Annotated in this window: 63 protein-coding genes and 2 pseudogenes; 32 read left to right on the top strand and 33 right to left on the bottom strand. The window is 68.5% G+C overall.

Annotation, left to right across the window (positions count from 1 at the left end):
• The 4 genes from AC1DY2_RS00805 to AC1DY2_RS00790 all read left to right on the top strand — a co-directional run.
• On the top strand, positions 1-793 hold a 793-nt coding region (locus AC1DY2_RS00805; RefSeq protein WP_476760679.1), incomplete at its 5' end, for a putative F420-0 ABC transporter permease subunit.
• Positions 790-1,593, top strand: a complete 804-nt coding sequence (locus tag AC1DY2_RS00800) for an ABC transporter ATP-binding protein (protein ID WP_476760678.1) — start codon at positions 790-792, stop codon at positions 1,591-1,593. The genes AC1DY2_RS00805 and AC1DY2_RS00800, both read left to right, overlap by 4 nt.
• A 128-nt stretch (positions 1,594-1,721) precedes the next feature.
• Entirely contained in the window at positions 1,722-2,063 is a 342-nt protein-coding gene (locus tag AC1DY2_RS00795; protein ID WP_476760677.1) for a YciI family protein, read from the top strand.
• 44 nt (positions 2,064-2,107) lie between these two features.
• Positions 2,108-2,497 (top strand): MmcQ/YjbR family DNA-binding protein, encoded by a 390-nt coding sequence (locus tag AC1DY2_RS00790; protein ID WP_476760676.1) that lies wholly within the window; start codon positions 2,108-2,110, stop codon positions 2,495-2,497.
• A gap of 89 nt (positions 2,498-2,586) precedes the next feature.
• Here AC1DY2_RS00790 and AC1DY2_RS00785 read toward each other — a convergent pair.
• Positions 2,587-2,907: pseudogene (locus AC1DY2_RS00785) on the bottom strand (recombinase family protein); the annotation flags it as partial.
• 684 nt (positions 2,908-3,591) lie between these two features.
• Entirely contained in the window at positions 3,592-4,425 is an 834-nt protein-coding gene (locus AC1DY2_RS00780) for an alpha/beta fold hydrolase (protein WP_476760675.1), read from the bottom strand.
• Between the two features lie 60 nt (positions 4,426-4,485).
• On the opposite strand from AC1DY2_RS00780, the gene AC1DY2_RS00775 reads away from it, so the two are divergent.
• A complete protein-coding gene (locus AC1DY2_RS00775; protein ID WP_476760674.1) occupies positions 4,486-5,064 on the top strand; it encodes a TetR/AcrR family transcriptional regulator in 579 nt (192 codons plus the stop codon).
• A 45-nt stretch (positions 5,065-5,109) separates the two neighbouring features.
• Here AC1DY2_RS00775 and AC1DY2_RS00770 read toward each other — a convergent pair whose 3' ends face one another.
• The 3 genes from AC1DY2_RS00770 to AC1DY2_RS00760 all read right to left on the bottom strand — a co-directional run bounded on the left by AC1DY2_RS00770 (position 5,110) and on the right by AC1DY2_RS00760 (position 6,497).
• Positions 5,110-5,529 carry a hypothetical protein gene (locus AC1DY2_RS00770; protein ID WP_476760673.1) on the bottom strand — a complete coding sequence of 140 codons (420 nt, stop codon included), beginning with the start codon at positions 5,527-5,529 and terminating at the stop codon, positions 5,110-5,112.
• Between the two features lie 67 nt (positions 5,530-5,596).
• Positions 5,597-6,211 carry a hypothetical protein gene (locus tag AC1DY2_RS00765; RefSeq protein WP_476760672.1) on the bottom strand — a complete coding sequence of 205 codons (615 nt, stop codon included), beginning with the start codon at positions 6,209-6,211 and terminating at the stop codon, positions 5,597-5,599.
• Positions 6,212-6,338: 127 nt separating this feature from the next.
• Positions 6,339-6,497: a hypothetical protein gene (locus tag AC1DY2_RS00760; protein WP_476760671.1), complete on the bottom strand. Its 159-nt coding sequence runs from the start codon at positions 6,495-6,497 to the stop codon at positions 6,339-6,341.
• A gap of 56 nt (positions 6,498-6,553) precedes the next feature.
• On the opposite strand from AC1DY2_RS00760, the gene AC1DY2_RS00755 reads away from it, so the two are divergent.
• Positions 6,554-6,739, top strand: a complete 186-nt coding sequence (locus AC1DY2_RS00755; RefSeq protein WP_476760670.1) for a hypothetical protein — start codon at positions 6,554-6,556, stop codon at positions 6,737-6,739.
• 647 nt (positions 6,740-7,386) lie between these two features.
• Here AC1DY2_RS00755 and AC1DY2_RS00750 read toward each other — a convergent pair.
• Positions 7,387-8,256 (bottom strand): alpha/beta fold hydrolase, encoded by an 870-nt coding sequence (locus AC1DY2_RS00750; protein WP_476760669.1) that lies wholly within the window; start codon positions 8,254-8,256, stop codon positions 7,387-7,389.
• 288 nt (positions 8,257-8,544) lie between these two features.
• Between AC1DY2_RS00750 and AC1DY2_RS00745 the strand changes: the two genes are divergently transcribed.
• Complete coding sequence (locus tag AC1DY2_RS00745) at positions 8,545-9,258, top strand: LysE family translocator (RefSeq protein ID WP_476760668.1); 714 nt, start codon at positions 8,545-8,547, stop codon at positions 9,256-9,258.
• A gap of 291 nt (positions 9,259-9,549) precedes the next feature.
• Here the strand turns inward: AC1DY2_RS00745 and AC1DY2_RS00740 are convergent, their stop codons facing one another.
• A complete protein-coding gene (locus AC1DY2_RS00740) occupies positions 9,550-10,782 on the bottom strand; it encodes a serine hydrolase domain-containing protein (protein ID WP_476760667.1) in 1,233 nt (410 codons plus the stop codon).
• Complete coding sequence (locus AC1DY2_RS00735; protein WP_476760666.1) at positions 10,779-12,215, bottom strand: purine-cytosine permease family protein; 1,437 nt, start codon at positions 12,213-12,215, stop codon at positions 10,779-10,781. The genes AC1DY2_RS00740 and AC1DY2_RS00735 overlap by 4 nt, the downstream gene beginning before the upstream one ends.
• Before the next feature lie 102 nt (positions 12,216-12,317).
• Here AC1DY2_RS00735 and AC1DY2_RS00730 point away from each other — a divergent pair.
• Positions 12,318-12,464 (top strand): annotated as a pseudogene (locus AC1DY2_RS00730) (TetR/AcrR family transcriptional regulator); the annotation flags it as partial.
• A 96-nt stretch (positions 12,465-12,560) separates the two neighbouring features.
• Positions 12,561-12,965, top strand: coding sequence for a hypothetical protein (locus AC1DY2_RS00725; RefSeq protein WP_476760681.1), 405 nt, complete (start codon positions 12,561-12,563; stop codon positions 12,963-12,965).
• 375 nt (positions 12,966-13,340) lie between these two features.
• On the opposite strand, the gene AC1DY2_RS00720 is transcribed toward AC1DY2_RS00725, so the two are convergent.
• A complete protein-coding gene (locus AC1DY2_RS00720) occupies positions 13,341-13,937 on the bottom strand; it encodes a helix-turn-helix domain-containing protein (RefSeq protein ID WP_476760665.1) in 597 nt (198 codons plus the stop codon).
• A gap of 76 nt (positions 13,938-14,013) precedes the next feature.
• Between AC1DY2_RS00720 and AC1DY2_RS00715 the strand changes: the two genes are divergently transcribed.
• Genes AC1DY2_RS00715 through AC1DY2_RS00705 form a run of 3 tightly spaced genes read left to right on the top strand, consistent with a single transcriptional unit; the run spans position 14,014 to position 15,781 of the window.
• Positions 14,014-14,223 (top strand): hypothetical protein, encoded by a 210-nt coding sequence (locus AC1DY2_RS00715; protein ID WP_476760664.1) that lies wholly within the window; start codon positions 14,014-14,016, stop codon positions 14,221-14,223.
• Positions 14,220-14,987 (top strand): ABC transporter ATP-binding protein, encoded by a 768-nt coding sequence (locus tag AC1DY2_RS00710; RefSeq protein WP_476760663.1) that lies wholly within the window; start codon positions 14,220-14,222, stop codon positions 14,985-14,987. The genes AC1DY2_RS00715 and AC1DY2_RS00710 overlap by 4 nt, the downstream gene beginning before the upstream one ends.
• Positions 14,984-15,781, top strand: coding sequence for an ABC-2 transporter permease (locus AC1DY2_RS00705; RefSeq protein WP_476760662.1), 798 nt, complete (start codon positions 14,984-14,986; stop codon positions 15,779-15,781). Before AC1DY2_RS00710 ends, AC1DY2_RS00705 begins: the two co-directional genes overlap by 4 nt.
• A gap of 71 nt (positions 15,782-15,852) precedes the next feature.
• Here the strand turns inward: AC1DY2_RS00705 and AC1DY2_RS00700 are convergent, their stop codons facing one another.
• Complete coding sequence (locus tag AC1DY2_RS00700; RefSeq protein WP_476760661.1) at positions 15,853-16,284, bottom strand: nuclear transport factor 2 family protein; 432 nt, start codon at positions 16,282-16,284, stop codon at positions 15,853-15,855.
• A 23-nt stretch (positions 16,285-16,307) separates the two neighbouring features.
• Here AC1DY2_RS00700 and AC1DY2_RS00695 point away from each other — a divergent pair, with 23 nt between their 5' ends.
• Entirely contained in the window at positions 16,308-16,790 is a 483-nt protein-coding gene (locus AC1DY2_RS00695; RefSeq protein ID WP_476760660.1) for a MarR family transcriptional regulator, read from the top strand.
• A 121-nt stretch (positions 16,791-16,911) separates the two neighbouring features.
• On the opposite strand, the gene AC1DY2_RS00690 is transcribed toward AC1DY2_RS00695, so the two are convergent.
• A complete protein-coding gene (locus AC1DY2_RS00690) occupies positions 16,912-18,126 on the bottom strand; it encodes a cytochrome P450 (protein ID WP_476760659.1) in 1,215 nt (404 codons plus the stop codon).
• 68 nt (positions 18,127-18,194) lie between these two features.
• Positions 18,195-19,163 (bottom strand): PDR/VanB family oxidoreductase, encoded by a 969-nt coding sequence (locus AC1DY2_RS00685; protein WP_476760658.1) that lies wholly within the window; start codon positions 19,161-19,163, stop codon positions 18,195-18,197.
• A 123-nt stretch (positions 19,164-19,286) separates the two neighbouring features.
• Here AC1DY2_RS00685 and AC1DY2_RS00680 point away from each other — a divergent pair, with 123 nt between their 5' ends.
• Positions 19,287-20,165 (top strand): IclR family transcriptional regulator, encoded by an 879-nt coding sequence (locus tag AC1DY2_RS00680; protein ID WP_476760657.1) that lies wholly within the window; start codon positions 19,287-19,289, stop codon positions 20,163-20,165.
• Positions 20,166-20,409: 244 nt separating this feature from the next.
• Here AC1DY2_RS00680 and AC1DY2_RS00675 read toward each other — a convergent pair whose 3' ends face one another.
• Positions 20,410-20,883 carry a winged helix-turn-helix transcriptional regulator gene (locus AC1DY2_RS00675; protein ID WP_476760656.1) on the bottom strand — a complete coding sequence of 158 codons (474 nt, stop codon included), beginning with the start codon at positions 20,881-20,883 and terminating at the stop codon, positions 20,410-20,412.
• Positions 20,884-20,986: 103 nt separating this feature from the next.
• Here AC1DY2_RS00675 and AC1DY2_RS00670 point away from each other — a divergent pair, with 103 nt between their 5' ends.
• Positions 20,987-21,484 (top strand): SRPBCC family protein, encoded by a 498-nt coding sequence (locus AC1DY2_RS00670; RefSeq protein ID WP_476760655.1) that lies wholly within the window; start codon positions 20,987-20,989, stop codon positions 21,482-21,484.
• A 100-nt stretch (positions 21,485-21,584) separates the two neighbouring features.
• Here the strand turns inward: AC1DY2_RS00670 and AC1DY2_RS00665 are convergent, their stop codons facing one another.
• Positions 21,585-21,929, bottom strand: coding sequence for a cytoplasmic protein (locus AC1DY2_RS00665; protein ID WP_476760654.1), 345 nt, complete (start codon positions 21,927-21,929; stop codon positions 21,585-21,587).
• 211 nt (positions 21,930-22,140) lie between these two features.
• On the opposite strand from AC1DY2_RS00665, the gene AC1DY2_RS00660 reads away from it, so the two are divergent.
• The gene (locus AC1DY2_RS00660; protein ID WP_476760653.1) at positions 22,141-22,569 is read left to right on the top strand and encodes a GNAT family N-acetyltransferase; all 429 of its coding nucleotides are present in this window, start codon (positions 22,141-22,143) and stop codon (positions 22,567-22,569) included.
• Positions 22,570-22,667: 98 nt separating this feature from the next.
• Here the strand turns inward: AC1DY2_RS00660 and AC1DY2_RS00655 are convergent, their stop codons facing one another.
• Positions 22,668-23,057 (bottom strand): DUF1801 domain-containing protein, encoded by a 390-nt coding sequence (locus AC1DY2_RS00655; RefSeq protein WP_476760652.1) that lies wholly within the window; start codon positions 23,055-23,057, stop codon positions 22,668-22,670.
• Between the two features lie 318 nt (positions 23,058-23,375).
• Between AC1DY2_RS00655 and AC1DY2_RS00650 the strand changes: the two genes are divergently transcribed.
• The 5 genes from AC1DY2_RS00650 (at position 23,376) to AC1DY2_RS00630 (ending at position 27,126) form a co-directional block, all read left to right on the top strand.
• Complete coding sequence (locus AC1DY2_RS00650) at positions 23,376-23,753, top strand: ArsR/SmtB family transcription factor (protein ID WP_476760651.1); 378 nt, start codon at positions 23,376-23,378, stop codon at positions 23,751-23,753.
• A complete protein-coding gene (locus AC1DY2_RS00645) occupies positions 23,750-24,811 on the top strand; it encodes a cation diffusion facilitator family transporter (protein WP_476760650.1) in 1,062 nt (353 codons plus the stop codon). The genes AC1DY2_RS00650 and AC1DY2_RS00645 overlap by 4 nt, the downstream gene beginning before the upstream one ends.
• Complete coding sequence (locus AC1DY2_RS00640; protein ID WP_476760649.1) at positions 24,804-25,409, top strand: cation efflux transmembrane domain-containing protein; 606 nt, start codon at positions 24,804-24,806, stop codon at positions 25,407-25,409. The genes AC1DY2_RS00645 and AC1DY2_RS00640 overlap by 8 nt, the downstream gene beginning before the upstream one ends.
• Before the next feature lie 152 nt (positions 25,410-25,561).
• On the top strand, positions 25,562-26,383 hold the full coding sequence (locus AC1DY2_RS00635) for a C1 family peptidase (RefSeq protein ID WP_476760648.1): 822 nt from the start codon (positions 25,562-25,564) through the stop codon (positions 26,381-26,383).
• 101 nt (positions 26,384-26,484) lie between these two features.
• Complete coding sequence (locus AC1DY2_RS00630) at positions 26,485-27,126, top strand: LON peptidase substrate-binding domain-containing protein (RefSeq protein WP_476760647.1); 642 nt, start codon at positions 26,485-26,487, stop codon at positions 27,124-27,126.
• A 125-nt stretch (positions 27,127-27,251) separates the two neighbouring features.
• Here the strand turns inward: AC1DY2_RS00630 and AC1DY2_RS00625 are convergent, their stop codons facing one another.
• Positions 27,252-28,451: an MFS transporter gene (locus tag AC1DY2_RS00625; protein WP_476760646.1), complete on the bottom strand. Its 1,200-nt coding sequence runs from the start codon at positions 28,449-28,451 to the stop codon at positions 27,252-27,254.
• Positions 28,452-28,483: 32 nt separating this feature from the next.
• A complete protein-coding gene (locus tag AC1DY2_RS00620) occupies positions 28,484-29,737 on the bottom strand; it encodes an amidohydrolase family protein (RefSeq protein ID WP_476760645.1) in 1,254 nt (417 codons plus the stop codon).
• A 99-nt stretch (positions 29,738-29,836) separates the two neighbouring features.
• Here AC1DY2_RS00620 and AC1DY2_RS00615 point away from each other — a divergent pair, with 99 nt between their 5' ends.
• Positions 29,837-30,316 carry a MarR family winged helix-turn-helix transcriptional regulator gene (locus AC1DY2_RS00615; protein ID WP_476760644.1) on the top strand — a complete coding sequence of 160 codons (480 nt, stop codon included), beginning with the start codon at positions 29,837-29,839 and terminating at the stop codon, positions 30,314-30,316.
• 176 nt (positions 30,317-30,492) lie between these two features.
• Positions 30,493-31,140, top strand: coding sequence for a TMEM175 family protein (locus AC1DY2_RS00610; RefSeq protein WP_476760643.1), 648 nt, complete (start codon positions 30,493-30,495; stop codon positions 31,138-31,140).
• A 133-nt stretch (positions 31,141-31,273) separates the two neighbouring features.
• On the opposite strand, the gene AC1DY2_RS00605 is transcribed toward AC1DY2_RS00610, so the two are convergent.
• Positions 31,274-31,543, bottom strand: a complete 270-nt coding sequence (locus AC1DY2_RS00605; protein ID WP_476760642.1) for a hypothetical protein — start codon at positions 31,541-31,543, stop codon at positions 31,274-31,276.
• Positions 31,544-31,682: 139 nt separating this feature from the next.
• Here AC1DY2_RS00605 and AC1DY2_RS00600 point away from each other — a divergent pair, with 139 nt between their 5' ends.
• The 3 genes from AC1DY2_RS00600 (at position 31,683) to AC1DY2_RS00590 (ending at position 33,063) form a co-directional block, all read left to right on the top strand.
• Positions 31,683-32,039, top strand: coding sequence for a cupin domain-containing protein (locus AC1DY2_RS00600; protein ID WP_476760641.1), 357 nt, complete (start codon positions 31,683-31,685; stop codon positions 32,037-32,039).
• A gap of 115 nt (positions 32,040-32,154) precedes the next feature.
• Positions 32,155-32,790, top strand: a complete 636-nt coding sequence (locus AC1DY2_RS00595; RefSeq protein ID WP_476760640.1) for a hypothetical protein — start codon at positions 32,155-32,157, stop codon at positions 32,788-32,790.
• A gap of 45 nt (positions 32,791-32,835) precedes the next feature.
• Complete coding sequence (locus AC1DY2_RS00590) at positions 32,836-33,063, top strand: RNA-binding S4 domain-containing protein (protein WP_476760639.1); 228 nt, start codon at positions 32,836-32,838, stop codon at positions 33,061-33,063.
• A gap of 75 nt (positions 33,064-33,138) precedes the next feature.
• Here AC1DY2_RS00590 and AC1DY2_RS00585 read toward each other — a convergent pair whose 3' ends face one another.
• Positions 33,139-33,366, bottom strand: a complete 228-nt coding sequence (locus AC1DY2_RS00585; protein WP_476760638.1) for a DUF1232 domain-containing protein — start codon at positions 33,364-33,366, stop codon at positions 33,139-33,141.
• 105 nt (positions 33,367-33,471) lie between these two features.
• Here AC1DY2_RS00585 and AC1DY2_RS00580 point away from each other — a divergent pair, with 105 nt between their 5' ends.
• Positions 33,472-33,720, top strand: coding sequence for an SHOCT domain-containing protein (locus tag AC1DY2_RS00580; protein WP_476760637.1), 249 nt, complete (start codon positions 33,472-33,474; stop codon positions 33,718-33,720).
• A gap of 121 nt (positions 33,721-33,841) precedes the next feature.
• On the opposite strand, the gene AC1DY2_RS00575 is transcribed toward AC1DY2_RS00580, so the two are convergent.
• Positions 33,842-34,861: a hypothetical protein gene (locus tag AC1DY2_RS00575; RefSeq protein WP_476760636.1), complete on the bottom strand. Its 1,020-nt coding sequence runs from the start codon at positions 34,859-34,861 to the stop codon at positions 33,842-33,844.
• A 128-nt stretch (positions 34,862-34,989) separates the two neighbouring features.
• Between AC1DY2_RS00575 and AC1DY2_RS00570 the strand changes: the two genes are divergently transcribed.
• Complete coding sequence (locus AC1DY2_RS00570; protein WP_476760635.1) at positions 34,990-35,631, top strand: TetR/AcrR family transcriptional regulator; 642 nt, start codon at positions 34,990-34,992, stop codon at positions 35,629-35,631.
• A 28-nt stretch (positions 35,632-35,659) separates the two neighbouring features.
• Here the strand turns inward: AC1DY2_RS00570 and AC1DY2_RS00565 are convergent, their stop codons facing one another.
• The 3 genes from AC1DY2_RS00565 to AC1DY2_RS00555 all read right to left on the bottom strand — a co-directional run bounded on the left by AC1DY2_RS00565 (position 35,660) and on the right by AC1DY2_RS00555 (position 37,526).
• Entirely contained in the window at positions 35,660-36,118 is a 459-nt protein-coding gene (locus AC1DY2_RS00565) for a P-loop nucleotide/nucleoside kinase family protein (RefSeq protein ID WP_476760680.1), read from the bottom strand.
• A gap of 113 nt (positions 36,119-36,231) precedes the next feature.
• Positions 36,232-36,894 (bottom strand): DUF4166 domain-containing protein, encoded by a 663-nt coding sequence (locus AC1DY2_RS00560; RefSeq protein WP_476760634.1) that lies wholly within the window; start codon positions 36,892-36,894, stop codon positions 36,232-36,234.
• A 5-nt stretch (positions 36,895-36,899) separates the two neighbouring features.
• A complete protein-coding gene (locus tag AC1DY2_RS00555; RefSeq protein WP_476760633.1) occupies positions 36,900-37,526 on the bottom strand; it encodes an SRPBCC family protein in 627 nt (208 codons plus the stop codon).
• 73 nt (positions 37,527-37,599) lie between these two features.
• Between AC1DY2_RS00555 and AC1DY2_RS00550 the strand changes: the two genes are divergently transcribed.
• Positions 37,600-38,202 (top strand): class I SAM-dependent methyltransferase, encoded by a 603-nt coding sequence (locus AC1DY2_RS00550; protein ID WP_476760632.1) that lies wholly within the window; start codon positions 37,600-37,602, stop codon positions 38,200-38,202.
• 6 nt (positions 38,203-38,208) lie between these two features.
• Here the strand turns inward: AC1DY2_RS00550 and AC1DY2_RS00545 are convergent, their stop codons facing one another.
• From AC1DY2_RS00545 to AC1DY2_RS00535, 3 genes are all read right to left on the bottom strand, one after another.
• Positions 38,209-38,622, bottom strand: a complete 414-nt coding sequence (locus tag AC1DY2_RS00545) for a nitroreductase/quinone reductase family protein (RefSeq protein ID WP_476760631.1) — start codon at positions 38,620-38,622, stop codon at positions 38,209-38,211.
• An 88-nt stretch (positions 38,623-38,710) separates the two neighbouring features.
• Positions 38,711-39,196 (bottom strand): hypothetical protein, encoded by a 486-nt coding sequence (locus AC1DY2_RS00540; RefSeq protein WP_476760630.1) that lies wholly within the window; start codon positions 39,194-39,196, stop codon positions 38,711-38,713.
• Between the two features lie 45 nt (positions 39,197-39,241).
• Entirely contained in the window at positions 39,242-39,487 is a 246-nt protein-coding gene (locus AC1DY2_RS00535) for a hypothetical protein (protein ID WP_476760629.1), read from the bottom strand.
• A 103-nt stretch (positions 39,488-39,590) separates the two neighbouring features.
• Here AC1DY2_RS00535 and AC1DY2_RS00530 point away from each other — a divergent pair, with 103 nt between their 5' ends.
• Entirely contained in the window at positions 39,591-40,223 is a 633-nt protein-coding gene (locus tag AC1DY2_RS00530; RefSeq protein WP_476760628.1) for a TetR/AcrR family transcriptional regulator C-terminal domain-containing protein, read from the top strand.
• A 69-nt stretch (positions 40,224-40,292) separates the two neighbouring features.
• Here AC1DY2_RS00530 and AC1DY2_RS00525 read toward each other — a convergent pair whose 3' ends face one another.
• A complete protein-coding gene (locus AC1DY2_RS00525; protein ID WP_476760627.1) occupies positions 40,293-41,513 on the bottom strand; it encodes an amidohydrolase in 1,221 nt (406 codons plus the stop codon).
• A gap of 9 nt (positions 41,514-41,522) precedes the next feature.
• Positions 41,523-42,017, bottom strand: coding sequence for an SRPBCC family protein (locus AC1DY2_RS00520; protein WP_476760626.1), 495 nt, complete (start codon positions 42,015-42,017; stop codon positions 41,523-41,525).
• Positions 42,018-42,256: 239 nt separating this feature from the next.
• Here AC1DY2_RS00520 and AC1DY2_RS00515 point away from each other — a divergent pair, with 239 nt between their 5' ends.
• The gene (locus AC1DY2_RS00515) at positions 42,257-43,228 is read left to right on the top strand and encodes a patatin-like phospholipase family protein (RefSeq protein ID WP_476760625.1); all 972 of its coding nucleotides are present in this window, start codon (positions 42,257-42,259) and stop codon (positions 43,226-43,228) included.
• A gap of 54 nt (positions 43,229-43,282) precedes the next feature.
• Here AC1DY2_RS00515 and AC1DY2_RS00510 read toward each other — a convergent pair whose 3' ends face one another.
• Complete coding sequence (locus tag AC1DY2_RS00510) at positions 43,283-44,149, bottom strand: GyrI-like domain-containing protein (RefSeq protein ID WP_476760624.1); 867 nt, start codon at positions 44,147-44,149, stop codon at positions 43,283-43,285.
• A gap of 77 nt (positions 44,150-44,226) precedes the next feature.
• On the bottom strand, positions 44,227-45,678 hold the full coding sequence (locus tag AC1DY2_RS00505; RefSeq protein WP_476760623.1) for an FAD-dependent monooxygenase: 1,452 nt from the start codon (positions 45,676-45,678) through the stop codon (positions 44,227-44,229).
• 116 nt (positions 45,679-45,794) lie between these two features.
• Between AC1DY2_RS00505 and AC1DY2_RS00500 the strand changes: the two genes are divergently transcribed.
• The gene (locus AC1DY2_RS00500; RefSeq protein WP_476760622.1) at positions 45,795-46,334 is read left to right on the top strand and encodes a nucleoside/nucleotide kinase family protein; all 540 of its coding nucleotides are present in this window, start codon (positions 45,795-45,797) and stop codon (positions 46,332-46,334) included.
• Between the two features lie 30 nt (positions 46,335-46,364).
• Here the strand turns inward: AC1DY2_RS00500 and AC1DY2_RS00495 are convergent, their stop codons facing one another.
• The 3 genes from AC1DY2_RS00495 to AC1DY2_RS00485 are packed head-to-tail and all read right to left on the bottom strand — an operon-like array spanning position 46,365 to position 49,545.
• Positions 46,365-47,249 carry an ABC transporter permease gene (locus tag AC1DY2_RS00495; RefSeq protein ID WP_476760621.1) on the bottom strand — a complete coding sequence of 295 codons (885 nt, stop codon included), beginning with the start codon at positions 47,247-47,249 and terminating at the stop codon, positions 46,365-46,367.
• 4 nt (positions 47,250-47,253) lie between these two features.
• Positions 47,254-48,240, bottom strand: a complete 987-nt coding sequence (locus tag AC1DY2_RS00490) for an ABC transporter ATP-binding protein (RefSeq protein WP_476760620.1) — start codon at positions 48,238-48,240, stop codon at positions 47,254-47,256.
• A gap of 12 nt (positions 48,241-48,252) precedes the next feature.
• On the bottom strand, positions 48,253-49,545 hold the full coding sequence (locus AC1DY2_RS00485) for a LolA family protein (protein ID WP_476760619.1): 1,293 nt from the start codon (positions 49,543-49,545) through the stop codon (positions 48,253-48,255).
• Positions 49,546-49,850 lie beyond the last annotated feature (305 nt).

The raw sequence follows: 49,850 nt of genomic DNA, 5'->3' as shown, positions 1-49,850 counted from the left end.
GGTCGGGGCGGGGCTCGCGCTCTGCGGCGTGGTGATGCAGGCGCTGACGCGCAACCCGCTCGCCGATCCGTATCTGCTCGGCCTGTCGTCGGGCGCATCGGTCGGCGCGGTGGCCGTGATCGTCCTCGGCATCGGGCTGCTGCTGCCGGTCGCGGCCTTCGCGGGCGCGCTGGTGGCCCTCGTCGCCACGCTCGCCTTGGCGAATGCGGCGGGCGCGCTCACGCCGACCCGCACGGTGCTGGCAGGCCTCGCGGTGTCGGCGGTGTTCGGGGCGATCACGAGCCTCGTCATCTTCTGGAGTGCGACCGGCGACAGCTACCGCGAGATCCTCAACTGGCTGCTCGGCTCGCTCGCCGGCGCCGACTGGGCATCGGTCGCGCTCGCGGGCGGCGCGGTGGTCGTCGTCGGCATCCCGCTGCTGGCGAGCGCGCGCACCCTCGACGCGTTCGCGTTCGGCGACTCGGCCGCGGCGGCGCTCGGCGTGCACGTGCGCCGGAGCCGGGTGCTGCTGCTCACCGGCACGGCGTTGCTCACGGGCGCGCTGGTCGCGGTGAGCGGCGCGATCGGCTTCGTCGGGCTGATCCTCCCCCACGCCGTGCGGCTGCTCGTCGGGTCGCGCAACCGGGTGCTGCTGCCGCTCTCGGCGCTCGCGGGCGCCATCTTCCTGGTCTGGGCCGACACGGCCGCGCGCACCCTGTTCGACCCGCGGGAGCTACCGGTCGGCATCGTGACGGCGCTCATCGGCGGGCCCGTGTTCGCCGTGCTGATGCTGCGGAACCGGAATCTCGCATGACCGACGCACTGCACACCGACCGGGTGCGCTTCGCGCGCGGTCACCGGCTCATCATCGACGACGTCGACTGCACGGTGCCGGGCGGCGCCGTCGGCGCGCTGCTCGGCGCGAACGGCGCGGGAAAGTCGACGCTCCTGCACCTCGTCGCCGGCGTCGAGCGAGCGGATGCCGGGACGGCGCGCCTCGGCGACCGTGACCTCGCCGCGCTTCGACGTCGCGACCGCGCCCAGGTCGTCGCCCTCGCCGAGCAGGAGGTGTCGGATGCCCCAGGGCTGCGCGTCTCGGAGGTCGTCGCCCTCGGTCGCACGCCCTACCTCGGCGCATTCGCCGGGCCCGGCGAGCTGGACCGCGGCGTCGTGCGGCGGTGCCTCGAGGACACCGGGCTCGTGGAGCTCGCCGACCGCCCGTACGAGACCCTGTCGGGCGGCGAGCGCCAGCGCGTGAACCTCGCCCGCGCGCTCGCGCAGGAACCCGAGCTGCTGCTGCTCGACGAGCCGACGAACCACCTCGACGTGCGGGCGCAGCTCAGCGTGCTCGGCCTGCTGCGGCAGCTCGCGGGTGGCGGGCTGACGGTGCTCGCGGCCCTTCACGACCTCTCCCTCGCCGCCGGCTACGCCGACCACGTGATCGTGCTCGCCGCCGGCCGGGTGGTCGCCGCGGGGGCCCCTCGCGAGGTGCTCACGCCCGGCCTCATCCGGGAGGTGTGGGGCGTCGAGGCGCTCGTGCTGGAGCATCCGACCACCGGCCGGCCGCTGATCGCGTTTTCGGAGGTGGCGGCGGAGGTTCGGGCCGAGGCGTGAGTGCTTGCGTGCTTGAGTGCTGGGTGCTTGAGCCCTTGAGTGCTTGCACCCGAGGGCACGATCGGAGTAGCTTCTCGAAAGCAGTTGCGGATCGCAACTGGATGCGATGGCTCACCGAGGAGCGAGCGATGACCAAGTACCTGATCTCCTTCCCGAGCGCCGCCATGGTCGTGCCCGACGGCGAACTGCCGGCCGTCGCGGATGCCGCGCACGCCGTCATCGAGGAGGCGAAGGAGGCCGGCGTCTACGTCTTCGGGGGCGGCATCGACGAGGCCGTTCCGCCGGTCATGGTCGACGGCGATGGCACGGTGACCGAGGGCACCTACCCGCAGACCACGCAACTCGAGGGCGGCTACACCGTGCTGGAGGTGCCCTCCCGGGACGCGGCACTCGAGTGGGCCGCGAAGATCGCGGTGGCGTGCCGCTGCGCCCAGGAGGTGCGCGAGTTCCAGTACGACCCGGCCAGCTGATGGGCCGGTCCTCGCCTGTCGGTGGAGCGGCCTAGGCTCGCGACGTGGCCACCCTCGACGACTTGCGCCGCACCGCCGCCGGACTGCCCGGCAGCGAGGAGCGCGCGACGACCGGGGGCGCCGCGTGGTTCGTGCGGGGCAAGCTGTACGCGTGGGAGTGCCACCCCTGGCCGAGCATCCCCGCCGACATGCGCGAGATCATCGCGGCCGAGCTCGTCGTCGGTGTCAAGGTCGCCGACCCGATCGATGCCCTGGCCCTCGTCCAGATGGCGCCCGACGTGTTCCTGCGCACCACGACACCCTGGGGCGAGCCGAAGGTCGCCTTCCGCATGGCGCGCATCGACGACGATCACCTCGCCGAGCTGGTGACCGACGCATGGCGCGTGCAGGCACCGAGGTACCTGCGGCGCGAGCTCGACGCCATCGGCGGCTAGGTGCGTTCAGCGCCCCCTGACCGGGCATCATCGCGGGCGGGTCTTGCGGGAATCACGGCAGTGCTGAATGGTCGCGGACTCGCTCCAGCTCAGTGCGTGCCTGTCGAGTGCATCTGGCGCTGGATGGTCCGGTACACGGTCGAGCGAGCGACGTTGAAGAGCTCGGCGAGTTCTGTGGTGCTGTGGGTGCCGGCGTTGTAGACCTCCATCAGGTGGCGCTGCTGCGGAACCGAGAGCTTCGGCTGCTTGCCGCGGAGGCGGCCTTTCGATTTCGCGACTTGCATGCCCTCTCGAGTTCGAGCGCTGATCAGATCGGACTCGAACTCCGCGCCCATCGCGAGCACGTTGAACAGCAGTCGTCCGACCGGGTCGAGCGGATCATGGACAGACCCGCCGATGGACCGGCTTACGGGCGGAGACAGCCTCGCGATGCTGCAGCGTCGGTGGATAGTGTGGCGGCGAGTCTTGTAAAGGAGCCGAATGACCGCGGGCCGCTCGTTTCCCCTCCAGCCGCGCAGCTCAATGGAACTGGAAGTTGGCGACATCATCGCCGTGCCATGCGAGCCCGTCGGATGGGTATGCCTCGTCGTGGTCGATGTTCAACGTCGGGGCCCAGGCGCGCGAACGACATTCGTGGCAGGCGTCGTGAACTGGTGTGGCGAGCAGCCACCCCGTGAAGTGGACATCGCGGGCCTACCTGTCATTGCACAGGGACTCACACGCACTGAACTGTTCACTGAGGGCCGCCTGGCGGTGGTCGGGAACGCAGGACCCGTCGCTACGACGTTCGACTCGAACTATCGCGACCTCCATGTCGGGGCCGTCCACCATGTTTGGGGCTGGAAGGCGGCAATCCGTCATGCTCAAGCGCAGGGCGCGGATCGATCCCGATAACCGACCGGCTTCCGCACCTTGGTCGCTGTGGTCGACGGATCATTCAGTTTTCGACTCGAACTATCGCGACCTCCATGTCGGGGCCGTCCACCATGTTTGGGGCTGGAAGGCGGCAATCCGTCATGCTCAAGCGCAGGGCGCGGATCGATCCCGATAACCGACCGGCTTCCGCACCTTGGTCGCTGTGGTCGACGGATCATTCAGTTGTCGAGCTGGTCCCAGAATCCGATGATCGTCGCGGCGAGTCGTTCGGGCTGTTCGAGCGGGATCAGGGTGCGGGCTCCGGCGATCGTTACGGCCTGGGCGCCTGGTGCGAGGGATGCCGCACGCTGCGCGTCCGCGGGGCTCCAGTCGCCTCGGTCATCGGAGGCGACGAAGAGGCTCGGAACGCGGATGTCGGTGAGCCGGCCGGTCACGTCGGTCCGGTCGATGATGAATGATCGCAGGGCGAGGCTCATGCTCGCCTTCGTCGGGCGCAGCAGGCTTTCCAACACCACCTGGCGGATGCCGGGCGTCGACGCGGATTCGTCGGTCAGCATCGCGTCGACGATGGCGTCCCGCACCGGTCCGACGGGGCCTGCGGCTCTCAGCAGCGGGTGCAGCACGCCGATCTTGCGCCGGAGGTCTGCGGCGATCGGTTCGGTCGGCGAACTGACCGCGACGAGGCTGCGCAGTGTGGTGGCATCCGTCGCCAGGTCGAGGCCGACGTGACCGCCGAAGGCGTTGCCGAGCCAGTCGACGGGCTCGGTGGCGCCGAGCGCGATGACGGCGTCGCGAGCGGCATCCGCTGCTTCCGCGATCGTGGACCGACGGACCAGTGGGTCGCTCAGGCCGAGGCCCGGCGGGTCGATGAGCACGAATCGCCTCGGGATCGCGCTGCCGTCGATGAGGAGCGGCAGGATGCGATCCCACGTGCGGCTGTCGACGAACATCGACGACCAGAGGATCGTGAGGCGCCCGGAGCCGTGCACGCGGGCATTCAGGGTTCCGAGGCGGGTCTCTATCCGCTCGGTGCGTTCGGTGAAGGTATCCATTTGTTGATGTTAGCTTAACTAACATGAATATGGACAGGGTCGCCTGTTAGCGTCACTCACATGAATACGAGGCCGTACCGGATGACGGTTCGCGCGAAGGATGCCGAACTCACGGCGGAGCGGATCGTCGACGCCATGCTGGCGCGGCTGGCCTCGACGCCGTATGAGCACATCCGCATCGAGGACGTCGCCGCCGATGCCGGGGTGACCGGGCAGACCGTCATCCGCCGCTTCGGCAGCAAGTCTGCGCTCATGAATGCGACGGTCGAGCGCGAACTTACTCGGATCGTCACAGCCCGCGAGGCCGCGGCGCACGCGGCGCCGATCGACACGATCCGCGACCTGGTCGTGCATTACGAGCGCTACGGAGCGCTGATCCTGAAGACCTATTCCGAGGCGCCCCTCGTGCCCGGCCTCCCCGAGATCACCGCACGTGGGCGAGCATTCCACGTCGACTGGTGCCGGCGAGCGTTCGTCCTCGACGCGTCGCTGCCCGAACCCGAGGCCGCCAGGAGGACCGCACAGATCGTCGCGATCTGCGATGCCACGACGTGGCGCATCCTGCGGTTCGACGGCGGACTCGACCCCGCCGAGACCGAGGTCGCGCTGGCAGAGCTGCTCCTGCCCCTGATCGCGTAGTCACGGGGCCACAAGCGGATCCTTCACCGGTTCCTCACGCGGGAGTCACTCGACGCCGTTCGAACCATCGTCGAGGTAGACGGTGGCGTAGACGTCGACACCAAGTTCGGCGATCCCCGCAGCAAGCTCGACCGGAATCACGAAGCCGCCTTGCGTGGAGTCGGAGTCCGCGGACCACCAGATCCTTGCGGAGCAGTCCGGTGGAAGAAGCGGGAACCGACCGATTCCCGATCGTGCAACCGCGACCAGTTCCTTCAGCGCTCGAGTGCCAGACTTTTCGTCTTCCGCATTGAAGCTCTGCTCGACGTCGATCGTCCACACGTAGTGGTCCAGCAGTCGACCGGAGCGGCTCACGGAACCTCGCCGTTTGATGCTCGTCGGGGCCAGGCCGAGAATCTCGGAGACCAGAGCCGGGTCTGTCTCGGTCGAGACGACCGTGAGTGAAGCGCGCCCGGACTGAATCATGACGCGAGCATAGAGCCACCAGGACCAGCAAGCCGATTGTGTGGCGCCGCTCCCTCTGAACGATGGCTCATCGGGCAAGCTGCATGGCCGAACGTATGCGCTCGGCATTGGACTCCAGGTCTGCTCGCGCCTGCGTCCAGAAGTGCGGTGCCGTCTCGGAGTGGAGCATTATGGGGAGCGACTGGGTCGAGTCTCCGACACGAAGGTCGAGAGACACGCAGCGGTTGGACGTCCCGAAGTAGCGGGCGTGACCGACTTCAACGCTGCAGATGACGACGTAAGGGATGGTCATCAAGGGTCTGGCGTTCCGTGCGTCGAAGATCGCCAATCCGGAAGCCTCGAGAGCAACGACGATCGTGCCCGGCAGGTGGCTGATCAACCCGCGTGTGAGATCGCTCACCACCCGCCTCGTCTCGGGCACCAAAGAAGCGATCCAAGCGACGTGCCCGTTCTCGTGAAGCGATCGCAGGTGTCGGTGCGCGTGTCGAGTGGTGACAATCCACCAGCCATACATCCCCGCAAAGAGGAGGACCGTGAGCGCGAGGCCCTGAAGGGTCGCCTTGCCGGCGCCTGGCGTGTCGGCGATCCGAGCCCACACCGCGAGTCCTTCGAGAAGCAGAAACAGTGCCAGAAGCAGCCATCCGACACCAACCCGCACGCTACTCCTCAACTCGATGCCCACTCGCCTGAGTCACACGAGCCGCTGTCGCATGGCGGCCTCCTGCTTGAGCCCGCACCCGGAAGCCGATACCTGAGTGTTCTCCCGTGGCGGCTGGTGTCGGCCCTGGAAGGGGTCATCGTTCAGCCGTTCAGGTCGCATCCGCTCGCGGGCGTCCGAACACCGACCGGCACACGCGCCCGACCTGCTTGCAGGTACCGGGCGAGGCCCAGAGGTGCGCCGGCGAGGTGTAGACGTCCCGGTCGAGCAGGAACCGTGGCCGGACGAGTTCATAGCGGCACCGACGCATCAGGAATATTGTATGGATCGTCGACGTCGGCGGGGTCGGGTATGAGGAGGTGCGTCATGGATCCGCTGTTGTGGATCGTCGGGCTCGTGATACTCGCTGCGATCGTCGTATTGCTGGTCAGGAGCGCGGGACGCTCCCGTGCCGCTTCGGAGGATCCCGCCGCTGAGCGCGCCGCCCATGAGCAGGCGCGGATCGAACAGGAGAAGCGGGATCAGGCCGGCCCCGGCGCCGGCAGCGTTTGACGGCCGATGCAGCTCTCGCCCTACTTCCTCTGTTCTGTTCGGAAGTCGTCATCGGGTGGCTCGTTCTCGCGGTCCATGGCGATCCGCGGCGATCCATGGGGGTCCGTGGTGATCGGTGTGCGGGTGTAGTAGCCTTCGCCTCAGATTCACGGTTCCCAGATTGAGGGTGTGATTATGGGGCGGACGCCGTTCAGGTGCCGGCTAGGTGCACATCGGTGGGTGGTGCATCGTGAACCGGATGTCGCTCCGTATGAGGAGTGTGCCCGTTGCGCGAAGATCCGCATGGTGGATCTTGCCTCCGGGGGCTTGGGCGGGATGCTCCCCTAACTGTTGGGCACCGCTGCGGCGCCCCACGCGACCCTTCATGTCGCTCGACGGGAGGCATTCCAGGCGTGCACTTGATGGGTGGGCCGCACGAGGATCTCGTTGATCGAGACCTGTTCGCGCAGGCTAAGCGCCCAGACGATCGCCCCGGCATGTCTCGCCGCCGCAGCCAAGCCGGCCGAATCAAAGAGTGAGCCGAAAGCCGATCGATCATCGGGCAGTCTCTCTCCGGAGTTGAGCGGCGAGTCAGCCGGCGGTTGCGCTCGAGCTTGCAACCTTTGGGCGAACCAGCGATCGGACGAGGTCGTCCTGGTCGGCTTGCCCTACTTAAGTTGAAGCAGCTCTCGCAAGACCTGTTCGAGGTCGTTGACGAGGGTGATGTGGCCCGCGTCGTAGAGGAGATGGGGGACCGCGCCGGGAACGTTCGATGCCAGCCATTCACCGTGGGCGAAGGGGACCGTCACGTCCTTGCCACCCGCCCAGATGGCAACGGGCACATCGATGCTGTCCAGGTCGAATCCCCACGGGGCCACCAAGGCCAACCCGTCGTCGCGGGCGCCGACGACGCCTTGCGCCCCGGCGCGGTGCATCATTTCGGTCAACCATTGGGCCAGGCCCCGCGTGAACGCGGGGTCATCAGACGGGGTCAGCAAGGCCGCCAAGCCAGCGGCGACATCGCCCACTCCGGCGGATGTCATCGGCAGGAAGTACGTTTCCTGGAACGCGCCGTATGCTTCGGGTCCCTCCAGTGCCGCGGTGAAATCGAGGACGTTGCCCGGTCCCATCCCGGCCATCCAGTCCAGGCCCACGGCGTCGTGCGGGGCAAGACTGGCGAGCGTCGCCGCGGCTCGGCACCTCGTCGGCAGCATGGCCGCGCATGCCAAGGCGCGCGGCCCACCGCCGGACCAACCCACGACGACGAACTCGTCGATCCGCAACTCGTCCGCAATGGCGACGATGTCCGGAACGTCGTCCACGATGCGAGGCCAGTGATCCTGCACCGGTCGAGGCGAGGAGCCGCCATACCCTGGCCGGGACCATGTCACCAGCCGAAGGTCGAGCTTCGTCGCGAGGTCGTCCAGTAGCGGGTAGTCGGCGACCGCCGACGGGCTTCCCGGGATCCACAACCATGGGTAGCCGGTCGGGTCACCGGCCGTCAGCACTTCGAGCTCGCGAACGTCGGTCGTGGTCACGGTACGTCGGACACTGCCCATGCGAACCTCATCGGTCATCGATTCGTGACTTGCAGCTCGCATCAGAGTATCGACAACCAGGTTCGAGCATCAGGCCTGTGACCGGAAGTCGATCGCCGACGCATACGCTCGTTCCGGACCCGCAGTCGTGTGGCGGCCAGCCCCAACGCCGCCTCGCGGGCCTTCGTGCTGCGGCTCCGCGATTAGCGTCGCCGATCACACCGCGCAACCGCCAACGGGAGAATGGCAGGTGGCGAAATCCCGTTGCCCGTGCCACGAGGTGTACTCATGGGAGACTTCGAAGAACTTCGCATCGATGAGGATGCCCATCCGTCCTATCTCGCGAAGGAATTCATGATTTCGTTGGCCGCCGCTTCAGGCATCGCCCTGGTCGAGTTGGGACTGGCGCTCACACCTGGCCCGAACATGATGTACCTCGTCTCGCGAAGCATCAGCCAAGGCTGGCGCGCAGGAATGACGTCTCTGTCCGGTACGGCGGTCGGTTTCGTCGCGTACATGGCGATGGCGAACCTCGGGCTGGCAGCAGTATTCCTCGTGGTGCCCTGGCTGTTCATTGCCCTCAAAATCGCGGGCGCCCTCTACCTGCTGTGGCTGGCCTACAAGACCCTCCGCCCGGGCGGCACGTCACTGTTCGAGACGAACGAGCTCCCTCGCGACTCAGCCGGCAAGCTCTTTCGTATGGGATTGGTGACGAACCTCCTGAACCCCAAGGTCGCCATCCTGTACCTGGCACTGATCCCACAGTTCATCGACCCGTCAGCCGACAGCGTCGTCGCCCAAGGATTCCAACTCGGTGCCATTCAGATTCTGGTCGGCGTGACAGTGAACGGAGCCATCATCCTCGCCGCCGGCTCTGTGGCGATGTTCCTGCAGCGCAGACCTGTGTGGATTCGCTGGCAGAAATGGGTCACCGGCACGCTCCTCGGCGCGATCGGCGTCAAGCTGGCGATCGACGCACCCTCGCCAGCGGTGTCCAATTAGCACAGCGACTCGGCTCGCGAGCCAGCGTCCGATCAGGGATCCTGTTTTGGGCCCTCGCCTTGGTGTCCGCAGCCGATTCGAACGTTCGGATACCGTTGGTCCGGATCACGACCGGCTTGTGGGCAGCGTCACTGGTAGACCGCGTGTTCGCGACGCACAGAGCTAGGCGGCGGCGTAGACGAGGAGGCCGTCTGCCTCCATACGCTCGAGCGATTTCAGGAGGTCGGTGTTTCATACCGAGAACGCTTGGATGTCGTGGAGAAGCGGCGGCCCGTGGTCGTGCCCTGGGTCTTAGGCGAATGAGTCGAGCGCCTTGCTCACGTCGAGCAGCAACTCGCTCTGCACCCCGTGCCAGAACGCCGAGTCGGGGTCCGGCCAGGTCGAGAGCTTCACGATGACGGAATCCGTCTGCGGATCAAGCCACAGGTTCTGGCCGTGGATGCCGATTCCGCTCACGTTGCCGCGTTCGTTGCCCATGCACCACCACTGGCTCGTGTACGAACCGTTGGGGAACGCCGTGGTAAAGGCCTCGTACGTCATCGCCTCGCGGTCTCCGCCGCCGAGGACCGCGCTCGCCCAATCCTCCGACACGACCCGGCCGCCGGGGGCGAGCCCGCCATCGAGCATGAGTCGGCCCACCCGTGCAAGGTCGCGCGCCGTGCACGAGACCCCGCCGTTCGCGAAGCCGAAGCCGGCGGCATCCACGGTGATCGTGGCGTCGTGGTCCGCGTCGAGTTTCGACCAGAGGTGCACCGACAGCGCGTGGCTGTAGCGCAGACCCGTGACTCGCTCGACGACCCAGGCGAGGACGTCGGTGTTCGCTGAGCAGTACTGGAACTCCCCAAGCGAACCGCTGCCGCGGAGCGTCCTGAGAAACGCGTACGTGTCGTCGGGATCACCGGTGCGTCGGTCGCGCCAGCCCCCCGCGCGGTCGTGCGCCTGCACCTCGGCGGCCGGGTTCGTGTAGTCCTCGTCGTAGTCGATGGCGATCTGCATGTCGAGCACGTGCCGGACGCTCGGCCCGTCGTAGACCGAGCCGGCGAGCTCGGGCACGTAGGCGGTCACCGGCCGCTCGGGGTCGATGCGGCTCTCGTCGATGAGTGCGCCGACGACGAGCCCGCACAGCGACTTCGAGACGCTCATCACGAGGTGCAGGCTGTCMGGAGCGAAGCCCGGCCGGTAGTACTCCGCGAGCACGTCTTCGCCGCGCACCACGAGGAACGCATCGGTGAAGCTCCGCTCGAGCCGCGCTTCCAGCTCGGGCAGCGCAGGTGTCAGCGTGTCCAGCCGCACGGTGGCGTCGGCCGGCACGGCCGGCACGTTGCGTGCAACGGTCGCGGTCGGCACCAGCTCACCGAGGTGCGCGAATGCCCAGCGATTGTCCGGAGCTTCCTGCCAGGTGGCGAGACGCGGCCGCCCGGCCGCCGCGCCGGGGTATCGGCCGGGGTGGGGGCCGGTGACGGCGTCCGCTCGGATTGAGCCATCCGCGGCATCCGGCCAGCCTGCGGCATCCGCGGCGCTCATCGGAGCGGGCTCCGCCCGAGCGAGGTCTTCGAGAGACCGAGGTAGACACCCGCGGCCACGATCATGCCGGCCGGCACGGAGAGGTCGATGTATCCCATCGCCTCGGAGATCGGACCCGACCAGATGTCCGTCGACAGGCAGAGCGCGGTGCCGAGCCCGCCGATGACGACCGCGCTGATGCCGGGGATGCTCCAGCCGCCCGTGTACCAGAATGGCCCACCGCGATCCTCATCGAAGAGCGCGACGCCGTCGTAGCGGTTGCGGCGCAGGATGATGTCGGTCGTGAAGATCGCCATCGCAGGGGCCGAGACGATCACGAGGAACTGCAGCATGAGGTTCACCGCGTCGAGCAGGTTCGTCGACATCACGAGGTAGAGGGTGAGGGCCGTGCCGATGACGCCCACGACGATGGCCGAGGGGATGCGGCGGATCGGGACGCCGACCGCCTGCAGCGCCATGCTGGAGGTGTAGGTGGTCATGCCGTTCAAGGCGACGGTGTTCACGATGACCCCGAGGACGAAGATCGGACCGAGCCAGGCCGGCAGCAGGTCGAGCAGGGCCGATTCGATGCCGGCGGCCATCGCCGTGTCGCTGACGGCGGTGGCCAGCAGGGCGCCGACGATCGTGAAGAAGATGCAGGGCAGGGCACCGCCGAGGGCGGTCGCGGCGATGATGTGCGAGGACCTCGTCGAGCGCGGCAGGTAGCGCGCGATGTCGGGGCTGTTGGCATACGAGAGCGGCGTTGAGGCGAGGATCGTGAAGCCGACCGTCATCGCCGACCAGAGCGGTACGCCGTCGAGCGGCTCGGCCGCCCGGTAGCTCCAGTCGACGTGGGGCAGGATGAACGCGGTCACAGCCAGGAAGACCACGAGCAGCACGATGGTGATCACCGAGTAGCTCTTGATGATGAGCGCGTGCCCGTAGACCGCGACGACCACCGTGATCGCCGACACGACGACCGTGACGAGCACAGGCCCCAGCACCGGGTCGGTGAGCCCTGACTGGGCGAGCAGGTCGGCGCCCATGAACGAGGAGGCCAGCCAGTTGAGGGCGAGGAAGACCGCCGAGATGAGCCAGCCCGTGAACGCGACGACGAGCTTGTTGCCGATGACGCCGTACAGCGCGCGGGTGATCACCGAGCCGGAGGTTCCGGCGGCGGGACCGGCGATCGCGAGGATGCCCGGGAACACCCACGGCAGTGAGCCGGCGACGATGACGAGGATCGCCTGCCAGAGCTCGAGTCCGAGCAGGATCATCGTCGCGCCGATGGTGAAGTTCAACACGCTGACGTTGGGCGCGGCCCATACCCAGAACAGGTCGCGGGCCCGGCCGTGCCGGTCGGACGGGCTCACCAGCTCGATGCCCCGCGTCTCGGGGCGGCTTGCGGTGTCGACGAATGCCGGCGACGTTGCCGGGTCGGTGCTGGTTGGCACGAGGATCCTCTCGGAATTCTGGAGCCGGTGCCGTCGATCTGCCCGAGGCGGCACCGCTATTGGTCGGGAGACCAATTGGTTATTGGTCGCTCATCCAATAACATGAATCGCATGGTGTCAAGTGCTCCGGTCGCCCGCTCGCGAAAGCGACCCACCGAGCGCCGAGCCGAGATCGTGCGCGAAGCCGCCGGTATAGCGCTCACCGATGGGCTCGAGCGCATCACCCTGCGCGCCGTCGCCGAGCGACTCGGCGTTCGGCCGGGCCTGATCACCCACTATTTCCCAGTCGCCGAAGACCTCGTCATCGCCGCGTTCGTGCAGGCGGTCGCAGACGAGCGCAACGCCATGGTGCCCGAGCACGGCGCGCCGCTCGAACGACTCGCGAGAATGGTCGAGCGCGTCGAGAGCGTCGAGGGTCGCGACATCGCCCGTCTTTGGCTGAATGCGCGTCACCTCTGCCGGTTCACTCCCACTCTCGCGGCCGCGCTCGTCGAACAGGAGGCGCTCGACCGCGCTCGACTGCTCGAACTCATCGAGGCCGGGGTCGCGACGGGCGAATTCACCGGCAACCCGTTCGACGCGTGCATTCGGATCTTCATCGCCGTCGATGGCTATGGCGCGTACGTGAACGACGTTGGCGCCTTCGAATATGACGCATACACCCGCTTCGTCACCGATGTCACCGAGTGGGCGCTCGGCTTGGATCCCGGGCGGCTCCGGACTGCAATCACCGAACTACATCCAAGCTGACGCATCTCGCTGAGTTCGGTGCCACATCGGCTGGGCGTAATTTTGGCAGTTCGTCCCGAGGCATTTCCGCTGCAGTTCAACGGCTCATGGTCTCCATATGCACACCGGCGAAGGCGATGTTGCGCTTCAGATCGGGCCATTTCCGGAGCTATCAGTCGCCATTTCCTGGGATCAGGCGAGAGTGGATGAATGGGCCAACGTTTCCGGCGCGCTGCGGACGACCGCGCTTCAACGATAGCTAGACCGTACTCCGATGCTTTCGCGCACTGGCGGGTTGGCACCCGGGAGGATGCTGCCACAGGATCATCGTCGTGACGCTTCGAGCCAGTCAAGGATCCACTTACGCACGTCCAATCGCTGACCGCCCGACCGGCTTCAGGAATGCTCTCGTATCCCTTCGTGTGGCTCCGCCTCCGGTTGTGAACTGGTCCTGCCTGACGAGGTCGGAGCTGCGGCTTCGGGGATGAGGGCCGTTGCGAGCGTCACTGTGCGGCTGCCGGGACTCGTTGAGGTGATGTACGGCGTCAGCAGTTCGCTCAGGCGCGCCTGGATCTCCGTCAGGTCGGCGGTCGTGACCTGCAACTGCATTTGCCCGAAGCCGAGGAAGTCCCGGAAGGTGCCGTCGCTGCTCGCGCGATCAAAAGTCTCGCCGAGGTGAGCGAGGAAGGTCAGGAAGGACTGGCGCAACTCCTGCTCGCCCATTTCGCGGAGCTCCGCGTGATCGACGTGGGCCATCCGCCCGCCGAGGGCGAGGGTCCGTTCGACGGCCCCGCGCACCCGCCGCTCATCGACGATGGCGAGGATGTCCACTTCAACGAGGGCCGCGATGTGGCGATACAGCGTCGCCTGCGGGATATCCGGAAGGGCCGCCCGAAGCTCCGCTGTGGTCACCCGGCGGATGCCGATCTGCTGGATGATCCGCAGACGAACCGGATGCATGACGACATCAGCGATCGGCGATTTCTTCGACACGGCATCACGACCATTCTCATAGTGATAACATTCTCAATGTCTGATCAAAGAGTACGTCAACGAGAGGAACCATCCGATGACCGCCATCCGTGTCGATGCCTCGACGCTGCGCGTCGATTTTCCTGGTAGGGAGGCGGTGATGGCGGGGCGCTCGAACGACTCGTTCGCCAGCGATGCGATCAGTCGCGTCGAACTGCATCCGGACTGGGATTTCGGCGGGCTCCTCCTGAGCGATGCCGATGCACCGGGTGTCTCCGCCGCGATCACGCAGCAGGTTCGGAGATGAGCGGCACGGACATCCAGGTCTTCGGCCTCTCAAAGCGCTTCGCCGGGGTCGACGCCGTGAGCGACGTCACTTTCAGCGCGCATCCGGGCCGGGTTACCGGGTTCCTGGGTCCCAATGGCGCGGGCAAGTCCACGACGCTCCGGATGCTGCTGGGCCTCACGCGTCCCGATACGGGAACCGCCCTTATCGGCGGTGTCCCGTACCGCGAACTCGACGACCCCTCCGGCACGGTGGGGGCCGTGCTCGACATCGCCGCGGCCCATCCCTCGATGACGGCGCGCGGACATCTCCACGCGTACTGCGCACTTGGCGGCCATAAGCCGGCGAATGCAGGGCGAGTGGCGGAACTCACGGGTATCGCCGCATACCTCGACCGTCGAACGGGCGCCTTCTCGACCGGCATGCGGCAGCGGCTTGCCCTCGCCACGGCACTCCTCGGGGATCCCGCAGTGCTCGTGCTCGACGAGCCGTCGAACGGGCTCGACCCGGCGGGCACCGTCTGGCTTCGCACTTTCCTGCGCGAATTCGCCGCCGACGGTCGCACGGTCCTGCTCTCGAGTCACGTCCTCACGGAACTCCAGCACGGCATCGACGATCTCGTGCTGGTCGATCACGGGCACGTGGCGTGGGAGGGGTCGCTCGTCGAGTTCACCGAGCACGGCACGAGCCTCGAAGAGGCCTTCCTGCGGCTCACATCGGACACCGCATCTCACACCGCGCCCGGAGCATCCGGAGCAACACGCACCGAAGGAGTCCGCGCATGAACCGACTGATCCGAGGCGAGCTCGCCAAGCTCTTCGCCACCCGGCTCCCGATGTGGTCCCTCATCGTCGCCGCCGGCAGCGGCGGCGGGCTGACCAGCATCCTGGCCATCGTCGGCCCCGAGAATGCCACCCCGCCACTGCCCGGACTCGACACCGTCGAGGGCGTCGGCATCGTCGTAGGCATGAGCGGCCTGCTGCTCTTTGTCCCCGCGCTCATCGGCACGATCGCCGTCACAAGCGAGTACCGGCACCGCACCATCGGCACGACCTTCCTCGCTGTCCCCCGCCGCGGCCGCGTGCTCGTCGCGAAGCTCGTCGTGTACGCCATGCTCGGCCTCGCGTACGGGCTCGTCGCCTCCCTCTTCGCGGGTGCAGGCGTGGCACTCGGCGCGACGTTGCAGGGCGTCGAGCTCGGCGTCCCGCCGGCCGGCCTCGTCACCCTGCTCGCACGACTCACGCTGGCGGCCCTCGTCTACATGATCCTCGGCGTCGCCATCGGTGCGCTCGCTCGACACCAGCTCCTCGCGGTCGGCATCGTGGTCGGATACTTCTACTTCCTCGAGCATGTGCTCATGATGATCCCCGGCGTGAACGCGATCCACCCGTACCTTCCAGGAGGCGCGACGGCGGCGCTGACCGACTTCACCTTCCTCAGCGATGCCATCGCCGAGCAACTCCCCATCGCGTCGACCGCACCGACGTCACCGGCGATCGGCGCGCTCGTTCTGCTCGCCTACGCCGGGGCTGCCGCCTGCGTCGCGATCGCCGTTCCGCTGCGACGCGACCTTCGCTGAACATGCCCGCAGACGGATCCGCTTGAGGGGATGTCGATGACGAGGCCCTCCGGGTTCGCATGCCCGTGGGATCAGGGGAACGGTTCGTAGCAGTCGTACGTCTCGATGGAGGCGATGCGCCCGTCCTGCACTCTCACGAACTGTGCGATGTGGGCGGTGAGCTCTTGGCCGGCTCGGAACGGGCCGCGGTCGGCCGCGATCACGCCCGTCCAGGTGAGCCGGAGCACCGCAAGGTCTCCCGTGGCGAATGCGTCGTGCACGTCGTAGTGCTGGTGCGCGAGGAGCGCCGCACCCGCCGCCGACCCGGCAAGGATGTCGTGGAGCTCAATAGTGCGACCCTGCGGTGAGATTGCGTTCGGATGCTCCGTGGTGACCGCATCGGGCGTGAACAGGGCCTCGATTTGGGAACCGTGCCGGCCTGACTCGAGTGCGGAGTGGAGGGCCCGGGCAACGTGCACCGGGTCGCCGCCCGCCATTTGAGAGGGTTTTGCCGGTGGCGTCATGAAACACAACTATAGTTGTGAAAATGTCCACTGTCGACCCGTCACGACTCGACCTGCCCATCCTCGCCTCGCTCGCCGGCGCTGCGGTTGATGAGATCCTGCTCGCGCGCCTCCGAGCCGCGGGGCATCCGCGGATCCGCCGATCCCACGGTTACGTCTTCCAACGTCTCCTTGCTGACACCCCGACCGTCACCGAGCTCGGCGTCGCGCTGGGCGTCACCCAGCAGGCGGCGTCGAAGGCGGTCATCGAGCTGGAGGAGCTCGGCTACGTCGAACGGTCTCCGGATGCCGCGGACAGCCGGCTGCGCCGGATCGCGCTCACCGGAAGCGGCCGGGCCGCGATCGAACTGGCACGGCGCCAGCGCGGGGCGTTCGAGGCAGACGTGCTGGCATCGCTGACTCCCGCGGACGCAGAGGCAGGCCGACGGTTGCTCCTCGCCCTGCTCGCTGCAAGCGGCGGCCTCGAAGCCATCGCCCGCCGGCAAATACCAGTGCCGTCGGACTGACGGCACTGCGCTTCGCCACCAGTTGCCTGATCGCCGCGGTCACCGATCTCCCGAAGAACGAGCCGGTCTGACGCCTGTCTCGTGATGGCCCGGCAGCGGCCAGGATCGCCTCGTTCCTGACTCAGGCGACTGCGACGCGCATCGGCATCCGTTTCCAGGCACGGAGGGTGTTGTTCAGGTGCCGGTCGGGGGTGCCGATGAGCTGGATCGACTCGACCCGTCGCGCCAGAGCCGTGAGGAGCGAGGTCGCCTCGAGTCTCGCGACGTGCTGGCCGACGCACTGATGGATGCCCATGCCGAACCCCACGTGACCCGATGGATCCCGGAAGAGGTCGAACCGCTCGGGATCCTTCCAACGCCTCGGGTCGGAATTCGCCGAGCCCAGGAACATCAGGATCTTCCGGCGTTCGGGGATCCGCACGCCTCCGAGTTCGATCTCCCGGGTGGTCGTGCGAAAGAACGTCTGCACGGGCGCCTCGAGCCTGATCGCCTCATCGAAGGCCACGCGCGCCAAGGCAGGCTGGGCGCGGAGTTGCGCCCAGGCGTCAGGGTGGGTCGCGAACGCGTGGAGGACTGCTCCGATGGCATGCACCGTGGTGTCCACGCCCGCCGAAAGCAGCGACCTGACGATGAGCGGGGCCTGGTCGAGTGCCAGGTCGCCCCGGTCGGCGGCGGCCCAGATCGCCGAGCCGAAGCCACCGGGTGCGAGCCGATCGTGTGCGCACTGCTCGTTCACCCAAGCCGAGTGCTCGCCGATCTGCGACGCTCCGTGCTGTACGAGGAAGTTCTCCGGCCCGAAGCTGTTGAACAGGTGGTCGCCGTAGGGCAGCAGATGCTCGCGCCCCTCGGTCGGGATGCCGACGGCATCGGGGAACACCCGGAGCGGGTAAGCCTCCGCGAACGCCTCGACGGCATCGAACTCGACGCCTCGCGCGAGGACCTCGTCGACAAGGTCGTCGGCGTCGGCCTGCCAGCGGGGCGCCAATTCCCTAAGCTCCCGGGGGCCCAGGATCTTCTCGAGCACAGACCGGGGCGCGTCGTGATGCGGAGGGTCGGCTTCCAGCAGCAGGCTCGGCGGCCGCCACGGCTTCTCGCTCCGGAAATCGGCGATCCCCACGCCGGCCGAGGACTCGAACCCCTGCCAGTCGAGCAGCGCGGAGCGAACGGTCCCGTAGCGGCCCATCGCGTAGACGCCGTACCGCTCCAGGAGCACCACCTCCCCTGCCTCGCGAAGGCGGTGCTGGAACGGAAGCGGGTCGGCGAGCACCTCCCGGCTGAACGGGTCCTCGTGCATGGTGGGAATCGCCGTGGCAAGGGGCGGCGTGCGGGTCGTCATCGGGGCTCTCCTCGTTGAGGCGGTGTGGTGGTCGGCGCGTTGGTCGTCGGTCTGCGGAGCGTCGCGTCTCAGAGGGAGATCACGAGCCGTTCGCTCTTCGCCCTCGAGACGCACGGGAAGAAGCAGGTGCCGTCGGCCCGCTCGGCATCGTCGAGGATCGAGTCGCGGTGGTCGGGCACGCCGGCGACGACCCGTGTCTCGCAGGTCCCGCACACGCCGCGCGAGCATGACGTGAGCAGGTCGAAGCCCGCGCTCCGCAACGCGTCGGCGACCGGCACCCCCGGCAGGACACTGATGCTTCGCCCCGTGCCGGCGATCTCGACGTCGAACGGCGTGGTCCGCACGGGTTCGCCGCGGTCGACCGCCGCGAACCGCTCGAGCCTGGTCCACCCCGGTCGGCGTTCGGCCGCGAGTTCGGAGATCGCCTCGGTCAAGCGTGCCGGGCCGCAGGCGTAGAGCTTCGTCTCAGCCAGCGCCGCGGCATCCGGCCCTGACTGAAACCAGGCGCGGATGTCGGTGGGCCCGACCTCGTCGGATGCCGCCACCGTGACCCGGTCTCCGTGCTCCGCGAGGTCGTCGAGGAAGGCCATGCGGCGCCGGGAACGGCCGAGGTAGAGCAGGCGCCAATCGGCGCCGAGCAGGCTCGCCGCCCGGAGCATCGGGAGGATCGGCGTGATGCCGATGCCACCCGCGACGAATGCGAACGACGGCGCGGGGGTGAGTCGAAAGGTGTTGCGCGGGCCGCCGAACCCGACCAGGTCGCCCTCGCGCAGTTCGTCGTGGACGAAGCGGGATCCCCCTCGCCCGTCGGCCTCACGAAGGATCGCGATCCGGTACGCGTCGGGTTCCCTCGGGTCGCCGCACAGCGAATACTGACGAGTGGTGCCATCGGGCAGCACCAAGTCGAGGTGCGCGCCCGGCGTCCAATCGGGAAGTCGACCGCCGTCGGGCCGTCTGAGCACGACTGAGACGACATCGTCGGCGGCCATCGTCTTCGTGGCCACGGCCAGCACATCGACTCCGGTCTCGCTCGGCATCATCGCCGCCTCTCTGTCGTCGACCTTCGGTAGGCACACGGTAGGCGGGCGCGATTGCTCTCGGGCACCGTCTTCGAATCATTCGAAAGCGGCGAGCTATGCTCGACGCGAGAGGGGGTCGCCATGGCGCGCGCATCCGCAGGTCGATCGACACTGAGTCGTCAACTGCAGCTGCTCGACGCCTTCAGCATCGACGCCCCGTTCCTCACGCTGTCGGAACTCTCCCGGCGCAGCGGACTGCCGGTCGCGACCACCCATGCGCTGCTCGCCGACCTCGAGGAGCAGGGCCTCGTCGAGCGCAGCGCCGACCGCACCTACCGCCTCGGGGTGCGCCTGTGGGAGCTCGCCTGTCGCACCCCTGGTGCGCTCGGGCTGCGCGAGATCGCCATGCCGCACCTCCAGGCGGTGCACGACGTCATCGGCCAGCACGTCCAGCTCGGCATCCTGAGCGGCGGCGACGTACTGTTCCTCGAACGGCTCTCCAGGCGCGACGCCGTCGTGAACGCCACCATCGTCGGCGGGCGCCTTCCGCTGCATGCCTCCGCCGCCGGACTCGTGCTCCTCGCCGACGCCGACGCCGGGACCCGCGACGAGGTGCTCGCCGGCCCGCTTCGCTCGCTCACCGACGCCACCATCACGGATGCCGCGGAGTTGCGCCGTGAACTCCACCGCGTTCGAACGCGGCGCTTCGCCGTCGCCGACGGGTACATCCATCCGAGCGCCCGCGGCATCGCCGTGCCGATCGCGGGCGCCGCTGGCGAGACCGTCGCGTCTGTCGGGGCCGTCGTGCCGAATGACGACGCCCCGTGGATGCCGCTGGTCGAGGTTCTGCGGTCCGCAGCCAGTCGGATCTCGACGTCGCTCCGCGCGGCCGCATTGCCGCAGAGCCACCCCGAGGCGGGCCCGGGTGGGAGCTACCGTGCACTGGTGAACTCCTCCGAAGAGTCGATGCAGTGGCTGGCCGCGCCGGCGAATCGTCGAACGCGCGCAGCGGGGTACTGACACTCGCATTTGAGCAGCCGTGTAGTAGCACACCACATGTCTCGCCAAACGCCGCCCACGCTTCTTCGATTCCGTTGCACCGCGGATCGCTCAGCGGCATCAGAGAGAGTCGGCATGCAGTGGCTGCGGCGGGGGCTCATGGGAACCTGCCGGTGTAGGAATTGGCCACTTCTCATGGAATCTAGCCCACAGGACCGATGACAAATGCCGCGGATTTCCACGTGTTCGCCGCTTACCGTCGCCGTCACACGACCGCGCGTGCCCTGGCGCTCAGTCGCGCGAACGCGCTCTCCGCGCCTCCGAGGAGCGAACCACCCTCGCGCACGGCCTGCTGCCACGCGTCGAGCACGTCGTGGCGGTCCATCGCCATGACCGCTTCCCACGGATCGTCCTCCTCGATGGGAACGCCGCCCATGCCCCATCGCGCCGCCTCGTACAAGAGCGGGATCGCCGCGATGCCGCGCTCCGTCGCCGAGTAGGTGACCTTGCGGGCATCCGTCTCGCTCGGGGTGCGCACAATGATTCCGCCGCGCTCGAGTCGGGCGAGGCGGTCGGCGAGCACGCTCGGACCGATGCGCTCCTCGGACCGAAGGAACTCCCCGAAGGTGTGCTTGCCGAGTGTGAGCAGGTCGCGCATGATCAGCAGCGACCAGCTGTCGCCGAAGGTCTCCACGGTGAAGTTGGTGGGGCAGGTCGACCGCCCTTCAGCTCGCTTCATGCGTCGAGTCTACGGCATTGACTTTGATCATCGTAGTGACCTACGCTTCGATCATCGAAGTGAAATGGATGCCGCGGCGGCGGCCTGCACCGGAGGAGCCACGATGAACGACACGACCCAGCACGAGACACACGATGTCGTCGTGAGCCGCGACATCCCCGCCCCCATCGAGGCGGCCTGGAAGTCGTGGACCGAACCCGACCGCGTGCTTCGCTGGTGGGGCCCGAACGGCTTCACCTGCACGGTCGCCGAGCTCGACGTTCGCGTCGGCGGCACGTCCCTCGTGTGCATGAGCGCCCCCGACTGGGGGTTCCCGGCGCTGTACAGCACCTGGGCGCACACGCTCGTCGACGCCCCGCACCGCCTCGAGTTCATCCACAACATCGCCGACGAGCACGGCGCCACGATCGACCCCGCGACCATCGGGGCCGCGGGCATCCCGCGCGACGTGCGGCACGTCATCACGTTCGAGTCGATCGGCGACGACGACGCGACTCGACTCACCGTCACCGAACTCGGCTACATCGACCCCGAGCAGCTCGCGCTCTCGAAGAAGGGCCTCGAGGAGTCCCTCGACAAGCTCGTCGCGATCTACGTGTGAGCCCAATAGGGAAAGGGCACTGGACTCAAGACGGAGCTGCGACGACTGTGCTCTTGCCGTGGAGGCCGCGTCACCCGCCCGATTACCGATCCGCTCTGCCTCACGTGTTGGGTCCGATGACGTGCTCGTCGACGGTCCCCGCGGCATCCCCCTTCAGCTCGACGAGGATGGTGTGCGTCGGCGTCCGGCCGATGTTCTCGCCGGCGTGGCGTTGCGCCGGGAGCCAGAGCACCTGGTTCGCTGGCAGATCGACCTCGCGCGTGCCTCCTCCGGTGCTCAGCCGTCGCTGGAACCCAGTGAGCGTCACCATCACACTGTTGGGGTGCACGTGCGACGTGGTGCTTTCCCCCGGCTCGTCGCTGTAGTCGAGCACGCGGACGAAGTCGTTCTCGAAGATCGTGCGATAGCGCTCCGGGTTCGTGATCACCGGGTCTTCGTTGGCCATGAACGTCAACGTACTCATGCGACCAGGACTCCGTCTACGAGGTCGCGGGCTCCGACTTCGATGGCCGGACGTGACCACCCGATTGACCACGAAGCCCCAGTGGTGCCGTCGCCTTAGCGATCCGCTTGCGTACAGCTCTGCAAGGGCGGACGCTCATGTTGTGAATAGCGGAGTGTGCATACGAACCGCCGGCCCGGCGGATACGACGGCGTTGGCCCAGTTGAAGGAACTCTGGGCGGATCTTCCGAGTCCTGCGACCGACGCGGAGCGGATCGAGTTCGCAAGTTCGCTTGCTCGATGGATGCTGGAGCGGGGCGACAGCGTGATCTGTCGGGTTGCGGAGTTCGAAGGAGCTCTCATCGGGATGGCGTGGCTCATCGTGTTCGAGCGTGTTCCGGACATCCGAGACAGACACCGGCGCACGGGAGACATCCAGAGCGTGTTCGTGCAACTGAGTCATCGTGGTCGCGGAGTAGGCAGTCAATTGATCCGTGCGTTGACCGTCATCGCTGACGACCTCGGAATTCCACGAGTGACGGTAAGCGCCAACTCACGGGCCGTACCTGTCTATCAAGCCCTCGGCTTCGTCGAGACGCCATTTCTGCTCGAACGACGGCCGCGCGCCGTGTCGTCGCGTTAGGCGATCCATGCGCGGGTCCTCGCATTGGGCCAGGCACTGCGAAGGTCGCGATCGATCGCCTGAATTGGGTGATCGGCTCGGCTCCTCCGCGACGACTGTCACCTGGGTGCGACGTTGAGTTCCACGGCCTCGGCGACGAGCGCCTTGACCGCCGCTTCGTCCACGCGGTCTCCCTCGAAGTAGTCGATGGCTCGGACGACTTTGCTGTCCAGCCGGGTGTTGAAGTGATCGCTGCTTTCCATGCGGGCACCTCTCGCGAACGTCAGCCTGACGGCGCTCTTGAGCACGTCGATGAAGCAGACGTCTCCGTCATGTGTCCAAAACGGAACTCCCTCCGGTTTGGAGGGCTTCTTGTACTTGACGACCTCGACGGCAGCCGGGTCGGCGGCCGTGATCGCAGCTCGAAGCGCGACGAGAACGTCCTGTTTCCAGGCGCTCTGCTGCGCGATGATGTCGTCGATCTGCTCGGAGTCGGACTTCTCACTCATGCGCGAATACTTCCGAAGAGAGCTGAGGAAATCAACAGCTGAAGTCGGTCGCAAACGCGCGTGGCTCGACCCCACAGCGCAAAGTCACGACGGCTGGGCCCAGTCCGGCGAAGCTCATCGTCCACATCCGCTCCTGCCCAGCGATGGGCCCAGGCAGCCACAGCTACTCTCCGACGGCGGATGCTGCGACTCCTGTCCGGCTCCCGCGCGTGACGAGCGAATGAACCTCAGCGTGAGCGCTCCCGACCCCAGTCGTTCCGCCTGCCTTCTCGGCCAGGCTCGCGAACATGCGGTCGCTGCTCGTGGCATAATCTGCGTATGGATGCAGACAAGCAGATTTGCGGTCGGTCGCCGGATAGTCAGTACGTCGAGCTTGCCGTCGAGGTGTTCTCGATGCTCGCGGATGCCACCCGTATCCGGATCATCTTGGCGCTCAGGGATCATGGTGAGCTGTCGGTGAATCTGCTCGCCGACATCGTCGACAAGGCACCCCCTGCCGTCTCGCAGCATCTCGCCAAGCTCCGCCTCGCGCGCATCGTCGCGACCCGCCATGAGGGCACGAGGGTGTTCTACCGCCTCGAGAATGAGCACGCCCGCCAGCTGGTCGCGGATGCGATCTTCCAAGCCGAGCACACCCTCGGCGGCACTCCCCGCCATCATCACGCCGAAGCCGTGCGGGAAGAGACGACCGCATGACAGGTGCCACCCGACACGATCACCTGCACGAGCACAGCCACGAGCACGCGCACGGCCATGAGCACGAGCAAGGCAACCATGAGCACGCGCACGACCATGAGCACCACGGTGGCGTTCGCGGGTTCATGAGGGACCTCTTCGTGCCGCACACGCACGATGCGGCCGACTCGGTTGATGACGCGCTCGAGGCGAGCGCGCAGGGTGTTCGGGCCCTGAAGATCAGCCTGTTCGTGCTGCTCGCGACGACCCTGCTGCAGCTCGCGGTGGTGTTCCTCAGCAACTCCGTCGCGCTCCTGGCCGACACCGTGCACAACCTCGCCGACGCGCTGACCGCGGTCCCACTCTGGATCGCGTTCGTCCTCGCGCGACGCGCAGCCTCCCGCCGCTACCCGTACGGCTACGGCCGCGCCGAAGACCTCGCCGGCCTGTTCATCGTCGGCGTCGTCGCCGCATCCGCCATCGTCGCGGCGCGGCAGGCGATCGACCGCCTGCTGAACCCGCAACCCGTCGAGAACCTCGGCTGGCTGATGGCCGCCGGCGTCATCGGCTTCATCGGCAACGAAGCGGTCGCGATCTACCGGATCCGTGTCGGCCGACGGATCGGATCAGCCGCACTCGTCGCCGACGGCGTGCACGCACGCACCGACGGATTCACCTCCCTCGCCGTGGTCATCGGAGCCATCGGCATCGCGCTCGGATTTCCGCTCGCGGACCCGATCATCGGCCTGGTGATCTCGGCCACCATCTTCGTCCTCCTGTGGGGCACCGTCCGTAGCATCGGGCGCCGACTCATGGACGGCATCGAACCCGAACTGCTCGACCGCGCCGAGCACGCACTCGGGCACACACCCGGCCTGTCCGGCGTCGGAACCGTGCGACTGCGGTGGAGCGGCCACCGCCTCAGCGGCGACGCCACCGTGATCCTCGACGGCAATCGAACCCTCGCCGACAGCCAAGCCATCACGGTGGAAGCCGAATCACGGGTGCGCCGCGCACTCCCAAAGCTCGACACGTTCACGGTCCACGCCACGGCGGGGAGCAGGACCAGGCATGACTGACTCGTTCAGCACTACAGAACGGCTTCGCCGCACCGTCCTCATCGTGGCCGTCCTCAACCTGGGATACTTCGGCATCGAGTTCGCGGTCGCCCAACTGATCGGCTCGGTCTCGCTCTTCGCCGACAGCGTCGACTTCCTCGAGGACGCCAGCATCAACCTGCTGATCTTCTTCGCTGCGGCCTGGTCCGCTCATCGACGGGCCCGAGTCGGCAGCGTGCTCGCGTTCGTGATCCTGATCCCCGCGCTCACGACCATCTGGACCGCAGTCCTGAAGATCATGGATCCGGTCCCGCCAGCACCCCTCCCACTCTCCCTCGCCGCCATCGGCGCGCTCCTCGTCAACCTGTCCTGCGCCCTGCTCCTTGTCCGCCACCGGAACCACCCGGGGAGCCTGGCGAAAGCAGCGTGGCTCTCCGCCCGCAACGACGCCCTCGCGAACCTCGCAATCATCGCCGTCGCCATGGTCACCATCTGGGTACAAACCGGATGGATCGACATCATCGTCGGCATCGGCATCGGACTCCTCAACGCCGACGCCGCCCGCACCGTCTGGACGCAAGCACGCGAAGAACGCCGCCAACTCAACCCCGAACCATAGATCCGCGACCGCATACAAGACGGCGACTCCAGGCCGCGCTCCACGCGGAAGCGGTCAAGTCAAAGGCATGTCATTGGGGCACAGGTCGAGTCTCGCGCTGCGTAACCTAGCCCTTGCGGGTCTCCAGCCTGCAACCGACGAGGGAGTCTCCAATGGCCACGATCCACGACACGATGGATTACGGGTACGACCCCGCCGTGCCTGAACCCGGCCCGGTGAGTGTGCCACCAGCCGTGGGCGCGCTGCCGCCCAGCGCAATGGTGAACGCCGCCTTCCTGCCGCCCGTGGGAAAACAGGACACGCCGAGTTGCTTCGTCTGGTCTTCAACCTACGGCCTCACCACRTTCGCCGCGGCGCAGGCAGGGCTGATCACCGATCCCCAATCCAGCGCGCAGCAAGCGAGTCCCTACTACACGTATGTCAAGATGCTGGGGCAGTCCGACATCCCTGTCGACACGTGCACCGGCGGCCAGATCATCGCCTGCCTGAAATTCCTGAAGAGCAATGGCGGCACACCGTCGATGCAGGCGGCTCCCGAGCCCGCGCCCGGTTCCAGCGCCTGCGACGCAGTCTGGGCCGCATACGGCACTGCGCAACTCTCCGCCGATACGAACTTCCAGCCGACCGCGTGGTCGAACGTCAGCGTGCTCGGCGAGACCGGGCTGAACAACATCCGCAACATCATCTCTCAGGGGTTCGCGCTCGCCTACGGCTCGCGGCTCTACACCGACTTCGCCAAGTACGACGGCACGCCCAATCCCTACATCGGCAACGGCATCATCGCGACGAAGCCAAACGACCAACTGGTCGGGCACTGCATGTTGATCATCGGCTATGACGACACGACACAGGCGGTGCTGATCCAGAACAGCTTCGGTTCCGACTGGGGAAGCGACGGATATGTCTGGATGGCCTACCAGACGTTTCAGGCGCTCGCGCAAGGCACAGCCGTCTACATCACAGCGATTCAATAGCTCCGCGAACCGATCGCCGATCAGGCCCATGGGGTTGAATCCCGCCCGCAAGGGTCATGACAGCCGTGCTGAGAAGGGGTGCGGCTGATTGACTGGTGCCCATGGATGGCGTGGCGATGTTCCCGCTGGCCAGTGTGCTGTTCCCATACACACCGCTGGTGCTGAGGGTGTTCGAGCCGCGCTACCTCACCATGATGGGACATCTGCTCGACCACGAAGACCCTGAATTCGGGGTGGTGCTCATCGAGCGCGGGCTTGAGGCCGGCGGTGGCGATGAGCGCGCCTCGATCGGCACGATGGCGCGCATCCTGCAAATCGAGGCGGACGCGGCGGACGTCTACGTGGTCGCGGTTGGCGGGGAGCGGATCTCCGTCAACAGCTGGCACGAGGACGACCCGCACCCGGTGGCCGACGTGTCGACGCTGGACCCGCTCGTCTGGGACGACGCGCTCGCACCGCTCCAGCGCGAAGCGGAGCAGGTGGTGCGCCGCCTCGCTACCCTCGCCTCTGCGCTCGATGAGGCTCGATGGGATCCCGGGACGACCCTTTCCGACGATCCGGTTGAGTCCGCCTGGCAGCTCGCCGCGATCGCTCCGCTCGGCGAGTACGACCGATTCCGTCTGCTGAACTCGACCAGCCTCGGAGGACTTCTCCGCGGCATCATCGATCTTTGCCTCGAGGAGGAGCCCGTGCTCATCGCCCGCGCCGCCGATGCCCGCGACGAGGATGACGGCGCCCTCTAGGTTGAAGGCGAATCTGAGCGGACGGAGGCTGAGATCTCAGGTGCGGGTCAGGAAAGCGAGTTCGACGACCGAGACGTCGGTCAGGCGTCGTCCCACGAACTGGCGTGGGGGTTGCCGCCCATGCTTCAGCGATTGACGTCGGGTACGCCCGAGGCTGCGACCGGTTCGGCGTTGCGCACCGATCCCGCAAGTACCAGCGCCACCGCGGGAACGAGCAGGCAGGCGGCGATCGCCACCCGAAGGCCGGCCCACTCGGCGAGCGCTCCAACCAGCAACGGCGAGGCGAGGAGGCCCACTCGCATCACGGTCGCCGCGGCCGCCAGGCCTGCGCCGGTATCGAGGCCGGGAGCCCGGTCGGCGGCATCCATCGCGAGCGGGATCATTGGAGCGATCCCCAGGCCGAGGATCCCGAGTCCAACGGCGACGACCCACGTCTCGGGCGCGAAGGTAGCGGTGAGCAGTCCGACGAGGGCGGCCACCGAGCCGACCCGGAGTGTGCCGACAGATCCGATCCAGTCGACGAGTGCATCAGAGGTGAATCTGCCCAGCGTGAGAGCGCCCATCAAGGCGACGAAGGGGATCGCTGCTTCGGCGACGCTGGCGCCGGTTTCGGAGACCACGTAAACCCCACCCCATGTGGAACCGACGTCTTCGAGGAACCCGCCGATGGCGGCTATGGCGCACGCGGCGATGAGCATCGCACTGAACCGACTTCTCCGATGAGACGGCGACCGCGTCTGCGACGACGGCGCCGTGGGCAGGCGCACAAGCGGGAGCGCACAGACACTGCCGATGACGATGATCGCTCCCATGGCCGGCAGATGGATCTCGATGGGCAACGCATACCGGAGCGCACCCGCTCCGAGGAGGGCGCCGGCGATCGCCCCGGCACTCCAGGCCCCATGCAGGCCGTTGATGATGGATCGGCCCATCAGTCGCTGTATCGCAAGCCCGTGCGCGTTGTTCCCGACGTCGCCTGTTGCATCCGCGAAGCCGATGACGAACAACACCGCGCCGAGAATCATCGGCCCGCTCGTGAAGCCGGCCACCGTGAGCAAGACGCCGAGCAGCACGGAAGACGTCACAGCAACTGGTACGGCACCCAGGCGTGCGACCAGCCGACCCGCGATGATGCTCCCGACTATCGAACCCAGCGGGCCGCACGCCACCATCAAGCCGAACGTCAATTCGGTGAGGTCGAACCGGTCTTTCAACTCCGGATACCGGGTCACGATCGTCGCGAACACCAACGCGTTCGCGACGAAGAGCATCGCGACGCCGACACGCGCGGCGGACACGCGTGCAAGGACCGCCGGCGAGTTCATTCTCGGCAGTTTACTGACCGGCCTCCCGCGCCTCAGGCTGCCGGCTGACGGATGCCGCGACGCCAGACGTCGCGCACGTTCAACGTGTCGCTGATCGTGGTGGTGGGATCGCCGGCGACCAGGAGGAGGTCGGCGCGCTGGCCCACGGAGATCGTGCCCCGATCGGTGAGACCGAAACGACGAGCCGTCACCGCCGTGGCAGCGCTGAGCGCCGTCGTCGGGGCCAGCCCGGCATCGACGAAGTACTGCAGCTCCTGATGCACGCTCGCGCCGTGCGCGAGACCACCGAGGAAGGGCAGCGGCTGGGACACGTCGGTGCCGATGAGGAGGTCGACTCCGGCGGCCTCCAGAGCACGAACGGTGGCCAGAACGTCTTCGAGCCGACCCTGCGGGTAGTGGTTGAAGCTGCTGCGCAGGGTCGCGTCCCACTCCGGGGAGAGCTTGCCGGCGACCCGGGGGTCGTCCGCGAGCGCCGAGCCGGTGATGCCCATCATCGAGGCGTCGAGCACCACGCAGGCGATGACGAAGGCGCCCGACTGTGCGATGGCCTCGACGATCTCGGGCGTGTGCGGACGGTCCATGAACAGGTGCGCCAGGCCGTCGATGCCCGCCTCGATGCTCATCTGGGTGGCCTCGATGGTGAGCGCGTGGGCGACCGTCAGCATGCCGAGTCTGTGGGCTTCGGCGACCCCGGCGTTCAGCGTCGCCTGGTCGAGCATCGGCAGGCCGGGATGTCCCTCCACGCTGCCGTCGTCGACCATGAACTTGATGTAGTCCGAGCCGGCCCGGGCGAGCTGACCGACGACGTCGACTGCCTCCTCGGGCGTGGTGACCTTCGCGCGCACGATGGGGTCGACGCGTTCAGGAGCGCCGGGACGGCCACCGGGGCCCCCACGGCCACCGCCTCGCTGGGGGTTGAAGTCCTTGGGGAACAGCTCCTCGGGGTGCCCGCCGGGAGGTGTGAGACCGAATCCGGCGGAACGCACGTCGGCGAGGGTGTCATCCTGAGTGATGTGCGTGCGGTCCCGGGCAGTGTTCGCTCCCTGCATCTCGAGCTCCGTCGTCACGCCGAACTGCAATGCCAAACGCAGCCCTGCGGGATCAGTGTGCACGTGGGCGTCGATGAGACCGGGCAGCAGAGTCGCGCCGGGCGCCTCGACCACCTGTGCGTCTGCGGGTGTCTGGTCACCGATGGCCTCGATGAGCCCGTCAGTGATGACCACCGTCTTCGGGCCGAGGATCTCGGTGCCGTCGAAGACCCGACCGGCGACAATTGCAGTACGCATACGACTTCTTCCATCCATCCACGAGAGAGCACCGGGCGGCGGCCTCATCTACGTGTAGAATAGCACATATGTGCATAATGCACATACCTAGGAGGTCCGATGACGAGCCACGACGACGCTGCCGCGACCAACCCCACCGACGAGGAACTGCTCGAGTCCATCGGGACGGCCTTCTCGAGATTGCGGCGGCGCACGAGCAGCGTGCCGATCGACGCACCCGTGGCTCGAACCGACGTGCGCCGCGACCTCTTGCTGGCGATCGTCGAGGAGTCGGACGGAATGCTGAGCGTCAACGCGGTGGCGGCCGCAATGGGAATGGAACGAACCGCAGTCAGTCGCCTCGCAGCGTCGTGCGTCACCGACGGGCTGGTCAAACGCGTGGCCTCCCAGACCGACGGGCGCAGCATCACCCTGCGTCTCACGTCCCGCGGCCGTGAGGTGCTCGCGAGCTCCCGGCAGCAGCAGCGCCGCGCCTTCGAATACATCACCAAGGACTGGGACGACGACGAACGGCTGGAGTTCGCCCGACTGCTCCACAAGTACGTCGCCGCCGCGAGCCGCGAAACGTCCGAGGAGTAGCGCCGGGCGGGGCGCACTGTACTCCCGTCGTCGATGGCTGTGAAGGCCCTCCAGGCCTCGATCGGACGTGCCTAAGGTAGGCGGCATTCCGACCCGAGGGCGCTTCTCGGCGGGATCCACGAGACCGCATGCGAAACCAGGGAACTACGGCAACCCGTTCGGACACGAGCCGCGCGGTGGCGTTCAGCGACGCGATCATCGCGATCGTCATCACGCTCCTCGTGCTCGATCTCAGGCCGCCTGACTCCGAGCCAGGTGGCTTGCTGGCCGCCCTGCTGGGAGAGTGGCCGACGTATCTGGCGTATGCCGCCTCGTACATCTATCTGGCCGTGATCTGGTTGAACCACAAGGCCGCCTTCGCTCGCATCCAGGAGATGGACCGCGGCCTGCAGTGGGCGAATCTGGGGATCCTCGCGACACTCGCGCTGGTGCCCTGGCCGACGGCGGTCATCGCCGAGACCGCCAGGACTGGCAACCTGGCGGACGAGCGCGTCGCGGTCGGGCTCTACGCGATCATCGGGGCGCTGCTGTGCCTGTCATGGCTGGTGTTCTTCTCGCACTTGGCGCGGCATCCCGACCTCACCAAGGAGGAGGTGGATGACTCGTACTTCGCGCGTGAGCGCCCCCGGGCCGTCGTCGGGGTGGTGCTGTACTTGGCAGCGGGAACGGCGGGGGTCCTCATCAACCCGCTGGTGGCGTCGGTGATCTTCCTCCTCCTGCCCGCCTTCTACGGCCTCACCAGCCACGGGATCGACCAGGGGCCCGCCATTCTCCGGGGCGCCGGCCGCGACCACGACAGCGACAACTCGCCGAAGGGCGGCTGAACAGCGGCCGACCCAGTGGATGAACGGTCGCCGTCGTCGTCCTACGGAGCACTCACGACGTGGTCAATGCCCGTCAGCCTCGGCGGGTGATGACCTCGGTTGCCGGCTTGACGCGAGCGCGTGCACGAGAGACCTACCAGATCGTGCCCCCGCCGACCGAGATGCCGGCCCAGGTGAGCGCGATGAAGATCGCGGCGAACACGACTGGCGCGATGCCCTTGCCGTCGCGTGCGAGGCCCTTGAAGAGGGCGATCACGGCGAGGACCGCAGCGATGATCGAGAGGCCGCCGCCGACGATCAGCCCGATGAAGAGGGGGATGGGCATGAGCACGAGGCCGGCCAGCGCGCACCAGAAGGCGGCCCATGCAGTGGGATTGGAGCGGCGTTCGACAGAGGAAGACATACTTCATTATTTCGTGTCCCCACGCTGCAGCCCGCGAGACCCGCGCTACCGGTGCTCTGAGCATCAGCGAGTGCATCGACGCGGAGAGAGTCGATCGCATCTCTCGGGCGTCGAAGGGGCGATCTGAGAGACTCGAACAATGGGCAGCTCGGTCGACATCACCAACGTCGAACATTACGTCTGGGGCGGTGCGTCCGATGGTTGGCGACTGCTTGACCGTCCCGGCTTGTCGGTCATCGAGGAGCGAGTACCTCCCGGTGCAGGCGAGGAGTGGCATGTGCACGACGCGGCCACGCAGTTCTTCTACCTCCTCGAGGGTGTAGCGCAGATGCAGACTGCCGAGGGCAGTGTCGAGTTGGGGCCCGGCAAGGGCGTAGAGATACCCCAGGGGCTGGCGCACCGGTTCTTCAATCCGGGTGCCAGTGATGCTCGGTTCCTCGTGATCAGCACCCCGAACACGCGAGGAGACCGTCGGCCCGCCGACGCGGTCGTGTGAGCCTTCGCGCTGCGTCTGGATTCGAGGTGTTCTCGACCGGGAATTCCGTCTCGCAAGGCACGATGAGAGGACCGGATCGGGCTTCACTCCGGACAGCGAGCGACAGGGAGACTGCGTGACCGATGCACTGACCGAGCGGCGTCAGGCAGGTCGCCGTCCGGGCCCGCTCGCGACGGTCGCCATCACGCTGTTGATCCTCGGGGTGGGTTTCGCGGTCTTCGGATTCACCCCCGCGTTGCTCGCGACCCTGTACGTGGGGATGGCGGCCGCGTATGTCGCGATCCCGTACACCGTCGTGGCGGTCGTCGCGCGTGAGGTGAGCGCATGGCGGAGTCGGCACGATGACAAACCCCGCCCAGCCGGCGAACCCGAGCTCGGCGAGCATGCCATGCGCTTCGGCATGTTCCGGCAGCGTGCGTCGCTGACGACGTCGATCGCCATGCTGGCAGCTCTCGTGGTGTTCGTCGCGGCCCTGGTCGGCGGCTGGAGCGATCAACCCGGCTCGGCTCCCGGCCTACTGGGAGAGAGGGGCCTGCTCGCCTTCGGCGCTTTCGCCGTGGTCTCCGGAGTACTGGCCATCGTGGTCGACGTGCCCTCGATCTACTCGCGGCTGGTGGTCGGGTCTGAGCGGCGGGCCATTCGACAACGCCGTGGGGCGTGGAAACTGATCCTCGCGAACACGATCCTCACGACGGCATCCTGGATCGCGTACTGCGGCTTCGCCGTCTTCTTCCTCACCCAGTCGATGTAGCGGCCATGGTGCGCTCCGTTCGCCTCCCCCGACTAGCATTCGGGGATGACGAACCCGATCCCCATCGAGGACGTCCCGATCGGCGGTGAGGTCATTCGCCTCGGGCAGTTCCTGAAGCTCGCCGGACTCCTCGACTCCGGGGGGAACGTGAAGGTCGCCATCGCCGAGGGGAACGTGGCCGTCAACGGCGAGGTCGACCGCCGACGCGGGCGCCAGTTGCAGCTCGGCGACATCGTGAGCTTCGACGGACGTCGGGTACGCGTCTGTTCGTGAGGGCATCGAGACGAACGGCGACAGGGGCCACCGTGCAGAATCGATGATCGATCGTCGCGGAACCGCTTCTCCCGGTCACGCCCGTCCGAGGCTGTCCTGCCAGCGCCGCTGTTCACGCATGAAGAGCACGGCGAAGATCGTCCAGATGCCGATGTCGTCAGCGAATCCCAGCGGGCCGAGCACGAGTTCGGGGATCAGGTCGATCGGCACGATCGCGTAGGCAACGGCGGCGATGCCGGCGACCCACGTCGTCGGCGCCAAGCGGTGCTCGTGATGCTTGATCGCCGTGAGGAACTTCCACATACCTCCAGTGTGCGCCGAAACACCCGCGCGCGCGATAACCATTCGGACACGACACCGCTACACGCCAGTGATGCCGCCGGTGGCCGGCGCCGGTAGCCTGCGCCTATGGGTTACGGATTCGCGGGCTGGCATGTCCTCGTCATCTTGGCCGTACTGCTGGTCGTCGCGGCGGTCTTGGCGGCTGTGATCGTCGTCGCCGTCGTCGTGAGCAGGCGTGTTGCCGCACCTTCGCAGGCGGGCATGCCGGCGCCGGCGACAGCACGGCTTGCAGAGCTGGAGCAACTGCGGGTGAACAGGCAGATCACCGAAGAGGAGTACGCGGCGAAGCGCGCAGAGATCCTCGGTCAGCTCTGACCGCCGGGAGCCTCCTACACCCCATGTGAGTTCCGCTCGGGGGTCCGCACTGCGGCTCGAGGGCGGACACCAAAGCAGCCCGCCCCTCCGAAGCGGGGCGAGCTGCTGGGTGTGCGGTGGCTCAGAGAGCCTTGCCGTTGACGAATACCGTGATGGCGCCGGACGTGGTCACCGCGCCAGAGGTCACGCTTCCGTATGCCGGTTCGCCGTCGGTGACGACGCCATCGCTGATTTCGCCGTCGACGGTATTGGCGTTCAGCGTGGCGAGAACCGTGACATCGTCGCTCACGGTGACGGCCCCCTCGGTGACGACGTCCTGGACACTGCCGGGGACGATGTTCTTGTTGCCCTCGACGCAGAGGTCGGGGTTGGCGTTCGGGTCCGACTCGAACTCCGCGTCCCAGGTGGTGGGTCCGAAGTTGAACTCGCCGGACCACACGTACGGCTGGAACTCGTACGCCGAGAAGGAGTACGCCCCGAACGAGTAGGCGCCGAACGAGTAGGCGCCGAACGACGCAGGGCCGTAGGCGGGCTCGCCGCCGTCCGGGACGAACTTCGGGTCGCCGGTGGCGAAGCCCTTCAGGGTGAACCCGGTGATCTGGTTGCGCGAACGCGCGTCGTAGGCGACGGTGGCGGAGACCTTGCCGGTCACATCGCCGGTCCGCGTGCCCTCGCGGGTGCCAGTCGCCGTGCCGGTGCGCACCCCATCACGGGTGCCCATCGCAGTGCCGACACGCTCCGCGGTGCGGTCGCCGTCGCGGGTGCCGGTGCGGACCTGCTGAATGTTGTTGCCGTTCGTCTTGACGCAGGAGAGCGTCTGGGTCATCACCTGCGTGGCGCTCTGCTTGCCGAGTTCCACGCCGTACTGGACTGCCGACTGGGTGGCGGACTGCGTGCCCGACTGGGTGACGACCTGCGTGAGGGCCCGAGTCGCATCCTGGGACGTCGTGAACGTCAGCGAGCCGGCGTTGGACTGCATCTGCGCGTTGTTGTAGCCGAGCGCGGTCTGCACGTCGCCCTTGCCGATGAAGCCGGTGCCGGTGCCGTCGACTGCGACGGCGGCATTCGCCGAGGAGGCGAAGCCGAGGGGGGTGAGGATCGCGGCCGCGGCCACGACGCCGCCGATGATGAGCTTGCGCATGCTGGATGGTGCCTTTCGATGGGCGCGAAGCCAGCTCTCGTACGTACCGCTCAGCATCGCGCAGGTAAGTTATTGACGATATGCTAATAGCGTTATTGACGTTTTGTCAATTGTTCTATGCTGGGAGCATGAAGCGGCCGCCCTCGTACACTCGCCTGAGCCCCACCGAGCGGCGCGACCAGATCCTCGACGCCGCGAACACGCTGTTCGCCGAACGCGGCTATGAGGCGGTCTCGATCGAGGACATCGCGACTTCCGCTGGTGTGACACGCGGACTCGTCCATCACTACTTCGGCGGTCGTAAAGAGGTGTACCTCGCGCTGTTGCAACGAATCGGCGCCGGACGTGAGGAACAACTGCGACCACCCGTCGGTCGAACCGCTCGGGCGCGAGTGGAGGACTCGGTCTCGCGGTGGCTGGAATGGACCCAGGAGAACCGAGGGATCTACCTCGGCACGATCGCACCCGGTGAGGACATCGCCGATCCGGATGTGCGGCGCGCGGTTGCCGAATTGGTGCGGCGCGCCGTCGCACTGGTTGCGACATTCCACGCCGACATCGCCGAAGACTCGCCGCGCCTGCGCTACGCGCTCGAATGCTGGACCGGCTTGAACCGTTCCGCGACCCGCCGCTGGCTGCGCGGCGAGGCCACTCGCGAGACGACCCAGGAACTCCTCACCTCGACCCTCGAGCACGTGCTCCGCACGTTCGGAGCGCCGCAATCGCCAGACGACCGGACATCCGCATCCACACCAGCCCAACGTCGATGACGCCGAGGCGCGGGACAGTCGCGATCAGTTATTGCGCCGGGGCGGCGCCCACGATGGTCAGCGGACCTTCATCGGCAGTCGGAGGCTCGAAATGGTCGAAGTACTCGGCCGCGACGTCTGCGGGAAGCGCATAGTCGTCGGCATGCTCATGACCGCGTGCTGCCATGCGTTCGAGTGCGACTGCTCGCGGCGTCGCGATGTACATCGTCTCGGGCACCACGCCGAGCGGGCGAAGCAAGTCCCGATACGCCAGACGGGCACGCTTGGACCAGAACGAGAAGTCGAGAACCACGTCTGCGCTGGCCGCAACGAGCGCGATGAGGCGAGTACGGAGTTCCTGCTCCATCTCTTCGTGCACGTCGGCCGGGAGGGGCATCGTGCGGATGCCCCGCTGCCACGCTTCCCTGTCGAACGAGAGGCGCACCATGCCCTGCGCCTCAAGCCGCCTGGCGACGGTCGACTTCCCGGAACCCGCTGGCCCGCACATGAGAACGACTCTGGTCACCACTCAGACCATAGCCGCTGACCGGTTGTACGCGGAGACCTACTCGTCCGACCGCCACGGCTGACCAGGTGCCGCGTTTCGCCGCGCGAAGCGCCTCAGGTGCGCAGCTCGTGCCGCACCGGCTTCAGCCGAGCGGGAGCATCCGCCACTTGCATCCATTCGCAGGTGAAGCTGCCGTGGTAGCCGAACAGGAAGCCGAAGCGGTCGTTGCGCACCTCGAGGGCGACATGGAACCGCTCGTCGGCGTCGTCATATCGCTCGCGCAACGTCGCCCGACCACTGAGGAGCATCGGGAACCGGAAGCCCACGACGCCCTCGTAGAACCGCTGCGCACCCGAGGTGAGGAGGAGCCCTCCGTCGGCGTCGACCTCGAGGTCGAGGTCGACGGCCAGGTGCTGGTGCGTGCCGAGGTAGTCGACGATCCGATCCCCGACGAGGATCATCGTCGCGTCGAACCGCCGCCGCCGTCCGCCGACGACGTACTCGCGTACGAACGTGACGGTCTCGCGGCCGAACGGGTCGACGTAGGGGTAGTTCTCGATCGTGAACGGGACGTCGGTCCCGACATCCGGCACCAGGATCTTGCGAAGCCGCCCGACCTGAAGGAACGGCACGGTCCACCACGGCCCGCGCCGGATCTCGGTCATGACACCGCGGCCGACGCACGCCTCACCGCGCGCCAGTCCCACGCCGAACCGGCGCTGCATCATCGGATGCAGCCGCGCGAACTGCTGAGCACCGAGCGCCTGCTCGAACATCGACATCATCGAGTCACCCCCGGGTCGGGCAGTTGCGCGAGGGTCGCCGGCGCCGAGCTCAAGTGGTCGGCATGTCGGCGGCCGCCCCGGGCCGCACGCCGGCACCTCGACGCCCTCGGCCGATCCGGGCGCCAGAACCAGGCGACGCTCGCCAGCGGCCAGCGCTCGGGTGGGCGGCCGTCCTCGAGCCAGATCCGGAGCCGATCGAAGCTCCAGGCCGTCGCCCACCCGAGCAACGGCCTGACGAGCACGTCGAGTGGTCCCCAGCCGGCCTCGTAGTCGTATCCGGTGATGAAGCGGATGCCGCCGGGCACCGGCTCGTACCGCCAGTACCCGCGCCCCGAACGGATCGGTGACCATCGATCCCGAGTCGAGAACCGCAGCGCTGACGTGCGGATGCCGCCGGGGCGGGACACCTCTCCGAGGCTCACGCCCGTGCCGCGGACCGAGTGGAACCACGTTCGGCGCGCGTACTCGAAGCGCGCGGCACCGTCGTCCGTGACACCGGTCGGTGCGATCTCAGAGAACCGGATGTCCCAGCGGACGTGCTGCGACGGATCCTGCGTCGCCGTCCACACCGCATCCACGTCTGCCGAGATGACGGTCTCGACGTAGATGCTGCGGGAAGGCACGACTCGACAGTAGACGAGGACCGGCCGCTGCCTTCGACCGGTCGGGCAACGGCCGCCTCCTAGACTCCGTCGTGTGAACAACCAGGTCGGCGAGGCGTACTCGGGGCGGGCAGCGGAGTACACCGACCTGTTCGGGTCGATGGATGCCGTGCATCCATCGGATCGACTGCTCGTCTCGACCTGGGCGCACGACGTGGAGGGTCCCCTCATCGACGCCGGCTGCGGCCCGGGCCAGTGGACCGACTTCCTCACCAGACTCGGCCATGAGGCCCGCGGCGTGGATCAGGTGCCCGAATTCATCCGCCGCGCCCGGAGCGAATACCCAGGGGTGCCGTTCGAAATCGGCGACATCGACGAGCTCGACTGCGAATCGGGAACGGTCGGCGGCATCCTGGCCTGGTACTCCCTCATCCACCGTGAACCCGACGCGATACGCATCCCGCTGACGGAGTTCCATCGCGCAGTCCGCCTCGGAGGCACCCTGCTCATCGGGTTCTTCGAGGGCCCGGTGGTCGAGCCGTTCGATCACGCCGTCATCCCGGCGTATCGCTGGCCTGTGGACGACCTCAGCGAAGTCCTCCTCGCCGTCGGGTTCGACGTCGTCGAATCGCACGTCAGGAAGACCGTCGGCCAGCGGTCGCAGGCGGCGATCATGGCCCGGCGAGCCCGGCGCTGAAGGCGCTCAGTTCTCGCGAGGCGTGAGCTGCAGGACCGGGATGCGGCGATCGGTCTTCGTCAGGTACTCGCCGAACTGCGGCGCCTCCGCGGCGATGGCGCTGTACGCGTCATGCCACTCGTCGCCCGTGATCTCGGTCGCCGTCACCGGCACCGTCACGACCTCGCCGTCGACGAGCGCCTCGATGTCGAACGACGGGTTCGCGCGCAGGTTGTGGTACCAGGCCGGGTTCTCAGGTGTGCCGCCCTTCGACGCCACCACCCGCCAGCCGTCTTCATTGCGGAAGCCGACCACCGGGTTCAGGCGCGTCTCGCCGGACTTCGCCCCAATGGAGTGCAGGACGATGAGCTTGGGACCCCAGTAGTTCTCGGTGCCCTTGCTGCTGCGGAACGTTTCTATGACGTCGTCATTCCAACCCATACGAGCGACAACGTGGGCACCGCCTGGAATCTTCCGACACCGCGAAGATCGGCGGCGGCCAATCCGCTGGCCTCACCGCGGCGCCCGCTCACGGGGTGATCGTGCCGGTGAAGACCTCTCGACCCGAGTCGGGGTCCTCGCTGTCGAACACGGCCACCATGGATCCGCCTCCGTGCAGGCCGTCGAAGAGGCCGGTTCCACTCACGACCATCCAGGCGGCGCCTTGGACCAGGCTGCGTTGGGTCGGTGCGTATTGCACCGTCAGCGTGCCCTCCGCGCAGCTGAACGTCGTGGTGATCGTCGGGCCCTGGCTCGAGCCGCTGCTCGCTCCCCCGGAGCAGAAGGCCGACTCGCCGATGAGCAACTCACCGAGGACTTCGCCCGTGTGTCGTCTCGCGTCGGTGACCCTGGTCTCGATGAGGATCGCGTCGCCGGTCATCGGCACGAGGGTCGCGGCCGGCGAGACCGGCGTCGCAGTCGCGGCATCCGACCGGCCACCGCCGTCGCTCTCTGCACAGGCCGAGAGGCCGATCACCGCGATCGTCACGACCAGCACGAGCCCAGCCTTGGTCATGGCCTGATTCTGTCCCACTCTGCGGGCGACGGCGAGAGCCTGCGACTACACCTCCTGGCCGAAGAACGCCGCGATCCGCCGCTGCCACGCCACGAGCACGCGCGGGGGGCGGGCCGACGCGTGGTTCCGCCTGCGGAGGGACGGGCGGCGCCGCGCGTTCGACGCCTGCGCCGTGCGCGAGTGATGCGTGGTGCCGTGGTGGCCGGACGGCCGGTCCTCATGGCCCGAGACGCCCGGGATGCGATGCGTTGCCTCGTGCAGTGCGTCGACGAGCGAGCCCTTGTCAGTCATGGTTGCCTCTTCCTCTCGCGGTCTCTCTCAGTGATCGTGCGCACTCTATCACCGATAGGGAGACGCCTCAATCGTTGATAGAGTGGCCGCGGAGGTGGGGCGGGTGGCGCTGGATCGACGGCAGATCGTCACGGAGGYCCTGGCGCTGCTCGACACCGATGGCCTCGACGGCGTGACGCTGCGCAGGCTCGCGGCCCGGCTCGGGGTGCAGCAGCCGACGCTGTACTGGCACCTGCCCAACAAGGCGTCCCTCATCACGGCGATCGCCGATGCCATCCTCGAAGCCGAGTTCCCCGAGATGCTGCCGCCGAAGCCCGATGAGCCCTGGCAGGGGTGGCTGATCGCACTCGCCGAGCGGTTGCGTCGCGCGCTCCTCGCGCATCCCGACGGCGCCCGGATCATCTCGACGTCGCAGGCCTCCCTGCGGATGGCCGCCATCTCCGAGCTCGCGATCAGCTCCCTGGTCGCCCGCGAGGTTCCACTGCGACAGGCCCGGCTGATCGTGCTGACCGTCGAGCACTTCACCGTCGGCCATGTCCTCGAGGAGCAGACGCGTCCCCCGTCCACGGACCCCGCGCAGGACTTCGACCTCGAGGCCTTCACGAACGCCTACCCGACCGTGGTCGCCGGGATCGGCGAGTACTTCCAAGGCGGCCGGACTCCCGACGACCTCTTCGGCGATTGCCTCAGCGTGATCATCGAGGGCGCCACGGCGACGGCCGGTCCGACCACCTGAAGACGCCGGCGGGGCATCCGCCGAGGGCATCGAGCGGATGCCGCGTGCGCCTGTCGCCGACGGGCGCGTTCAGGCCCTGCCGAGCCACTCCCGGGCGGCCGCGACCAGGGCGACCACACCTGCCTCCAGGGTCGGATCGATGAGCGGCGCGAAGTACGGCGAGTGGTTCGACGGGATGTCGTCGGGCATGCGCCCGGTCGCGAGCGCGTCGCCGAAGAGCGAGGGGTCGGCTCCGCCGAGGAACCAGTAGACGAGCGGCACGCCCGCCGCCGATGCGAGGATGCCCACGTCCTCACTCCCCGAGACGACACCGGGATCGATGACCCGATCGTCGCCGAGCGCGGCGCGCAGGGCGGCGGCCGTGCGCTCGGTCGCGGCCGGTTCGTTGACCGTGAGCGGGAACCGCTCGTCGAAGACGATCTCGGGCTCGCGGGGTGCACCGGATGCCGCGGCCTCCGCCTTCACGATGCGCTCGATCGAGGCCAGCACCTTCGTTCGCACGTGCTCGTCGAAGCTGCGCACGCTGAGCCCGAGCGTCGCCTCTGCAGGGATGATGTTGTGCTTCGTGCCGGCGTGGAGCTGGCCGACCGTGACCACCGCGGCATCCGTCGCAGCGAGCTCTCGGGCGACGATGCCCTGCAGTCGCATCGTGGTCGCGGCGGCGAGGTACACGGGGTCGACCGTCGTCTCGGGCCGGGAGCCGTGGCCGCCGGTTCCGTGCAGGTGCACCGTGAGCGAATCGGCTGCGGCCATCGCGACGCCCGCGTGCACGGCGGCGAAGCCGGCGGGGAAGGGCGCGACATGCTGGCCGAGCACCACATCGGGCGTGGGCACGCGACCGTACAGGTCGTCGTCGACCATCGCCTGCGCGCCGCCGCCCCACTCCTCCGCGGGCTGGAACAGGACGACCAGCGTGCCCGTCCACGAGTTGCGATCGGCGACGAGGCGTTCGCTCGCGCCGAGCAGGCACGTGACGTGCACGTCGTGGCCGCACGCGTGCATGACCGGCACGTCGTGGCCGTCGGGGTCGGTGCCGCGCGCGGTGCTCGCGTAGGGCAGCCCGGTCGCCTCGAGCACGGGGAGACCGTCCATGTCGGCGCGGAGCAGCACGGTCGGTCCTTCACCGTTCTCGAGCACGCCCACGACGCCGGTGCGGCCGATCCCGGTGGTCACGTCGAACCCGAATCGGCCGAGCGCCTCGGCGACGATGCCGGCCGTGCGGTGCTCCTGGAACGACAGCTCGGGATTGGCGTGCAGGTCGCGATAGACGGCGTCGAGGTCGAGGCTCATGCCGTCAGCCTATGTCCAGCCGTTCGCCTCGGACGGCGACTCCCGGTCAGCGCCGGCCGTCGCATCGAGCGCGGCGAGGAGGTATGCGTTCCGGCGTCGGATGAGCCGGCGGAGGTATGGGACGAGCACGAGGCGTTCCGCGAGCCGGCCGAAGATCGGCGACGCGATCGTCAGTGTGTCGACCATGACGGTGGCCGCGGCATCCGGAGCGAAGGAATGCTCGTGGCGGAAGGAGCGGAACGGACCGCGCGCCTGCTCGTCGACGAAGCGGTGGGGTCGCTCGAGGCTGGTGATGCGCGAGGTCATCGTGAACCAGATGCCGAAGTGCCGTGCACGCCACGTCACCGTCTCACCGAGGCCGATCGACCCGCTGACGACGCCTCCGACGGCCTGCTCGCCCGACCGGTCCATCGACGCCACGTGCTCGTCGATGCTCAGCGACACGTCGAAGAGCTGCTCGACGGGCGCGTTCGCGCGAGTGACGAGGGTGAACGAGCTGGCCATGCCTCGATCCTGCCAGCCCACGAGCCTCGCGCCGCGGCCGTCGAGTGAAGCCGAGCGAGGACGAGCCGAGCCGAACCGAACCGAGCCGTGCTAGCGTTCTGGCAATCGTGACCGACCAGCTGGAGGTGAGACCCATGAACGCAGTATCCGTAATGGGTGCTCCCCCGCAGTCCACGATGCCGCGACGGAGGTAGTCGCAACCGGGAGCGCCGACAGGCACATCGCGAAAGGCGACTCCCATGCACACCACACCTCCTTCTAACCTCACACCGCCCTCGACGTCACCCGACGACTCGACGAGCTCGCCCACTCGCGCGCTGGTGCTCGCCGGCGCCGGAGCGGCCGGCAACGCCTGGCAACTCGGCCTCATCGCGGGCCTGTGCGAGGCCGGCGTCGATCTCACCGAGGCCGAGCTCATCATCGGCACGTCGGCGGGCTCGACCGTCGCCGCCCAGATCACCAGCGGCATGCGGCCGGCCGAGCTGTACGCCGCCATCCTCGCCGAGCCGCCGCAGCAGCCGCGGCAGCCGCGGCCGCCGCGGGCACCGGCCGACACCCCCGCATCGGACGCCGGGCGCCCAGCGCAGCTCTCCGGACCGGGCTACATGAACTGGTCCGACGAGATCATCGCCGCGGCGACGGATGCCGCGGACATGCGCCGCCGGATGGGCGTCGCCGCGCTCGAGCGCGACACCTCCGGCGGGGCATCCGGTGCCCGCTGGCGCGACATCGTCGCGGCCCGGCTCCCGAGCCACGAGTGGCCGGAGCAGGCGGTGCTGATCCCGGCGCTGGACGCGCAGACCGGGGAACCGGTGGTGTTCGACCGCCACTCGGGCATCGACCTGGTCGACGCGGTCGCCGCGAGCACCTCCGCCATGACGCCCTACCCGATCGGCGAGCGCCGGTACCTGAACGGCGGCTATCGACGCAGCTCGAACGCCGACCTCGCGGCGGGGTCGGCCCGGGTGCTCGTGCTGGAGCCGTTCGGCGGCAGGTCGCGAACGCCGCCGGCGTGGGGCATGGACCTCGCCACCCAGGTGGGCGAGCTCCGGGCCGGGGGCAGCGAGGTCGAGACGGTCTTCCCGGATGCCGGGTCGGGAGACGTGTTCAACGCGAACGCGCTCGACCCGTCGACCCGCCTTCCCGCGGCACGGGGCGGCTATGCGCAGGGCCGGGCGCTCGCCGACCAGCTCACCGTGTTCTGGCGCTGAGTACTCGGCAGCCCGGCGTGGCGCAGCGCCGGGCCACCGCATCACGGCGGAACGCTAGGCCCGTTCCACTGGCAGCCACAGCTCGCAGGTCGCCGTGCTGAAATCGGCGGCACGGTCGCGGATGGCCACCATCGAGGGTCCCGGCCGCAACCGCCACGGGTTGGAGGGGAACCAGTCCGTGGCGGTCGCGGCCCACGTGGCCTGGAGGGCCGCCGGATAGGGACCCGACGTGCGGAACACGGCCCAGGTGCCGGCAGGCACCTCGATCGCGTCGAGGTCGTCGGGGCCGGGCGTCGTCGCGGTGATCGCGACCCCGTGCAGGTAGGTCAGCTCGGTGCCCTCCGCGTAGTCGGGATCCACGTCGGCGCTCACCTGCAGCAGCCCGGCAGGCTCGGTGTCGCCGAGCTCCTTGAGGCGAGCGTGCTCGGTGGCGGGGAGCGACGCGATGTGCGCCTGGATGTGCGGATTGACGCCGTGGTGGATGAGCGGCACACGGGCCGAGTGGCCGACGAGCCGGAACGCCGGTCGTTCGGCGATGCTGGTGTCCATCGTGGTGTTCCCTTCTACGGTCAGGCGGAACCTGAGCTGCGGTTGCGTGYGAAGGGGGCCACCGTTCCGGCGCACGTCGCCGGGACCGACGCCGTGCACCGACCGGAAGGCTCGGTTGAATGCCTCGGTGGAGCCGTAGCCGTACCGCACTGCGATGCCCAGCAGGTCGCCGTCGCCGAGCACGTCGGCCGCGGCGACGGCCATGCGGCGCCGTCGGATGTACTCCGACACCGGCATGCCCGCGAGCGACGAGAACATCCTCCGGAGGTGGTACTCGGTCGTTCCGAGACCGGCCGCCAGGCCGGCGATGTCGATCTCCTCGGTGAGGTGGTCCTCGATGAACTCGACGAGCCGGTTGAGTTCTGCGATCACGGCGTCCCCCTTCAACATCCACCCTGCTCGTCGCCGAGAGCGTGCACCCGACAATCCCGGTCCGATGCGATCGCGGCTCACTCCTGCCCGAACCAGCGGGTGAGCGCGGCGGCGAGCGGCTCGCCCGCTCCCTCGTCCACCCAGGCCACGTGACCGTCGGGCCGCACGAGCACCGCCGACGGCGGCGGCACCTCCCCGAGCACCGGCAGTTCCCACGCTCCGGAGGACCGCACGTCCAAGGCGCGCATCCGGTCGGACCACGGCCCGACGTCGATCCGGCCCGGCTCGGCGAAGTTCAGCAGGACGGGCTCGCCCCGGTGCAGCAGCTCGAAGACCCGGGTGGGGCCGGCCGTCGTCTCGAGGTCGAGGTCGGGCATCCGTCGTCCGAGCAGCGGATGCCCCTCGCCGAGCTCGTACGCGACGTCGAGGCCGTGGATGCGCGCGGCGACCTCGTCGAGGGCGGGAGTCGTTGCCATCACGTCGCCGAGGATGCCGTTCAGCGCCGCGGTGCGCGGGTCGTTGCGCTGCAGCACCGTCTGCGCCATCGACAGGTCGAGGGCCCGTGCCCCGGCCGGATGCCGCTCCGCGTGGTACGTGTCGAGCAGCGAATCGGGCACGGTGCCCGTCACGACCCGGGCGAGCTTCCAGCCGAGGTTCACCGCGTCCTGGATGCCCAGGCCGATCCCCTGTCCGCCGGCGGGGTAGTGGATGTGCGCGGCGTCGCCGACGAGCAGCACCCGCCCGGCGCGATATGTCGCGGCCTGGCGCGTGGCATCCGTGAACCGGGAGATCCACGTCGGGTCGTGCACACCGAAGTCCGTGCCGTACACCGCGATGAGCGCGGCGCTGAGGTCGTCGAGCGTCGCCGCTCCCGCCCCGCCCAGCTGCCGCTCGGTCGTGACCACCCGATACCTGCGCCCGTCGTCCATGAGGCTGAGCGCGTGGATGCCGAGTTCGTCCTGGATGAAGCCGGCCGGCGGCTCCTCGGTCACCTCCACCTCGGCGATGAGGTTGCTGCGCGTGGCATCCCAGCCCGGGAACTCGATGCCGGCCGCCTTGCGGATGACGCTGCGGCCGCCGTCGGCGCCGACGACGTACGCCGCCCGCCGGATTTCGCCGTCAGCGAACACGACCTCGACCCCGTCCTCGTCCTGCGTGAGGCCGGTCACGTCGCGTCCGTACTCGATGCGGACGCCGAGCTCCCCGATCCAGCCGGCGAGGATCGGCTCGATCTGGTTCTGGAAGAGCGCGAGGCCGTACGGATGCCGCGTGGGGAAGTCGCTGATGTCGAGCACGGAGGTGCCGAACCGTGCGGTCTGCGCCGTGCGTCCCGCCGCGAGGAACCGGTCGGCGATGCCGCGCTGGTCGAGGAGCTCGATCGTGCGCGAGTGGAACCCGCCCGCCCGCGATCCGGCGAGCTCCGCGCTCGTGCGGCGCTCCACGACGATCGGGACGACCCCCGCCAACGCCAGCTCACCCGCGAGCATCATGCCGGCCGGCCCGCTGCCGACCACGATCACCTCGACCATCGCCATCCCCTCCCCGCCGCCCCGGGTGATCAGCGTATTGCGCTCGCCCGACTTCCTGGGTGACGGTGTGGGATCCCGCCGGTGGCCGGCACCGAGGGCGGGCGTAGCCTTGATCCATGGCTGCTGAGCTGAGCGACGAGCGGCGCGCGCTGCTCGACTGGATCGCCCTCGAGTTCCTCCACAACTCGTGGGCCGGGCGACGGCTCGTCGCCGTCGAGGGTGCCACCGACGGGCCTGCGGCCCGCTTCGCGGACGACCTCGCCGACGTGCTCCGCGAACGCGGGCAGACCGTGCTGCGCCGATCGCTCGGCGACGTCGACGAGGCGACGCTTCGGCGCGACACCGTCGAGCCGTTCCGGGCGGGCACGCTGCCCGGGGCGGAGGGCGAGGCGGGCGCCGAGACGGTGCTCGTCGTCGACGGCCGCCGCCTGCTCAATGACGCGGTGCGCGGCATCTGGCACTTCACCGCGTGGACCCTCGCCGGCGACGAGCTGCCGAAGACCAACGTCAACGTGARCGTCGACGTCACCGACGAGGCCACCCCGAAGCGGTACTTCTACGACTACTGCGCGATCCCGCCGAGCTTCGGCGAGCGCCGGGCCTCGACCACGGCGCCGGCGCCTGCACCGACCTCCGCCACGCCCGACGGGCGCTAACTGAACGGATGCCGCAGCACTAGGCATCCGTCACGACAGGATGTCCTTGGTGAGGAACCGGCCGGCGGCGAGCGCGCCGAACACGATCACGTAGCCCGCCTGCAGCACGGCGTTGTCGACGAACGAGTCCCACACGGGCGGGTCGCGCAGCAGGTCGCCGAAGCCGAGCCAGTACTCGGTGAAGAGCCACGGATGCAGCCAGTCGAGCTGCGGCAGCGCGCCCATGATCTGCGCCGCGACCGCGAGGATCGCCGTCGCGGCCATCGCGCCGACGGGCACGGTCGTGAGCGTGGAGAGGAACACGCCGATCGCCGACATCCCGAGCAGTGACACCGTGACGTAGGCCGCGATGGCGAGGAAGCGCAGCAGGCCCTCGCCGACGCTCACCGTCGTGCCCGAGAGCAGCGTCACGGGGCCGATGGGGAAGAGCACCCAGCCCACGATCGTGCCGACGACGACCACCGTGAGCGCCGCGGCCGCGCAGAAGACGGCGGCCACGAGGTACTTCACGACGAGCAGGCGGATGCGTCCGGCGGGCGCGATGAGCAGGTAGCGGAGGGTGCCGTGGCTGGCCTCGCCGGCGATCGCGTCGCCCGCCACCACGCCGATCGTGAGCGGGAGGAAGAGCGGGGTCGCCACGATGACGGCGACCATGCCCACGAAGAGCCCGTTCTCGGTGACCTGCCCGAGGAACGCCGGACCACGCCCTGCCGGGGCGTCACCCGCGACCCGGATCGCGACGCCGATGAGCACCGGGATGAGCGCGAGCGCGCCGAGCAGCGCCCAGGTGCGCCGGCGCCGGAACAGCGTGAGCAGCTCGGAGCCGAAGAGGCCGATCGATCCGCCGGGGCGCGCCGTCGCCGTCGCGGCCGGCGCAGCCGGCTCCGCCTCGCGCTCGACCGCCCCTGCCGGCACCGCCTCACTGGACAACGTCGAACCCCTCGCCCGTGAGCTCGACGAACCGCTGCTCGAGGCTCGCGTGCACGGTCTCGAAGCCGCGCACCCGCACGCCGGCCTCAACGAGGGCCGCCACGACGGTCTCGGGCGCCACGGTGCCGAGACGGGCCGAGACCTCGTCGGCGTTCCCGTCGAGGCGAGCGCCGCGGCCCTCGCCCTCGCCGCGCTCGCCGCCCCCATCGCGGAGTCCGAGCCCGAGCCCGAGCCGGGCCAGCACCTCGCGCGCCGGCCCGACGTCGGGCGTGCGCACGAGCACCTGGGTCTCGCCCTCGTCGCGGAACGCGTCGAGCGTGCCCTGCGCCACCAGCCGCCCGGCACTCATCACGCCGACGTGCGAGCACACCTGCTCGACCTCGGCGAGCAGGTGGCTCGACACGAACACCGTCGTGCCGTCGTCGGCGAGCCCTCGGATGAGCGAGCGCACCTCGCGCGTGCCCTGCGGGTCGAGCCCGTTGGTGGGCTCGTCGAGCACGAGCAGCTCGCGGCGCATGAGCAGCGCGTTCGCGATGCCGAGTCGCTGCTTCATGCCGAGCGAGTAGGCGTGCACCTTCTTCCGGGCGGCGTGCGAGAGCCCGACCCGGTAGAGCGCGTCGGCCACGCGGGCCGCGCGGGTGCGGCGCGGCGCGCGCCGATCGGCGGCGTCGAAGCGGCGCAGGTTCGCCTCACCCGAGAGGTACGGCGAGAACGCCGGCCCCTCCACGAGGGCGCCCACGCGCGGCAGCACCGAGTCGACGTGCTTCGGCATGTCGGCGCCGAGCACCCGGGCGTCGCCGGCCGTCGCCGCGACGAGACCCAGCAGCATCCGGATCGTGGTGGTCTTGCCCGAGCCGTTCGGGCCGAGGAATCCGAAGACCGCGCCCTCGGGCACCGCGAGGTCGAGGCCGTCGACGGCGAGCTGCGAGCGGAAGCGCTTGGTGAGGCCGTGCGTCTCGATCGCCAGTGCCGTCACGCGCGGCGCCCGTCAGCGACCGCTCGCGGCGGCGTCGATCAGGCGTTCGGGCGTCACCGCGCCGACGAGCACGCGTCCGTCGTCGGCGAAGAGCACCGACACGAGCGAGGTGCTCAGGATGCGTCCGCCCTCGACGGGCTCGGTGAGCGCGTCGAGCATTCCGGATGCCTCGCCGAGGCCGCCGCTCGCGGCATCCGCATCACCGGAGCCGGCCGGACCGCCCGCGGCATCCGCTGCGCCCATGCCCGCCGGAAGCACGAGCACCGACGACCAGCCCTCGCCGAGGACCTGCGGCTGCGGCTCGGCGGACGACGCGTCGGCGCTGCCCTCGGCCTGGGCCTTCGCCTCGGCCTCGGCCTGCCACTGCTCGAGCTCGGCCGGCGTCGGCACGGCCACCTCGTGCTCGGTCACCGTGGTGCCCTCGGGCGGGGTGAACGCGAACACCGAGGCGTCCGGCGCCTCGAACGACACCTTCGTGAACGCGACGCTGAACGCGGGCTCGTCGGCGCCGCGAGCGGTGACGGATGCCGCGAGCGGCACGCCGTTCTGGCCGTCGACGGCCACCGACACCTCGCCGACGAGCGTGTCGTCGTCGCGCGGTTCGAGCACGAGCTCGTAGACCTCGCGGCCGGCGACCCGGGTGTCGGTGCCGACGGACACCTCGGTGGACTCGTCGAGCTTCGCGAGCACCTGGGCGAGCACCTCGTCGGGCGTCGGCAGCGGCGCGCCGAGCTCGGCCTCGAGCTCCTGCTGCCACTCGTCGGCGTGCGACGTCGCATCGGCCTTCAGGGCGTCGATCGCGGCGCGGTCGACGGTCACGTGGGTGGCGGCCTCCTCACGGGAGTCGTAGACCCAGGCGCCGTCCTCCGAGACGTAGACGTTGCGCTCTGCGAGCTGGTCGAGCACCTGCAGCCGGGCGCTCGAGCCGTCGAGGTACACGCGGGCCGAGTGCGTGCCGGTCGCGAGGTCGAGGAGGTCCTGCAGGTCGGTCGCCGACGCGCCGTCACCCCCACCGAAGCCGTTCTGCCCGGAGCTGTCGCCGCCGGCTCCACCCATTGCGCCGGTCAGCCCCGACAGGTCGGGCAGCCCGAGGTCGGAGGTCTGCTCGATCGTGCCCGACAGCGCCTCGACGTCGCTCGATGCGACGAGGTCGAGGAGCTCCTCGGGCGTGAGGTCGGGCAGGTCGACGGCGGCGTTCGCCTGCATCGGCACGAGCACGACGGCGGCGGCGATCGCGATGGGAGCGGCGATGGCGGGGATCCAGCGGCTGAGCCTGCGGGAGGCCCCGGTGTCACGGGGGCGCATGGATTCAGGCTACGCCTGCCCGCGGCATCCGGCGCCGTTCGATGGCGAACACACAGGATCGACGGGTGCCGCGCGTCAGCAACCCGTTGTCAACGGCGCTCGCGCGGGGCTACGGTGAGCCCGTACGCGAACTGTGACCATTTCGGGGGGTCCTCATGGCCGATGTCGTCCGTCGTCGTTCCGCGCGCACCGCGCGGGTCGCCGCCATCTCGCTCGCCGCGGTGGTGACCGCAGCCCTGGTCGCGGGCGCCGCGCCGGCATCCGCTGCGCCGGCAGCGACCGTCGCCGGCGCCGGGGCCCTGACC

The sequence above is a fragment of the Agromyces sp. P1_H4 genome, from assembly GCF_056405255.1.
The sequence above is the reverse complement of the archived record's forward strand: the minus strand, read 5'-3'. Positions and strand labels throughout refer to the sequence as shown.

Excerpts from the sequence above, each read along its gene's own strand:
- AC1DY2_RS00800 (WP_476760678.1), top strand. The coding sequence starts at position 790 with ATGACCGACGCACTGCACACCGACCGGGTGCGCTTCGCGCGCGGTCAC.
- AC1DY2_RS00795 (WP_476760677.1), top strand. The coding sequence starts at position 1,722 with ATGACCAAGTACCTGATCTCCTTCCCGAGCGCCGCCATGGTCGTGCCC.
- AC1DY2_RS00780 (WP_476760675.1), bottom strand. The coding sequence starts at position 4,425 with ATGGATACCTTCACCGAACGCACCGAGCGGATAGAGACCCGCCTCGGA.
- AC1DY2_RS00775 (WP_476760674.1), top strand. The coding sequence starts at position 4,486 with ATGAATACGAGGCCGTACCGGATGACGGTTCGCGCGAAGGATGCCGAA.
- AC1DY2_RS00770 (WP_476760673.1), bottom strand. The coding sequence starts at position 5,529 with ATGATTCAGTCCGGGCGCGCTTCACTCACGGTCGTCTCGACCGAGACA.
- AC1DY2_RS00760 (WP_476760671.1), bottom strand. The coding sequence starts at position 6,497 with ATGCGTCGGTGCCGCTATGAACTCGTCCGGCCACGGTTCCTGCTCGAC.
- AC1DY2_RS00755 (WP_476760670.1), top strand. The coding sequence starts at position 6,554 with ATGGATCCGCTGTTGTGGATCGTCGGGCTCGTGATACTCGCTGCGATC.
- AC1DY2_RS00745 (WP_476760668.1), top strand. The coding sequence starts at position 8,545 with ATGGGAGACTTCGAAGAACTTCGCATCGATGAGGATGCCCATCCGTCC.
- AC1DY2_RS00725 (WP_476760681.1), top strand. The coding sequence starts at position 12,561 with ATGGTGCCCGAGCACGGCGCGCCGCTCGAACGACTCGCGAGAATGGTC.
- AC1DY2_RS00715 (WP_476760664.1), top strand. The coding sequence starts at position 14,014 with ATGACCGCCATCCGTGTCGATGCCTCGACGCTGCGCGTCGATTTTCCT.
- AC1DY2_RS00710 (WP_476760663.1), top strand. The coding sequence starts at position 14,220 with ATGAGCGGCACGGACATCCAGGTCTTCGGCCTCTCAAAGCGCTTCGCC.
- AC1DY2_RS00705 (WP_476760662.1), top strand. The coding sequence starts at position 14,984 with ATGAACCGACTGATCCGAGGCGAGCTCGCCAAGCTCTTCGCCACCCGG.
- AC1DY2_RS00700 (WP_476760661.1), bottom strand. The coding sequence starts at position 16,284 with ATGACGCCACCGGCAAAACCCTCTCAAATGGCGGGCGGCGACCCGGTG.
- AC1DY2_RS00695 (WP_476760660.1), top strand. The coding sequence starts at position 16,308 with ATGTCCACTGTCGACCCGTCACGACTCGACCTGCCCATCCTCGCCTCG.
- AC1DY2_RS00690 (WP_476760659.1), bottom strand. The coding sequence starts at position 18,126 with ATGACGACCCGCACGCCGCCCCTTGCCACGGCGATTCCCACCATGCAC.
- AC1DY2_RS00685 (WP_476760658.1), bottom strand. The coding sequence starts at position 19,163 with ATGCCGAGCGAGACCGGAGTCGATGTGCTGGCCGTGGCCACGAAGACG.
- AC1DY2_RS00680 (WP_476760657.1), top strand. The coding sequence starts at position 19,287 with ATGGCGCGCGCATCCGCAGGTCGATCGACACTGAGTCGTCAACTGCAG.
- AC1DY2_RS00675 (WP_476760656.1), bottom strand. The coding sequence starts at position 20,883 with ATGAAGCGAGCTGAAGGGCGGTCGACCTGCCCCACCAACTTCACCGTG.
- AC1DY2_RS00670 (WP_476760655.1), top strand. The coding sequence starts at position 20,987 with ATGAACGACACGACCCAGCACGAGACACACGATGTCGTCGTGAGCCGC.
- AC1DY2_RS00665 (WP_476760654.1), bottom strand. The coding sequence starts at position 21,929 with ATGGCCAACGAAGACCCGGTGATCACGAACCCGGAGCGCTATCGCACG.
- AC1DY2_RS00655 (WP_476760652.1), bottom strand. The coding sequence starts at position 23,057 with ATGAGTGAGAAGTCCGACTCCGAGCAGATCGACGACATCATCGCGCAG.
- AC1DY2_RS00650 (WP_476760651.1), top strand. The coding sequence starts at position 23,376 with ATGGATGCAGACAAGCAGATTTGCGGTCGGTCGCCGGATAGTCAGTAC.
- AC1DY2_RS00645 (WP_476760650.1), top strand. The coding sequence starts at position 23,750 with ATGACAGGTGCCACCCGACACGATCACCTGCACGAGCACAGCCACGAG.
- AC1DY2_RS00640 (WP_476760649.1), top strand. The coding sequence starts at position 24,804 with ATGACTGACTCGTTCAGCACTACAGAACGGCTTCGCCGCACCGTCCTC.
- AC1DY2_RS00630 (WP_476760647.1), top strand. The coding sequence starts at position 26,485 with ATGGATGGCGTGGCGATGTTCCCGCTGGCCAGTGTGCTGTTCCCATAC.
- AC1DY2_RS00625 (WP_476760646.1), bottom strand. The coding sequence starts at position 28,451 with ATGAACTCGCCGGCGGTCCTTGCACGCGTGTCCGCCGCGCGTGTCGGC.
- AC1DY2_RS00620 (WP_476760645.1), bottom strand. The coding sequence starts at position 29,737 with ATGCGTACTGCAATTGTCGCCGGTCGGGTCTTCGACGGCACCGAGATC.
- AC1DY2_RS00615 (WP_476760644.1), top strand. The coding sequence starts at position 29,837 with ATGACGAGCCACGACGACGCTGCCGCGACCAACCCCACCGACGAGGAA.
- AC1DY2_RS00605 (WP_476760642.1), bottom strand. The coding sequence starts at position 31,543 with ATGTCTTCCTCTGTCGAACGCCGCTCCAATCCCACTGCATGGGCCGCC.
- AC1DY2_RS00600 (WP_476760641.1), top strand. The coding sequence starts at position 31,683 with ATGGGCAGCTCGGTCGACATCACCAACGTCGAACATTACGTCTGGGGC.
- AC1DY2_RS00590 (WP_476760639.1), top strand. The coding sequence starts at position 32,836 with ATGACGAACCCGATCCCCATCGAGGACGTCCCGATCGGCGGTGAGGTC.
- AC1DY2_RS00585 (WP_476760638.1), bottom strand. The coding sequence starts at position 33,366 with ATGTGGAAGTTCCTCACGGCGATCAAGCATCACGAGCACCGCTTGGCG.
- AC1DY2_RS00580 (WP_476760637.1), top strand. The coding sequence starts at position 33,472 with ATGGGTTACGGATTCGCGGGCTGGCATGTCCTCGTCATCTTGGCCGTA.
- AC1DY2_RS00575 (WP_476760636.1), bottom strand. The coding sequence starts at position 34,861 with ATGCGCAAGCTCATCATCGGCGGCGTCGTGGCCGCGGCCGCGATCCTC.
- AC1DY2_RS00570 (WP_476760635.1), top strand. The coding sequence starts at position 34,990 with ATGAAGCGGCCGCCCTCGTACACTCGCCTGAGCCCCACCGAGCGGCGC.
- AC1DY2_RS00565 (WP_476760680.1), bottom strand. The coding sequence starts at position 36,118 with ATGTGCGGGCCAGCGGGTTCCGGGAAGTCGACCGTCGCCAGGCGGCTT.
- AC1DY2_RS00560 (WP_476760634.1), bottom strand. The coding sequence starts at position 36,894 with ATGTTCGAGCAGGCGCTCGGTGCTCAGCAGTTCGCGCGGCTGCATCCG.
- AC1DY2_RS00545 (WP_476760631.1), bottom strand. The coding sequence starts at position 38,622 with ATGGGTTGGAATGACGACGTCATAGAAACGTTCCGCAGCAGCAAGGGC.
- AC1DY2_RS00540 (WP_476760630.1), bottom strand. The coding sequence starts at position 39,196 with ATGACCAAGGCTGGGCTCGTGCTGGTCGTGACGATCGCGGTGATCGGC.
- AC1DY2_RS00535 (WP_476760629.1), bottom strand. The coding sequence starts at position 39,487 with ATGACTGACAAGGGCTCGCTCGTCGACGCACTGCACGAGGCAACGCAT.
- AC1DY2_RS00525 (WP_476760627.1), bottom strand. The coding sequence starts at position 41,513 with ATGAGCCTCGACCTCGACGCCGTCTATCGCGACCTGCACGCCAATCCC.
- AC1DY2_RS00520 (WP_476760626.1), bottom strand. The coding sequence starts at position 42,017 with ATGGCCAGCTCGTTCACCCTCGTCACTCGCGCGAACGCGCCCGTCGAG.
- AC1DY2_RS00515 (WP_476760625.1), top strand. The coding sequence starts at position 42,257 with ATGCACACCACACCTCCTTCTAACCTCACACCGCCCTCGACGTCACCC.
- AC1DY2_RS00505 (WP_476760623.1), bottom strand. The coding sequence starts at position 45,678 with ATGGTCGAGGTGATCGTGGTCGGCAGCGGGCCGGCCGGCATGATGCTC.
- AC1DY2_RS00485 (WP_476760619.1), bottom strand. The coding sequence starts at position 49,545 with ATGCGCCCCCGTGACACCGGGGCCTCCCGCAGGCTCAGCCGCTGGATC.